Here is a 46,378-nt window from a genome sequence, read left to right as displayed (position 1 = left end):
ACCCTGTGCCACCGCGCCCGATGCGCCGGTCGCGCCACCCGCGGTGCCGTTAGCGCTCGCCTTCAATCGTGCGAGCCACGCCGACGAATCACCGCCATTGGTATGCCACATGCCGAGCGCGATCACCGCGACGACCACCGCTGCAATGCCCCACAGCCACGAGCGGCTCTTTTGCCCGCTGCCGCCGAGCGACAGCGATACGCGACCGCGCGGCAAATCCTTGCCTGACGAGGCCGGCATCGACAGATCCGGCGCGGGCACACCCTTCTCGCGGCGCAAAGCCTGCGTGAACGGCGTGGGATCGGCGCCGAGCATCTTCGCGTAGCTGCGCACCACGCCGAGCGCAAAAGTCGTGTCCGGCAAATGGCTGATGTCGCCCGATTCGAGCGCACGCAGCTTGGTGACGGAGACCTTCAGGCGCGCTGACACGTCTTCGATCGTCCAGCCCTTCAGTTCACGCAATTGGGTCAAGCGCGCGCCAACTGCCGCCAGGGAATCAAAACTCGCCGGGCCCGGCTGCTCAACAGGCTGCACCACCGCCCGGGCGACTGGTGCCGGATGGCCTTCGTTTGTATCTGTGTCCTGCGGCTGCGGCTGCGGGTGCTGCGGCTCACTCATCCCAAATCCTTTCGCGTCGATTCTTTTTCACTCGTGCAACCCGGACGGGCCAAAGCCTCGCGCCCGAATCGCAGACCGTTTATAACAAAATGCGCGGCCTTGTGTGCCGCTTCCGATCGCTTCTGCAAACTTTCTTTTCAATCGCGGATGGCGTGGAGCATTTTCGCGCGCCCGGATCGCTTTCCTCCGAACGCTCGCGCCCCACTATCTCGCGCGATTACACGGCGCGCACCTCGATAATCTTCGCCGCCTTCCCGGTGCGCTCAGCGAGGCGCGTGCGGTCTTTCACCGCACCGGCCAACTGACCGCAGGCAGCGTCGATATCATCGCCGCGTGTCTTACGCACTGTGGTGACGACGCCCGCGTCCATCAACACTTGTGCAAACCGTTTGATCTGTTCCGGCTTCGAGCGGATGAGGCCCGATTCAGGGAACGGATTGAACGGAATCAGGTTGAACTTGCACGGTACGTCGCGTGTAACCGCCAGCAATTCGCGGGCTTGCGCTTCGCTGTCGTTCACGCCGTCGAGCATGCAATATTCGAACGTAATGAAATCGCGCGGCGCGACTTTCAGATAGCGCTGGCAAGCGGCCATCAATTCGCGCAGCGGATACTTCTTGTTCAGCGGTACCAGCATGTCGCGCAGCGGGTCGCTCGGTGCGTGCAGCGATACCGCGAGCGCCACCGGCAGATCGGCGCCAAGCCGGTCCATCATCGGCACGACGCCCGAGGTGGACAGCGTGACGCGGCGGCGCGACAGGCCGTACGCGTTATCGTCCAGCATCAGGCGCATGGCGGGCACCACCGCGTCGTAATTGAGCAGCGGCTCGCCCATACCCATCATCACCACGTTCGTGACGACGCGCTCGCCTTTGCCGTCACCGCCCGTGGCGCGCCCACCGTCCGTGCCGCGCGTCGCGCGCAGCGCGAACTCGGCCATACGCAACTGGCCGATGATTTCGCCGGTGGTGAGATTGCGGGAGAAACCCTGTTTGCCGGTCGAACAGAAACGGCAGTTGACCGCACACCCGGCCTGCGACGACACGCACAGCGTGCCACGCGTTTCTTCGGGAATGTATACGGTTTCAACCGCGTTGCTGTTGCCGACGTCGATCAGCCACTTGCGCGTGCCGTCGGTCGAAATATTGTCGCTGACGATGCCGGGCATCGTGATCGTTGCGCGCCCTTTGAGCTTTTCGCGCAAGGACTTCGCCAGATCGGTCATGCCGTCGAAATCGGCAGCGTTGTACTGGTGGATCCAGCGCTGCAATTGCTTGGCGCGAAACGGCTTCTCGCCCAGGCTGTCGCAGTAGGCGACAAGCCCTTGGGCGTCAAGGTCGAGAAGGTTGACGGTGGGACTGCTCGTCATATCGAATCCTGCCATTTCAGTGCGAGACTACGTTCATGCAACAAGCTGCATGAACGCAATGCCGTTCGCGCCCATTCCTGCTGCTTTACCTTACTACTTTGCCGGGCTGTTCGTGCGGATTCGTGCGACAAATCCAACGGCAGCGCACGAATCGCGCGGATCGCGCCTTACAGGTCAAGCGCGCTCAGACGCGCTCAAACCTGCCCATACCCGCTTAACGCGAGTAGACGTTCACTTGCGGGAAGAAGAACGCGATTTCAATTGCAGCCGTTTCAGCGGCGTCCGAACCATGCACCGCGTTAGCGTCGATACTGTCAGCGAAGTCAGCGCGGATCGTGCCCTTTTCTGCCTTCTTCGGGTCCGTTGCGCCCATCAGGTCGCGGTGCTTCAGGATCGCGTTTTCGCCTTCCAGCGCTTGCACGACCACCGGGCCCGAGATCATGAAATCGACCAGGTCCTTGAAGAACGGGCGTGCAGCGTGCACAGCGTAGAACTTCTCTGCGTCAGCGCGCGACAGGTGGACCATGCGCGAAGCCACGATCTTCAGGCCAGCGTTTTCGAAACGGCTGTAGATCTGACCGATCACGTTCTTGGCCACTGCGTCCGGCTTGATAATCGACAGGGTGCGTTCGATCGCCATAAAAACTCCAAAAAATTAAGAGGTTACAGATTCAAATGAATCCGCTATTGTAGCATGTTCCCGTGTATGATTGCGATTGAACCCTTACAACATTGAAAGACTCCAAGCAGGAGTTTCTGAATACTGGTAGCGTAGGTCGTGTGGACATTTTCCGGGTATTGAAACTCCCTGCCACCGCGCCAATCTTAGGGATGAACACCCTGCGACTGGCGGCAAGCATTCCGGCCGGCGCTGCACTACCTGACGCACCACCTGCTGCGCAACCCGCGGCACAACCATTACGCAACACGCTTCTGAGGTAAGGAGAGACCATGAACGATCATCCGTATAGCTTTGGCCGCAATGGCGCAGTCAGCACGGTCGAAACGCGCAACCGCGTACTACGGAACACCTACTGGCTGCTCGCGCTGTCCATGATTCCGACCGTGCTCGGCGCATGGGTGGGCGTGGCAACCGGCTTCTCGCTGTTCGCCGCCACCAGCCCCGGCATGAGCATGCTGGCGTTCTTCGCGATCGCCTTCGGCTTCATGTTCGCCATCCAGAAAACCAAAGACAGCGCCATCGGCGTGTTCGTGCTGCTCGGCTTCACGTTCTTCATGGGCCTGATGCTGTCGCGCATCCTGAGCTTCGTGCTCGGTTTTTCGAACGGCCCGTCGCTGATCATGCTCGCCTTTGGTGGCACTGGTGTGATCTTCGCCTCCATGGCAACGATCGCCACGGTCAGCAAGCGTGACTTCTCGGGTCTCGGCAAGTGGCTGTTCATGGGCGTCATCGTGCTGCTGCTGGCTTCGGTCGCCAACGTGTTCCTGCACCTGCCGGCATTGATGCTGACGGTGTCGGTGCTGGCCATCGTGATCTTCTCGGCCTACATGCTGTTCGACGTCCAGCGCGTCGTGAATGGCGGTGAAACGAACTACATCACCGCTACCCTCGCGATCTATCTGGATCTGTACAACGTGTTCGTCAACCTGCTCGCGCTGCTCGGCATCTTTGGCGGCAACCGCAACTAAGTCTGACCCAAGGCGCGGCGCCTGAAACGCCGGCCTTGAAGAAAAAGCCCATGGCGAGCGATCGTCATGGGCTTTTTTCATTGCACTGCCGGCATGTCAGCGGTGAATCGCCGGACATGGCGATGTCAGATGCCAGGCAATCAGAGACGGATCACAAGCTCAGCCAGGCGAAGCCTTCATCCTGAGAAGCGACCACCACTTCGGTCGGCGCGGCGCCCAGCACACCCGCCATGGCGGCCTGCGCCAGTTCCGGCGTGTTGTTCTGCTGGCTCAGATGCGCGGCCACCAGATGGCGCAAGCGCGAACGGTCGAGCGAGGCCAGGATTTCAGCCGCGGCTTCGTTGTTCAGATGCCCATGATTACCGCCGATACGCGCCTTCAGCGATTGGGGATACCGGCTACCCGCCAGCATTCGGACATCGTGATTGCATTCGAGCACCAGCGCGTCGCAGCCGCTCAGCACCGCGCTGATGTGCGGCGTGGAAGTGCCGACGTCCGTCAGCACGCCAAGCCGGCTCGCGCCGTTGGAGAGCACGTACTGCAGCGGCTCGCGGGCGTCGTGAGGAACGGTGTAAGGGAGGACGCTGAGGTCGCCGATCGCCACCGCTTCGTCGCCCCACAGCACCTGGAGGTCGACGTCGGCTTCGTCGGCACCCACCGCGCGGGCGGTGCCCCAGCTCATGTACAACGGAATCGACCACTTGCGCGCCAGCGTCAGCGCGCTACCAATGTGGTCGCTGTGTTCATGGGTAATCAGAATGGCGTCGAGACCCTCGACGCTCGCGCCGAGCCGCGTCAGACGTCGCTCGACTTCCTTGGCCGAAAAGCCGCAATCAAGCAGAACGCGCGTGGTGGTCGCGCCGCTTTGCGCTTCCACCAGCAAGGCATTGCCTTCACTGCCGCTGCCGAGACTGGCGAAGCGCACAGCCCGCTTAGTTCAGTTGCGCGTGCAGCAACGTCACGATGCGCTGCGCGTCGGACGAGTTATCCACCTGCCCGTTCGCGTCCAGCACCGCCACCTGCGTCACGGTGTCGCCCTTCGAGCGCACATTGACGAGGAATTCCTGACCCGGCTTCTTCGACGAATTGCCGCTGTAGAACAGCTTGCCGAAGAGCCCTTCCTTCTTCAGCTCCTGCATCGAGTCCGCGTAACGCACGTAGTAGATGCCTTTCGCGCGGTCGCGGTTGTCGACCGTGAAGTTGGTACGGTCAAGCGCGAGACCCACGCGCAGCCATGCCCGGTCGAACGATTCCTGCAGGTCGAGCGTCGATGCGCCCGCGCTCTGGTCGATCGTGGCCGGCGCGGTAGCCGAACGCGCATCGGTCAGGAGCTGCTTCGATTGTGCTTCGGTCAGGCCGAACTTCTGCATCAGCTTGGTCAGGAACAGCGCTTCCAGCGCCGGATCGCGCGGACGCTCTTCCCAGCGCGACGACGTCTTGTCCTGGCCCGTCAGCATTTCTTCCATCGCGCTATGCGTGATCGAGATGTCCGTCGTCTCAGCCGGCCCGCGCGACACGAGCGTGCGGAAGCTGTCACGAGTACCCGACGAGTAAGCGAAGTCGATCACCTTGCCGACCGTGCGACGGAACCAGTCGTCCGGGATATTGGCGCGGTTTTCAGCCCAGTCGGTGGTCATGATGCCCGTGGCCGGCGCATCGGTTTTCAGCGCGAAGCCGTTTTCCTGCCAGAACTCCTGCAACTGAGGCCACAGTTGTTCCGGCGTGCGGCCGTCGACTACCAGCCAGCGACGATCGCCGTCACGCTCGATGTGCATGCCCAGCGGGTCTTGCGCATTCGGCTGGCCTTCGGTGGAATTGCCTGCGGCGGTGACCGCGCGTTGCTGCGCGCCGCCCAGCGCCAGGTTGGCCGGCGGCGCCACGTAGCGCTGATCGGTCGGCGTGGTGCTCAGATCGCCCGGAACGGCGAGCGGCGGTGCGCTGCCCGCGCCCTTGTAGTTGACGCGGTCGGAGGCGAACCAGTCGTTCAGCGTGTCACAGCCGGCGAGCGTTACCAGGGCAAGCGCCAGCGCCGCCATGCGGGTTGCGTGGAGGGAAAGTGCGGAACGTTTCATGAGGTCCTTCGTGATGCTGGAACGCGGTGCCTGGTTCTGTGTGCCGGGAACGTGGGCTGGATCGACGTCGGTTAAGGGAATGCCGGTGGCAGGCTTTCTTGAGCGCTGGGGGTGCGGGTTTGAGCCCGTTTAGCCCAGCAGACCCGCTTCGCGCAGCGCGCCGCGCACCACTTCGTGGTATTGCGCGTCGAGCGGCGTGAGCGGCAGGCGGATTCCGCCCTGCACACGACCCAGTTGCTGCAACGCCCATTTCGCCGGAATCGGATTCGACTCGATGAACAGGTTCTTATGCAGCGACAGGAGTTTCAGATGGATCTCGCGGGCGGTCTTCGCGTCAGCGGCAAGCGCAGCTTTGCACAGATCGCTCATGGCGCGCGGCGCGACGTTCGCGGTGACCGAAATATTACCGTGGCCGCCAAGCAGCATCAGCGCGATCGCCGTGGGATCGTCACCGCTGTAGATGCCGAAATGGGCGGGCGCCGACTTGATCAGGTGCGCGGCGCGATCGATATTGCCGGTCGCTTCCTTCACACCGATGATGCCCGGCACCTGCGCGCAACGCAGAATCGTTTCGTTGCTCATGTCCGCGACCGTACGGCCCGGCACGTTGTACAGGATCACCGGCAGATCGACAGTTTCGGCGATCTTCGCGAAGTGGCGATAGATGCCTTCCTGGGTCGGCTTGTTGTAGTACGGCACGACCTGCAGCGTGGCGTCCGCGCCGACGTCTTTCGCCTGCTGCGTGAGCTCGATGGCTTCGGTGGTGGAATTGCCGCCCGAGCCCGCGATCACCGGAATCCGGCCCGCTGTGTGCTCGACTGCGGTTTTGACCATCAGCACGTGTTCTTCGACCGACAGCGTGGCCGACTCGCCGCTCGTGCCGACTACGACCAGTGCGTTCGTGCCCTCTGCGATATGCCAGTCGATCAGTTTGCGAAACGCCGGCAGATCGAGGCCGCCGTCTTCGAGCATCGGAGTAATGATGGCAGGGATGCTGCCGCGAATCTGAACGCCGCCAGTGCTGCTTTGATTGCCGTTAGTCATGAAACGCCATGAATTTGATCAGGTAAACCGCGATTGTAGCGGATTAGCCAGCCAGCTCGTAACAACGCGGGGGTGCCGCATCTGCACGCTCGGCCGAGCGATCCGCCTCCATAATTGCGCATATCCGCTGGACGTAAGCCGGGCGCGGCTGCGCGAGAAATCCGTCTTGAAATGCGACCACACGGAGGTGGCCGCGCACCACCTCGAGCAGCTCGCCGGGTGCAAGCAAAAACGCCGGGTTAGACGGTTTGCCGACCCTTTCGTTGCCTTGCGCGAAGGTCTCGTAAACCAGTACGCCGCCGGACGCGAGCGAGCGCAATAGCTGCGGAAACAGCGGCCGGTGCAAGTAGTTCGTGACCACGATCGCGGCGAATTTCGCCTCGGCAGGCAAGGGCCATGCGGCACCTTCGATATCGGCCGCGAGCGTGGTAATGCGCGGCTCGTCGCGCATCAGGTCCAGCGCAGCCGCATCGCGGTCGAGCGCGGTCACCGGATGGCCCAGCGATGCAAAGAACCGCGCATGCCGCCCTGCCCCCGACGCCACGTCGAGCACCGCGCCGCCCGGCGCGACCAGATGCGCCCAATGGCGCACCCAGCGCGACGGTTCGCCGTTTCCGTGCGAGGGACCGTCCGACGTGGCAACCGAAGTGCTCATTGCTTCAGTGCCGCGCTCAGTTGTACGACAGGCCCATCGCCTCGCGCACGTCGCGCATCGTTTCCGTGGCGAACTTGCGGGCCTTGTCGCAGCCGTCGGCGACGATCGCGCGCAACAACGACGGATCGTCCATGTACTTCTGCGCGCGCTCGAGCATCGGCTGCTGCTCGCGCAGAATGCCTTCGATCACCGGCTGCTTGCACTCGAGGCAACCGATTCCTGCTGTTCGGCAGCCCTTCTGCACCCACTCGTGGGTGGCTTCGTCCGTGTAGACCTGATGCAGTTGCCACACCGGGCACTTGTCCGGATCACCCGGATCGGTGCGGCGCACGCGTGCCGGATCGGTCGGCATGGTGCGGACCTTCTTCGTGATCGTTTCCGCGTCTTCGCGCAGGCCGATCGTGTTGCCGTACGACTTCGACATTTTTTGGCCGTCCAGACCCGGCATGCGCGACGCTTCGGTCAGCATGGCCTGCGGTTCGACCAGAATGATCTTGCGCGATCCTTCGAGGTAGCCGAACAGACGCTCGCGGTCGCTCATCGACAGGCTCTGCGATTCCTGCAACATCGCCCGCGCCTGCTCGAGTGCTTCGTCGTCGCCTTCCTGCTGATAGGCGTTGCGCAGCTCGTGATAAAGCTTGGCCCGCTTGCCGCCCAGCTTCTTGGCCGCTTCATTCGCCTTCTCTTCGAAGCCCGGTTCGCGGCCGTACAGATAGTTGAAGCGGCGCGCGATTTCACGCGTCATTTCGACGTGCGGCACCTGGTCTTCGCCGACCGGCACGAGCGAGCCGCGGTACAGCAGAATGTCCGCCGCCATCAGCACCGGATAGCCGAGGAAGCCGTAGGTGGACAGGTCCTTGTCCTTCAGCTTTTCCTGCTGCTCCTTGTAGGTCGGCACGCGTTCGAGCCAGCCGAGCGGCGTGCTCATGCCGAGCAGCAGCGCCAGTTCCGCATGTTCGGGCACCTTGCTCTGGATGAAGAGCGTAGCCTGCGCCGGATCGATGCCCGACGCGAGCCAGTCGATCAGCACGTCCCACACGTTCTTTTCGATCACTTCGGGCGTTTCGTAGTGCGTCGTCAGCGCGTGCCAATCGACCACACAGAAGAAACACGGGTATTCGGACTGCAGCCGCACCCAGTTTTTCAGCACGCCGTGATAGTGGCCGAGGTGCAGCGACCCGGTGGGCCGCATGCCGGAGAAGATACGGTCTGGGAACATGGTTATTTAGAAAAGCGAAACAAGTGGAGTCAGAATTGCGGTAATCGCACCGTAGCCGAGCGTCACGAGCGGGCTGAGCCAATAGCGAGTGAGCGTGCCCGTCATGACGAGCGCCATCACGATGAAAAAGCCGTACGGTTCGAGACGCGACAGCGCGATCGATTGCCGCGGCGGCAACAGCGCCATCAGCACGCGGCCGCCGTCGAGCGGGGGCAGCGGAAACAGGTTTAGCACGCCGAGCACGAGATTCACGCCGACGCCGGCTGCCGCCATGCGCGTGAAGAAAGGCTCGTCAACCCCACCCACAGCAAGTGCAACGCCGATCAGGCCCCACACCAGCGCCTGCACGAAATTGCAGCCCGGTCCGGCGGCCGCGACCCACAGGCTGCCCCAACGCGGATTGCGCAGATTGCCGAAGGCGACCGGCACGGGCTTCGCGTAACCGAACATGAACGCGCCGCTGGTGGCGAAGTACAACAGCAAGGGAATCGCGATCGTGCCGAGCGGATCGATGTGCCGCATCGGATTAACGGAAACGCGGCCGAGCACATACGCGGTATTGTCGCCGAGCCAGCGCGCGACGTAGCCATGCGCAGCTTCATGCAGCGTGATTGCGAAAATCACCGGCAACGCGTAAACCGCAATGGTCTGTATCAGGGAAGAATCCATAACTCGCTATTGTAACAACGCGATTGCGTGCGTCTGTCCGCTTTCACTCATGCCGTCTCTTCGAGACCGAAGGGCGCGAGAGAACCGCGCCCTAGCCGCACCAGCACTGGTTCGGCGCCGGTCAGATCGATCACGGTGGACGGCTCGCACACACACGGGCCGCCGTCGATCACCAGGTCCACCTGTTTCTCGAGCCTTTCGCGGATTTCTTCCGGGTCGTTCAGCGGCTGGGTTTCGCCCGGCATGATCAGGGTGGAGCCGAGCAGCGGCTGGCCGAGTTCTTCGAGAATGGCCAGCGTGATCGCGTGCTCCGGCACCCGCAGGCCGATGGTCTTGCGCGACGGGTGCGACAGGCGGCGCGGCACCTCTTTGGTGGCCTGCAGCACAAAGACGTAAGGGCCTGGCGTGACCGATTTGATCAGGCGGTACTGCCGGTTGTCGACCATCGCGAAGTTCGACAGCTCCGAGAGATCGCGCACCAGCAGCGACAACAAAGCCTTCTCGTCGAGTCCCCGAATGCGCCGCAGGCGCTCCACCGCGTCCTTGTCGTCGAGGTGGCAGGCGAGCGCGTAGCTCGAATCCGTCGGCAACGCGACGACGCCGCCGTCGTTGATGATCTGCACAGCCTGTTTGACGAGACGCGGCTGCGGGTTATCCGGATGAAGCCGAAAGTATTGGGACATTTTGACTAACGGTGGCTACGGGTGATGACGGACGAAAAAGCAGACGAACATCGGACGGAAGACCAGGCGGAAGATCGGGCGAAAGCACGTCCCTCGGACGGGGACCGTCGCGCATATCGTGCCGCCGCGGCACGGCGCGCGATCACAGCCAGCGTTCCCAGACGGGCTTGAGATCGGAAGGTAGCGGCGGCAGCGTGCCGAGATCGACACGGCCTTCGCCGGGTGCATGGAAGTCGGAACCGCGCGAGGCTTCGAAGCCGAAGCGGCGCGCGACGTCCGCGTATTCGCGGTACTGATCCGGCGTGTGGCTACCCGTCACGACTTCGATCGCTTTACCGCCGAGGTCGATGAATTCGGCGAAGAAGGCGTCGAATTCGACCGGCGAGTACGCATAGCGCCCCGGGTGCGCGATGATCGCCTCGCCGCCGGCGGCCTGAATCCAGCCAACCGCGTCCGCCAGTTTCGCCCAGCGATGCGACACGTAGCCGGGCTTGCCGTCGCCGAGATAGCGGGTGAACACGTCCTGTGTCGAGCTGGCGTAGCCGTTTTCGACCATGAAGCGCGCGAAGTGCGTGCGCGAAATCATGTCCGGATTCGAGACGTATTTGAGCGCGCCTTGATAGGCGTCGGGGATACCGAGCGTGGCCAACTGCTCGCCAATCGCTTCGGCGCGCGCGGCGCGGCCGTTGCGGGTTCGCGCGAGGCCGTCGATCAGGATCGAGCTGGTCGGATCGACGCCGAGCCCGACGATGTGCACGGTGCGCGACGCCCACGTGACCGAAATCTCCACGCCGTTAAGGTAGCCCATGCCGAGCGCCTCAGCGGCGCTGCGCGCTTCGTGCTGGCCGCCCAGTTCGTCGTGGTCGGTCAACGCCCACAGTGTCACGCCGCCCGCGTGCGCGCGGCGCGCGACATCGGCCGGCGCGAACTGGCCGTCGGAAACGGTGGAGTGGCAATGGAGGTCGGCGTTCATCTTTGTCTTGAGAAGGTTCTGCACTCATTTTACTGCAACGCAGTAAATGGCCGCAGCGCTATCTCGAGATAGTGACCCGCGCGCCGAAACCCTTTTGCAAGGTTCAGGCGCAGAAGCCCTCGATCAGCGCGGCTACCTGCTCGGGCTGATCGTGATGCACCATATGTCCCGCTTCGTCGATGATCTTCTCGCGCCAGTTCGGAAAAGCCTGGAAGCGCGCCTTGAACTCGTCGAGCGGAATCTCGCCGGCAATCTGTGCGAGCGTGGGCGAGTTGGCGGCCTCGACGTGCAGCACTTTCGCGGTGACCTTGCGCCATACGGCCATCACTTCGTCGAGGCGATACAGCGTCGGCCCGCGCAGTTTGTGCGCCGGATCGGCGAGCAGCATGAAGCGCCCTTCTCCGTCCGGCTTGGACCAATGCTGAGCGAGGAACTTCGCGCGCGGCGGAGCGAGGCGCGGGTTGGTCTTGATCAGACGGCCGGCAACATCGCCCAGCGACGCGTAACGCTTCAACTGCGGCGGATCGCGCAACTCATCGAGCCAGTTGCGCAGACGCTTGGGCGCTTGCGCCGAGTGCGACGGCGCGAGCCCGAAGCCTTCCAGATCGACCACGCGCCGAACCCGTTCCGGTCGCACGCCCGCATACAGGCAGGCGATATTCGCGCCCATGCTGTGGCCGACCAGATTGACTTCGCCGGTCGGTGCATAGTGGTCGAGCAACGCGTCCAGGTCGCCGAGGTAATCCTGGATCCAGTAGTTGCCGCCGCCGCGCTCGGCGACCGGCCAGTCCGACAGGCCGAAGCCGCGCATATCGGGCGCAATCACCTGCCAGTCGCCGCCCAACGCGTCGACGACGAACTGGAACGATGCCGCCACGTCCATCCAGCCGTGCAGCATGAAGAGCATCGGCGCATCCGGATTGCCCCAGCGCCGCACGTGCAGACGGATGCCGCGCACGGCGACGAATTCAGACCTGGATGTATTCATGAACGGCGCGCCCGAAAAAAGAATGGTCGTTCGATTATAACGAGATAGCCGGACGATGCGTGGCGTCCGGCTATGGAAAAAGGCTTCAGGTACCCGAGGCCTGAGTGGCCGGCGGGGCCGGCTGCTCGACGTCGAGGCCAGCCAGGGCAACCAGCGCGGCCAGTTCGGCCTCGTCGAAACCGGCGTCGCGACGCGCTTCGAAATTGAACGGACCGCGTAATTTCGGTGCGTGATACTGGTCGGCAAGGCGCGTGTAGGTGGCGTGCGGATCGAGGGCGCCCGCGTCGCACAAATGGCGGAACCAGTGGTTGCCGATCAGCACATGACCGATTTCGTCGCGCAGGATCACGTCGAGAATCGCTGCGGACGCCTGGTCGCCCGCCTGCTGCAGGCGGGCGCGGATCGGCGGCGAGGCGTCGAGGCCGCGTGCTTCGAGGGTGCGCGGCACCAGTGCCATGCGCGCCAGCACGTCGGCACGGGTGCGCTCGCACATGTCCCAGAGGCCGTCGTGTGCGGGAAAATCGCCGTAGACATGGCCGAATTCCGCAAGCCGGGCGACCAGCAGCGAGAAGTGATGGGCCTCTTCGGCGGCGACTTTGAGCCAGTCGGTGTAGAACGCGGCGGGCATGCCGGCAAAGCGCCAGACGGCGTCGAGCGCGAGGTTGATGGCGTTGAATTCGATGTGCGCCAGCGCGTGCAGTAAGACAGCCCGCCCTTCGGGCGATTGCATGCTGCGGCGCTTCAGTTTGCGCGGATCGACCAGTTCGGGACGGGCGGGACGGCCCGGCAGGTCGGTCGGCTCGGCGAGTTCGAGGTCTGCGGAGCATGCGTAGCTGCCTTCGAACACCGCAGCGTATAACGCGCGTGCCGCGGCTGCCTTGGTTGCCGGGTCGACTTCGCGCAATGCGGCCAGCGCCGCGGTGCGCGCGCAGTTCGCACGATTCGGGCAATGCTCAGGATTCGTCGACATCGGCAGAGCGGGCGGAACAGACGGAGCAGCGGAAATCATGGCAACCAGATTGGCAAAGAGAACAGCAACAGGCAGGACGGGAGGCGCGACGGTTGCCGAAGCTGGGCGCCGGACGGCTTACGGCACCGTCGAGCGGCCCAAGCACACAACCGTTTACAATACTCGATTCGACCATCTCGCGCGCCTATGGCGCGGGGCCGGCAGGACAACCCGGTTCACCAGGGCTTTTTCGGGCGCTTCTTTGGCGTTTGGCTTTAGCGCCCTCAATTAGCTGCCCCATTTCGTAACCGGTTTCGCAGCCCCGGCCCGCCCGCACAGCGTGTAGCGACCGATCAAGAGGAGACAGCGTGACAATTTACAAGCTTGGCGAAGCAGCCCCGACCATCCATGAAAGCGTGTTCGTCGCGGATTCGGCGAACATTATCGGCAATGTGACGCTCGAGGAAAATTCGAGCGTCTGGTTCGGCGCGACGCTTCGCGGCGACAACGAGCCAATCACCCTTGGCGCCGGCAGCAACGTCCAGGAAAACGCGGTGCTGCACACCGACCCGGGCTTCCCGCTGACGATCGAGCCGAATGTGACGATCGGCCACCAGGTCATGCTGCACGGCTGCACGATCAAGGAAGGCTCTTTGATCGGAATTCAGGCCGTGGTCTTGAATGGAGCGGTAATCGGCCGCAACTGTCTGGTCGGAGCGGGCGCCATCGTCACCGAAGGCAAAGTGTTTCCCGACAATTCGCTGATTCTCGGCGCGCCCGCCAAAGTGGTGCGCGAACTGACCGAGACGGATATCGCCAATATGCAGCGCGGCGCGGCAAGTTATGCCGAGCGCCGCGAATATTTCAAGGCGCAGCTCGTGCGTATCGGCTAGTCAGCCGGGCGCGCGGCGCGCACGGCGCAGCATCAGGCTGCGTCATTCGACCGAGGAAAAGTTGTGAGCGACCAGTTGCAAAAATTCATGTTCAGCGCGGCGCCGGTGCGCGGCGAGATCGTTTCGCTGCGCAATACGTGGCAGGAAGTGCTGACGCGCCGGGACTATCCGGCGCCCGTGCGGACGATTCTGGGCGAAATGATGGCCGCGTGCGCGCTGCTTTCGGCGAACCTCAAGTTCGACGGCACGCTCGTCATGCAGATTTTCGGCGACGGACCGGCCAAGATGCTGGTGGTGCAGTGCAGCTCCGACCTGTCGATGCGCGCCACCGCCAAGCTCTCCGGCGAAGCGGGCAATACGATCGACGACACCACCTCGATGATCGAACTGGTCAACGCGAGCGGCCATGGCCGTTGCGTGATTACGCTCGACCCGCGCGACAAGCAACCCGGCCAGCAACCGTATCAAAGTATCGTGCCGCTCTCGGGGGTGGACGGCCCGCTCAAGTCGATGTCCGAAGTGCTCGAGCACTACATGCATCACTCGGAGCAGCTCGACACACGCCTGTGGCTCGCGGCGAACACCGAGCGCGCAGTCGGCATGCTGCTGCAAAAGCTGCCGGGCGACGGCGGCATCGTCCCGCATCCGGGCGATCTGGATGCGGACACGTGGGAGCGCGTCTGCACGCTCGGCGGCACGATGTCGCAAGACGAGCTGCTGAAAGAAGAACCGGCGACGATTTTCCGCCGTCTGTTCTGGCAGGAAAATGTGCAGCATTTCGAACCGGCAACAACGCGCTTCGAATGCAGCTGTTCGCGCGAAAAAGTCGGCGCGATGCTGAAGATGCTGGGCCGCGAAGAAGTGGACGGCGTGATCGAAGAACGCGGTCACGTCGAGATTCATTGCGAATTCTGTAATCAACGGTACGAATTCGATCCGGTCGATGTAACGCAACTTTTTGTCGCGAATGCGCTCTCACAAGGCGTGACGCCGGCGGCCGACCAGCGGCACTGAAGCGGCCGGGCGGCAGCGCATTGCAGCTGCGTTACAGCAGTAAAATGACGCGTCGCCTGCTGCTTTTCTGGGGCTTGGGCGGCGCGTTATCGTCGATCGTTGTGTTGGATCTCGGGCGGTGCGCGTTGCGCATGTTTTGCTTAGGCATCCGACCGATGGAGATCAAAAAATGAACATTCCTATTTCGCTAAAGCATTGCATGCGCTCGTTCGCCGTGCTGACGGTCATCGCCGGTAGCGTCGCGCTTACGGGTTGCGTGATGGACCCGCCGGGGCCCTCGCCGATTTATAGCCGCCTGCCGGCCGACCAGTCGGGCGTGGCCAACACCGCCCGGCCGCTCACCCCTGAAGAACGCGAGCGCTATGATGCGATCGACCGTCAGGTGCTGTCCGATCAGAATCAGGCCATTGCCGCCGAGAACGCGGCTCAGGCGTACTCACGTTATTACTCGCCGCCTGTCAGCGTCTACGGCAGCTATTACGGCGGGGGTTGGGGGCACGGCTGGGGTACGGGTGTCGGCGTAGGCTACTCGCCGTATTGGGGCTGGTAAGCCGAAACGGGCACGCCCCAAGGAGAGGCTCAACGATACGGCGATTGAGAGGGATGCCGTTCCTATTGCAGCGCCGATAAAAAAGCCGCCCCACGGGCGGCTTTTTTGTCTTGCTACGCGCTTTTGCGTTCGCTTTTCCGTTCGTTTCTGCGTTCAGTTTCGCGTCGGCCTGCGAGTCCAACCAGCCCGAATAAACTCAGTGTGCCGGCTTCTTCTCTGTCGCCACCTTGCCGCCATGCTTGCGATCCGGCTTCGCACGCGACTCCGGATTCGGCACCATATGCAGCGGCGCCGCCGACACCACACCACGCGTAGACGTGGTAACCGAAGGTGTGTTCGCAGCCGGCAACGGCGCGTTCGGCGCAACGAACTGCACGAACACTTCGCTGTCCTTCACCATGCCCATTTCGTAACGCGCCCGCTCTTCCACCGCGGCCGTACCGCTCTGCAAATCCTGGACCTCGCCCTGGATACGCTCGTTGCGCAGCTTCGAGTCGGTGTTCTTCTGCAGTTGCTGCGCCAGTTGCTGCTGCAACTCGTGCACGCGCAACCAGCCGCCGTGCCCCCACCAGAGCGGGTACTGGATGAGCGCCAGCAGAACGATCAGGACAGCAGTGACAAGCCGCATGAAGTAAGCACAATAAATACACGCCGCCCTGCGCTATACGCAGGGCGGCGGGGTCAATCAGAAACGAAAGGTAACCGGTTCATCGGTCGGCGCTAGCGAACAATCCATTTAGCGCAGATTGTAGAACGCCGACTTGCCCGGGTAGCTGGCGATATCACCGAGGTCTTCTTCGATGCGCAGCAACTGGTTGTACTTCGAGATGCGGTCCGAACGCGACAGCGAACCCGTCTTGATCTGACCGGCATTCAGGCCGACTGCGATGTCCGCAATCGTCGAATCTTCGGTTTCACCCGAGCGGTGCGAGATCACGGCCGTGTAGCCGGCGCGCTTCGCCATTTCGATAGCCGCGAAGGTTTCCGTCAGCGTACCGATCTGGTTGATCTTGATCAGGATAGAGTTGGCGATGCCCTTCTCGATGCCTTCCTTCAGGATGCGCGTGTTGGTGACGAACAGGTCGTCGCCCACCAGTTGCACCTTCTTGCCGAGCTTGTCGGTCAGGATCTTCCAGCCGGCCCAATCGCTTTCGTGCATGCCGTCTTCGATCGAAACGATCGGGAACTTGTCGGCCAGGTTAGCGAGGTAGTCAGCAAATTCCGTCGACGACAGTTGCAGGCCTTCGCCAGCCAACTGGTACTTGCCGTCGTGGTAGAACTCGCTCGCTGCGCAGTCGAGCGCGAGCAGCACGTCGTCACCGGCGCGGTAGCCAGCCTTTTCGATGGCTTGCAGGATGGTCGACAGGCATTCGTCGTTGCTGCCGAAATTCGGCGCGAAACCGCCTTCGTCGCCCACGGCCGTGCTCATGCCGCGGTCGCTCAGGATCTTCTTCAGCGCGTGGAATACTTCAGCGCCGCAGCGCAGTGCTTCGCGGAACGTCGGCTGGCTGACCGGTACGATCATGAATTCCTGGATGTCCAGGCTGTTGTTCGCGTGCGCGCCGCCGTTGACGATGTTCATCATCGGCACCGGCAGTTGCATCGCGCCTGAGCCACCGAAGTAGCGGTACAGCGGCAGGCCGGCTTCTTCAGCAGCGGCCTTCGCGACAGCCATCGACACAGCCAGCATCGCGTTCGCGCCGAGGCGCGACTTGTTGTCCGTGCCGTCGAGTTCCAGCAGGGTCTTGTCGAGGAAGGCCTGCTCGGAAGCGTCGAGGCCCATGATCGCTTCGGAGATTTCGGTGTTGATGTGCTCGACAGCCTTCAGCACGCCCTTGCCGCCGTAACGGCCGGCTTCGCCGTCGCGCAACTCGATCGCTTCGCGCGAGCCCGTCGATGCACCCGACGGCACCGCAGCGCGGCCCATCGTGCCCGACTCGAGCAGCACGTCGCATTCGACGGTGGGGTTGCCTCGCGAATCGAGAATCTCTCGACCGATGATATCTACGATAGCACTCATGGTTTCCTCAAGAAATGACGTTGAATTCTTTACTGTGAAACTGCACCGGGCGCTGTCGATCCAGAGTTAGTGCTTTAGCACTTACTCTGGTCCCATGCAGAGCACTGGTCTCCCCAGCACACTACGCACCCCGATGCTTTCGACGACCATTGCGTGCATTCGCCGCGTGCCGACTGAGCCGACCGGGCCAATTATGCGCACCAATCGTGACACCCCGCGAACGCCTGAATCAGTTGAAATCGCTTTCGAGGAACGGCGCGCGCTTGACGGCCTGATCGAGCGTAACCAGCGTTTCGAGCAGATCGGCCATGCGATGCAACGGCACCGCGTTCGGGCCGTCCGACTTGGCTTCCGAAGGCTTCGGATGGGTTTCCATGAAGAGACCCGCCACGCCCGTCGCCACGGCGGCACGCGCCAGCACCGGCACGAATTCGCGCTGACCGCCCGAGCTCGTGCCCTGCCCGCCCGGCACCTGCACCGAGTGGGTGGCGTCGAACACGACCGGCGCGTTGGTTTCGCGCATGATCGCAAGCGATCGCATGTCCGACACGAGGTTGTTATAGCCGAACGACACGCCGCGTTCGCAAGCCATGAAGCGGTCTTCCGAGAGACCGGCTTCACGCGCCGCATCACGCGCCTTGTCGATCACGTTCTTCATGTCGTGCGGTGCGAGAAATTGGCCTTTCTTGATGTTGACCGGTTTGCCCGAACGCGCGCAAGCGTGGATGAAGTCCGTTTGACGGCACAGGAAAGCAGGCGTTTGCAGGACGTCGACCACCGACGCAACCTGCTCGATCTCGTGCTCGGCGTGCACGTCGGTCAGCACCGGCAAACCGAGCTGACGCTTCACTTCCGACAGAATGCGCAAACCTTCGTCCATGCCCAGACCGCGGAACGACTTGCCGCTGCTGCGGTTGGCCTTGTCGTACGACGATTTGTAGATGAACGGAATGTTCAGCTTTGCGCAGATTTCCTTCAGCCGGCCCGCCGTGTCGATCGTCATCTGTTCGGATTCGACGACACAGGTGCCCGCGATCAGGAAAAACGGCTTGTCGAGCCCGATTTCGAAATCGCCCAGTTTCATGCTTTCTCCCCAACTTCCGCCGCCACGCGCGGCTGCTGATGCGCGAGCGCCGCTTCGACGAACGACTTGAACAGCGGATGGCCGTCACGCGGCGTGGACGTGAATTCCGGGTGGAACTGCACGCCGACGAACCACGGGTGCATGCTGCGCGGCAATTCCATCATTTCCGGCAGATCTTCACTCGGGGTACGGGCGCTGATGATAAGGCCACCGGCTTCGAGCTGGGGCACGAAGCGGTTATTGACTTCATAACGGTGACGATGGCGTTCGTTCACATCCTTGCCATAGATCTCTTCGGCCATCGTGCCGGGTTTGATCGGACAACGTTGCGAACCGAGGCGCATCGTGCCGCCCAGATCCGATTCTTCGGTGCGCTTCTCGACCTTGCCTTCACGGTCGTACCACTCGGTGATCAGTGCGACCACGCGGTTCTCGGTGTCCTGATCGAACTCGGTGCTGTTCGCATCTTTCAGGCCGACCACGTCGCGGGCGAATTCGATCACGGCCAGTTGCATGCCGAGGCAGATGCCGAGATACGGCACCTTCGCTTCGCGTGCATAGCGGATCGCGGCCATCTTGCCTTCGGTGCCGCGACGGCCGAAGCCACCCGGCACGAGCACCGCATCCAGATGCTTGAGGCTCTCGACGCCTTGCGTCTCGATCTCTTCCGAATCGATGTACTCGATGTTGACCTTGGTCGACGTATGCATCGACGCATGGCGCAACGCTTCGATCAGCGATTTGTACGATTCGGTCAGATCGACATACTTGCCGACCATGCCGATCGTGACTTCGTGCTTCGGGTTCTCGAGCTTTTCGACGAGGTCGGACCACATCGTCAGATCGGCCGGCTTCGGCGTGAGCTTGAGCTCTTCGCAGATGATCGCGTCCAGACCCTGGTCGTGCAGCATCTGCGGAATCTTGTAGATGCTGTCGGCGTCCCACACGGAAATCACCGCGTCTTCCGGCACGTTTGAGAACATCGAGATCTTCGCGCGCTCGTCGTCCGGAATGCGGCGGTCGGCACGGCACAGCAGCACGTGCGGCGAGATGCCGATTTCACGCAGCTTCTGCACGCTATGCTGCGTAGGCTTGGTTTTCAGCTCGCCTGCAGTGGCGACCCAGGGCACCAGTGTGAGGTGCACGAAGCACGCGCTGTTGCGGCCCATGCGCAGGCTCATCTGACGTGCGGCCTCGAGGAACGGCAGCGATTCGATGTCGCCCACAGTGCCGCCCACTTCGACGATGGCGACGTCCGGCTCACCGCACGTCGCGGAAGCCGCGCCGCGTTCGATGAACGCCTGGATTTCGTTCGTGATATGCGGAATGACCTGCACCGTCTTGCCAAGATAGTCCCCGCGGCGTTCCTTGCGGATCACCGATTCGTAAATCTGGCCTGTGGTGAAGTTGTTGGCCTTGCGCATCTTCGTGCTGATGAAGCGCTCATAGTGGCCAAGGTCGAGGTCAGTCTCCGCTCCATCTTCCGTCACGAACACTTCGCCGTGTTGAAACGGGCTCATCGTGCCGGGGTCGACGTTGATGTAGGGATCGAGCTTGAGGAGGGTGACTTTAAGACCGCGCGATTCGAGGATCGCGGCGAGGGAAGCGGCGGCAATACCCTTGCCGAGGGAAGATACTACGCCGCCGGTGACGAAAACATATTTGGTCATCGCTGGATGCTCGCGGGAAAAACGGATTATACCGTAAAGCAGGGTCTCAACCCAGCAAAATCCGAGCGACATCTATACGTGCCGATGCTACGGCGGCAGCGATTGCCGCGCGCCGATCATGCACCGTTTATTTGCCCCGGCAAGGCGTGCAGTCAGGCGCGCCGCTCCAGTTCGCGCAGCATCCGCTGCACCGCGCGCGCGGTTTCGAGCGGTTTTTCCATCGGATACAGATGGCTGCCTTCAATCCATTCCACATGACCGCCGGTCGCACGGCGAGTGGCGTCCAGACCCGCCTGGCGCACCTCCTTTGAACGCGTGCCGGCGATGAATCCCACCGGCACCGGGGCGCCGCGCGCGAGGCGGGGGCCGAGCGTATGCGGCAAGGTCTTGTAGATCTGATACTCGGTGCGCCGGTCGAAAGCGAGCGAACGGCCGCCGTCGAGCGAGCTCTGCGGGATGCCGAAGTCGATGTAGTCGGACAGCATGCGCTCGTCCCAGCGCGCAAACGCCGGCTTTGAGTGGAAATGCCGCCATGCATCGTCGCGGCTCGCCCACTGCGTGCGACGCGTACGGGTGGCCGCCGCGGGCGACAGGCGCTCGTCGAGTCCGGTCCATTGCGACACGCGCAGCATGCTGCTGCGCCAGCCCGCGATTACCGGCGAATCGAGCATCACCACACCCCTCACCCACTGTGGCTTTTTCAGCGCGGCCATCAGCGACAGATAGCCGCCAAGCGAATGGCCGACCAGCCACACCGGCTGCTCGTACGACCGGCCGACGTCGTCGAGCAGTTGCTCGACCAGATGCGGCCAATCCTGCGTGACGGGATATCGCGCGTCGTGACCGATGCGCTCGATCGAGCGCAGTTCATAGTCGTCGGCGAGTTCGGCGAAGATCGTCCGGTAGGTCGACGCCGGAAAACCGTTCGCGTGCGAGAAGTGGATGATGTTTTTCAACTGCGGCGATCTCCGTTCTGTTTTGGCGCGCCGGATTGGCTGCTGGCTTTTCGTGCAGGCTCCAGACCCCGCGGCGCGTTTGTTCTATCTGTACGGCAGGCAATCCATCAGCGATCCATCCAGTAGCGGCGCTGCGTGTCGCGATAGCGTTCGAGCGTCAGTGCGGCGCCGTTCAGGCCTCGGCCGCCTCTTGGGTTGCTTCCCGGGCTGACACCCGCACTGGCTCCCGCGGTTTCCTCGGGTCCGATGCCCGGGTTGAGACCCGAGTCGAAATCCGGGCTGACATCAACGCGCACCGCGCCGTCCGCATCGCTGCGTCCAAGCTCGATGTGCCGTGCCTTGTAACGCTCGAACACACCCGCGTTCGGATGATGAAATCGGTTGCGATAGCCTACCTGAAATAGCGCGACGAGCGGGTCGATAGAGTCGAGGAACGGCTCGGTCGACGACGTCTTACTCCCATGATGCGGCACGACCAGCACCTGGGCGCGCAACGCGTCGCGATCGCGCGCGAGCAGGATGCGTTCGACCGGCGCTTCGATGTCGGCCGTCAGCAAGGCCGTCATGCGCAATGGCGTCGGTTTAACATTTCCGGCCGACGCGCTCTCCGCAGCAGGCATCGTGCTCACCCGCAACACGCAGCAATGCGCATTCGGCTTACCCTGCAGCGGCCCGGCATCCGGCCAGAGCATTGCGAACTCGACACCGTCCCACTGCCAGCGCTGCCCCGCCGCACAGGGCAACGTATCAGTGCCGCGTTGCCTTGCGTTCGACCACAACGGATTCGCCGGCGCCAACGCCGCCACCATTTGGCGCACCTCGATCGCGTCCAGTACAGCCGGCGCGCCGCCCGAATGGTCGGAGTCGGCGTGGCTGATGAGCAGCGTATCGAGCACCGCGACGCCATGCACCTGCAAAAACGGCACGACAACCCGTTCTCCCGCATGCGTCGATTCCGGCCCCGGCCCGGCGTCGAACAGCAGCGCATGGTGCGCCGTTTCGACCAGCACCGAGGTGCCTTGACCGACGTCGAGCGCCGTCAGACGGAAGCTGCCATGCGGCGGGCCGGGCGGTGCAGGCAGCAGCAGCGGTAGCCAGGTGAGCGGTGCGGCCCAGCGCAGCGGCCAGCCCCGCGGCGCCAGACACCAGAGAACGCCAACCGCCGCCGCGGCGAGCGCCCATGCGTCCGGCTGCGGCAATCGCCAGAGCGTCCATGCCGGGCCGGACAGCATCTGCAGGCCTGCGGCGAGCAGATCGAGCAAGGTGTGCGCGGCGCGAAAGGCGTAGGCATCGAATGGCTCGGGCAACGCGACGCCCGCCAATACCGCCGGCGTCACCAGCAGACTCACCCACGGAATCGCGAAGGCATTCGCGAGCGGGCCGATCAGCGGAATCTGCGCGAACCAGTAGACGGTGAGCGGTGCAAGCGCGACCGTCACCGCGAACTGCACATGCGCCGCGCTGCGCAGGCGCTCACCGAAAGCGCGAACGCGACGACACAGACCGGACCAAAGGCGCGAGAGCCTTGTCGGCGTCACGGCCCCTTCCCCCTCTTCGTCACGGCGCTGCTCATGATCCTGCACACGGGGCCGTCCCGACATCGCGAACAAAATTGCCGCCACCGCGCAGAACGACAGCCAGAATCCCGCCGACACCACCGCCCACGGATCGATCAGCAGCACCAACCCCAACGCCCACGCCAACACCACCGATCGCGCGACGTTGCGCCCGCTGATAAACGCGAGCGCCACCACGCCAGCCATCCACAATGCTCGCTGGGCCGGCACATTGAAACCGGCCAACGCCGCATGCAGCCCGGCGAACAACGCGCCGCCCGTCACCGCGACGACCTGCGCGGGCACCAGCAACGGCCAGTTGCGGCCGATGAACCCCGAGCGCCGCCACACCGCACCGGCGAGCCACGCCGCAAGGCCCGCGACAAAACCAATATGCAAGCCAGAAATCGCCACGAGATGACTTGTGCCCGTGCTGCGCATCAGCAGCCAGTCGGCCACGCTGACTTCGTCCTGTGCGCCGATGGCGAGCGCCACCACGATCCCACGATGTGGCGCGTCGGCGAGTACTGTGCCGATGCGCGCCCGCAGCGCGGCGCGCCAGCGATCGACCGTCACGCCTACGCCACGCGCGTTGCCCGGCAAACGCACGGCGTGAGCCGGTGCGCTCACATAGCCGGTGGCGCGTACATTGCGCGCCAGCAAGCTGGCTTCGGCATCGCGCACGCCGAAGTTCGCATTGCCATGCGGGCGTTTGAGCCGCACGGTCAGACGCCAGCGAGCGCCCGGTTCGAGCGACGGCGCAGGCGCATCTTCGGCAATCCACGAAAGTTGAATCACGCGAGGAAAAGCGGCGATCGGCACATCAACCGACTCGACTTCGAAGAGGAAACGCGCGCCCTTCTCATCGCGTGACGGCAGACCCTTGATACTGCCGACGACATCGATATCGCGCCCTTCCCAGGCGCTCGGCAAGCTCACCGCGAGCCGGGTCTCAGCGCGCCAGGCGGCATAGCCGAAGCCCACACATAAAGCCGCAATCCACACCGCGCCCCAGCCGACGCCCGAACGAAAGCGTGCGCTGAACAAGACGCGTCTCACGCGCGAATTTGCAACCGCCGCACGCGTGTCCGCAATCACAGAAGCACCGCAGCGCAATCCGCCCGAAGGACCGCTGCACACTTCGCTCGAGGAGTCGCAGCACACCCCGCCCGGCGAGTTGCTGCACACCCTGTCGGGACAATAGCCGCACACTCCCTCCGAAGAACCGCCGCCCCCTTTGCCAGCAGAGCCGCGGCGCAATCCCCACGCCGCTATAAGTATCGCAACGCTCGCCAACAGCACCAGCGCGCACCATCCACCCCCATCCGGCAACACCGCCTGCCGCTGCAGCCAGATCACGCCCAACGCAAACCCGCACCACCATGCCCGCATCCGCCCTCCGCCCCTTCCGCCCAGCCATCGCCGGACGGCGCAACGCACGGCGAGCAGACGTCAGCAAGCCCGCCAGGCATGTGTTCCGCCCGGCGCGAATCACTCAAACCATCGCGTTCAATTATGCAGAGGAAAGTGCGAGCCGCGGCAGCGCGGCGAGCGCGTTAGCCGTTGTGCCTAGGGCGGCTTCGTCGGCGGTCATGCCGCGCAGTTGCGCGAGACCCGCGCCGATGGCCGGAATCTGATCCGGCGAGTTGCGCTGTTTGTACATCCAGGAAGGGGCGATGTCCGGCGCGTCAGTCTCGACGACCAGTGCGTCGAACGGCAATTGCTCAGCAAGACGGCGGATTTGCCGCGCCCGCTCGAAGGTCAGATTGCCGCCGAAACCGAGATGCATGCCCTGGTCGATATACGCCTGAGCCTGCTGAAAACTACCGTTGAAAGCGTGCGCAATGCCGCGATGAATCTGATGCCGCCGCAGCCCTTTGATCACCTGATCCTGCGATTTGCGCACGTGGCAAATCACCGGCAGATCGAATTCGCGCGCCAGTTGAAGTTGACCGTTGTAGAAGAACTGCTGGCGCGCATCGTCGAGACCTTCGACAAAATAATCGAGACCGATCTCGCCGATGCCGACGAACAGCGGATCGTCGAGACTCGCCTCGATTTCCATGCGGAGCAGTTCGAGATCGCGCTCCTCAGCACCCGGCGTGAAGAGCGGATGGATGCCCAACGCATACGCGCCGCCGTCGATGCGGTGCGCGAGTTCACGCACCGTCGTGAAGTTCTCGCGGCCGATCGCGGGAATCACGATACGCCCTACGCCTGCTCGACGCGCCGCATCGGCGACTTCAGCGCGGTCGGCGTTGAATTCGGACGCATCGAGATGGCAGTGCGTATCGATCCACATGGCGCGCCTCGCTAGTGACAGAGGTGGCGGAGCATCGCTCACGTTCCGCGCGGTGCTTAAACCGGCACCGGCGGCTCTTCGTGCAACACGCCGTCGCGCAATCGCATGATCCGGTCGCAACGTCCGGCCAGTTCCGGATCGTGCGTGACAATCACGAAGCTCGTGTCGAGCGTTTGCGACAGTTCGAGCATCAGGTTGAACACCGTGTCGGCGGTGCCGCCGTCCAGATTGCCGGTGGGTTCATCAGCGAGTACGCAGGCGGGCTTCGTCACCAACGCCCGCGCAATCGCGACACGTTGACGCTCGCCGCCCGACAGTTCACCCGGACGATGCTTCGCCCGATGCCCCATGCCGACGCGCTCCAGCACCGCGAGCGCTTCGCGCCGCGCGGCCTCGGTCGTCATGCGGCGAATCCGCAGCGGCATGGCGACGTTGTCGAGCGCGGTGAATTCCGGCAGCAGATGGTGAAACTGATACACGAAACCGAGCGCGCGATTGCGCAGGTCGTTGCGCTCGCGCTCGGAGAGCTTCGTAAAAGGCTTGCCCATCACCGAAACATGACCGGCACTCGGATCGTCGAGGCCGCCGAGCACATGCAGCAGCGTGCTCTTACCGGAACCCGACGCGCCGACAATCGCCAGCTTTTCGCCGCGCCGGACATTCAGTTGCGCGTTGTTGAGGACCTGCACATTGAGGCCGCCCTGCACGAACGACTTCGAAATGCCGGTCGCTTCGAGCACATAGGGATGCAGCGCGGTGTCTTCAGGGGCCATGGATACGCTAGTGGAACGGTCATTCATAGCGCAGTGCCTCCGCAGGACGGACTTTCGCACCACGCCAGCTCGGATAGAGGGTCGCCAGCGCCGACATCGCAAACGCGATGATGCCGATCCGCGCCACGTCGGCGGGAATCAGTTCAGACGGCAGTTCGCTGATGAAATACACCGACGGCGGCAGGAACTGCACGCCGAGCAGATGCTCGATCATCGGCACGAGCCACGGAATACTCCACGCGATCAGACAGCCGAGCGCGACCCCGGTCGCCGTGCCGATAAAGCCGATCGTCACGCCCTGCACCACGAAAATCTTCATGATCGAGCCGGGCTGCGCCCCGAGCGTGCGCAGAATCGCGATGTCAGCCTGCTTGTTGGTCACCGTCATCACCAGCGACGACACCAGATTGAACGCCGCGACCGCGATGATCAGCGTGAGGATGATGAACATCATGCGTTTTTCGATCTGCACCGCCGAGAACCAGGTCTTGTTCTGCTGGGTCCAGTCGCGAATATACAAATCGCCGGACAGGCTGCGCGCCAGTTGATGCGCGACCTCCGGCGCCCGCTGCATGTCGGTCAGGCGCAGCCGCACGCCGGTCGGCGCGGATAGCCGGAACAGCGCCTGTGCGTCCTTGATGTTGATCAGCGCGAGCGTGCTGTCGTACTCGTAATGCCCCGACTCGAAGATGCCCACCACGGTGAACTGTTTCAGCCGAGGCAGCATGCCGGCGGGCGTGATGGTGCCTTCGGGCGCGACCAGCGTGATCTTGTCGTTGACCGTCACGCCGAGATTGGTGGCGAGGTCCGCGCCCAGCACGATGCCGAAGTCGCCCGGCACGAGGTCGGTCAGCTTGCCGCCCTTCATTTCCTTGCCGATGTCGGATACTTCGGGTTCGAGTGTCGGTTCGACGCCGCGCAGCGCCACGCCGCTCACCGCGTCCTGACGCGTGAGCAGCGCCTGTGCTTCGACATACGGCGCGGCGCCGATCACTTCCTTGTTCTGGCGCGCTTCCTGGGCGGTCAATTGCCAGTTGGGCATCGAACCAGTCGGCGAAAAGATTTCGACGTGCGCCAGCACCGACAGCATCCGGTCCCGCACCTCTTTCTGGAAACCGTTCATCACGGACAACACGACGATCAGCGCCGCGACGCCGAGCGCGATGCCCGACATCGACACGAGCGCGATGAAGGAAATGAAGCCGTTACCGGTCGTGCGTTTGCCGGCGCGGGTGTAGCGCCAGCCAATCTGCCATTCGTAGGGAAATTTCAAGCGAATCCTTTTCTGCGTTCTTCGTCTGCTCGCGGGCCTTGTGCCGCGCATGGCGGCGGCAGCTTGCGGCTGTCGCCCCTGTCATGCGGCCCGAGCGTCGTGATCATTGGTGTCGCGGCAACCCGGATGGTTCCGGTATGACGTTCCGGTGCGCTCCTGTGCGCCAGGTCCTCCCCCGCCACCGAAGCCATCGCCCCGTCCCTGCCGCCACTACCGTCAATCAAGCGCGAAGTTTGCCATACAATGCCGCGAACCCACGCAAAGGCCTTGCACGCTGGGCTCACGGCAGACGCAGCGGCCTCACGGCGCAACGCTGCCCGCTCGCCGTCTTGCGCAGACACTCGCCCTAACTCAGGTTGTAGCGGCGGCGCAGATCGTTGATGATCCCGGCCGCCTCGCTGGCTGCAACGTCGCGCACTTCCGCATCCTTACGGTCGCGATGCAGATGGGTGATATCCCAGTTGCAGCCGTCCTCGTCCTCGACGGTCTCGTGGAAACCGGTCGGGATCCAGCCGGCCGTGGCCGGATTGGCGTCGAGCGCCTGCACGACCAATGCAAGCAGTTCCTGCTCGGTTTTCAGTTCACGCGACATGTCGGTCTCCCTCGTCATGGGCGCGGTGCCGCCGCGCGCGGCTGCTGCCATCGGCAAGGCTCGGATGGGGTGCCCGAATCCGCCGATATGGTCTGAATACTCGCACTCTTTGCCCTACAATGCGCAGCATCATGCACGCCAACCGTCTTCATCTTCTCCTGCCCTTCGCGCTGCCCGCCGCAGCGGACGCCTCCACCGCCCTGCACGACATCCAGAGTCCGGCTCTCGACCGGCTGATCGCCCGCGCGACGCTGGTCGAACGGGTGATCGGTGAAGATTTTCAGCGCACGCTGCCGCACGAGCGCTGGGTGGCGCGCCAGTTCGGCGCGCTGCCGAGCGGCGCGGCGGCCGCGGACGAAGCGCCGCTTGCCCCGTACATGCTGCGCGCCGACGGTGGCGAGCCCGGCACTGCGACGTGGGCCTGCGTACAACCGGTGCACGTGCGCATCGCGCACGACCATCTGGTGCTGATCGATCCGGCCTCGCTCGAACTGTCCGACGACGAAGCCAGCGTGCTGCTGGCGGTCGCCCGGCCGTTGATCGAGGAACTCGGTGTGCGCATCGAAGCGCCGAAGCCCGCGCGCTGGTACTTGTCGGGCGACGGCTTCGGCACGCTGGCAGGGGCGTCGCCGTTGCGCGCGAGCGGCCGCAACATCGAAATCTGGCTGCCGCACGAAGCGCATTCCGGCGACCGTTCACGCGCCTGGATGAAGCTGCAGAACGAAGTCCAGATGGCGTGGTTCGAGCATCCCGTCAATGAAGCGCGCGAGGCGCGCGGCCTGCCGGCTGTCAACTCGATCTGGTTTCACGCGCAAGGCGCGGCGCAGCCGGTCAGGAGCCCGTTCGCGCGGGTGTTTTCCGACGCGGCGGCCACGCGTGGCCTCGCCATGACGTCTGGCGTCCAGACCGCGGCGCCGCCGGCGTCGTTTGCGGCGTTCCAGGCCGCTACTGCGGCGAACGGCGCGTCAGGCAACGCGTCGGTTGGCGCGTCCGCCGAGACACATGCCGACGGCGCCACGCTGGTCGAACTCGATCCTTTCTCCGCGCCCTACATCGAGCAGGACTGGGCGCGCTGGAACGACGCTTTCGCCGCATTGCAAGCCGACTGGTTCGAACCCGCATTGCAAGCGCTGCAATCCGGCCATTTGAACGAACTCGCCCTGACGCTGTGCGGCGACACCGGTTCGGTGACGCTCACGGTCACGCGCGGCGATCTGCGCAAATTCTGGCGACGGCGCGTGTTCGCGTCGCTGTTTATCGAATGACCTATCGAATGATCCACGGCCTTTCCGAATGACTCGAATCGTTACGCGCGCCTCGTCCCCCGTCGACGCCGAAGTCCTCCCCCGCCACGGCCTGCATCCGGTGCTCGCGCGCCTGTACGCCGCGCGCGGCGTGTGCATGCCCGATGAAATCGAAACCGGTCTCGCGCGGCTCGTGCCGCCCGCCGGGCTCAAAGACTGCGAAGGCGCCGCCGTGCTGCTCGCGGACGCGATCCAGAACAAACGCCGCATGCTGGTGGTCGCCGACTACGACTGCGACGGCGCCACCGCCTGCGCGGTCGCGGTACGCGGCCTGCGCATGTTCGGTGGTCAGATCGAATATCTGGTGCCGAACCGCTTCGAATACGGCTATGGCCTCACGCCTGAGATCGTCGCACTGGCCGCCCGCAGCGCGTCGGGCAAGCCGGAACTGCTGATTACGGTCGATAACGGCATCGCCAGCGTCGATGGTGTGGAAGCGGCGAACGCGCTCGGCATCGACGTGCTGGTCACCGATCACCACCTTCCCGGCGACGAACTGCCGGCGGCCCGCGCGATCGTCAATCCGAACCAGCCGGGCTGCACGTTCCCGAGCAAGTGCATCGCGGGCGTCGGCGTGATGTTTTATGTGCTGCTGGCATTGCGCGCGGAATTGCGCCGCCGCGGCGCCTTCAACGACGATTTCCCCGAGCCGCGGCTGGACGGCCTGCTCGATCTGGTCGCGCTCGGGACGGTGGCCGACGTGGTCAAGCTCGACGGCAATAACCGCGTGCTGGTCGCGCAAGGACTGCAGCGGATCCGCAAAGGCAAGATGCAGCCGGGCATCGCCGCCCTCTTTCGCGCGGCCGCGCGCGACGCCCGCAGTGCATCGGGCTTCGACCTCGGTTTCGCGCTCGGGCCGCGCCTGAACGCGGCCGGCCGCCTGTCGGACATGTCGCTCGGGATCGAGTGCCTGACCACCGACGACATCGGCCGCGCATGGGATCTCGCGCAGCAGCTCGACACGATGAACCGCGAGCGCCGCGAAATCGAAGCCGGCATGCAGCAGCAGGCGCTCGAGGACCTCTCGGCGATCAATCCTGAGGGCGCGACCACCATCACGCTGTTCAATCCGAGTTGGCACCAGGGCGTGATCGGCATCGTCGCCGGACGGTTGAAGGAGAAATTCCACCGGCCGTCGTTCACGTTCGCGCTTGCCGACGACAGCGGCCAGCTCGTCAAAGGCTCGGGCCGTTCGATCTCGGGTTTCCATCTGCGTGACGCGCTCGATCTGATCTCGAAGCGCGAGCCGGGCCTGATCGTCAAATTCGGCGGCCACGCGATGGCAGCGGGTCTGACGATGGCCGCCGCCGACGTGCCGCGCTTCACCGCCGCGTTCGAGGCAGTGGGCCGCGAATGGCTCTCCGAAGAGGCGCTTTCGCGCACGGTCGAAACCGACGGCGAACTCGAAGACGCCTATTTCACGCCGCAATTCGTCGAAATGCTCGACGCCGCCGTATGGGGCCAAGGCTTCCCGGCGCCAGTGTTTTCCGGCGAGTTCGACATCGCCTCGCAGGCGCTGGTGAAAGACAAGCATCTGAAACTGCAGTTGGTGCGCGGCCGCCAGCGTTTCAACGCGATCTGGTTCAACCATACGGACACGCTGCCCGCGCGCACCACCGTCGCCTACCGGCTCGCCAGCGACACGTGGAATGGCGTATCGCGGGTGCAATTGATCGTCGAGCACGCGGCGAGCTGAAGCGCGCACGGGCCGTCGCCGCCTCGGGTCCACGCCGCGAAATTTGCGCGCAATGCTTGCGCCGGCTACCCATGGCCGCGTGTACCGCAGCTTGCCCGGCATCGCTCGAAAGCACCGAAAATCACCGCAAAATCAACCCCAAACCCGCGCCGGATCGCTCACAAGCCTCCGGCGCGGGGCGCCGATCGGCTATAATTTCACCTTTTTACGAAGCTATAAAAGATCGACATGGAAGCGGAACGTCTCAACGCGATCGAAGCCTCTCTGGCGGACCTGCGCACGCGCGCAGACTCGCTACGGGGGTATCTTTGACTACGACGACAAAGCACTGCGTCTAATCGAAGTCAACCGGGAACTCGAAGACCCGGACGTCTGGAACGACTCGAAGCACGCGCAGGCCCTCGGCCGGGAAAAGAAACTGCTCGACGACGTCGTCGGCAAGCTTACGTCGCTCGACAACGACCTGCGCGACGCGCAGGACCTGTTCGAAATGGCCCGCGAAGAAGACGACGAGGAAACCCTCATCTCGTGCGAAACGGATGCCCAAGGGCTCGAGCAGCGCGTCGCCGACATGGAATTCCGCCGGATGTTCGCGAATCCGGCCGACCCGAACAACGCCTTCCTCGACATTCAAGCCGGCGCCGGCGGTACCGAAGCGTGCGACTGGGCGTCCATGCTGCTGCGCCAGTACCTGCGCTACTGCGAGCGCAAGGGCTTCAAGACCGAAGTGCTGGAACAGACCGAAGGCGACGTCGCGGGCATCAAGAACGCCACGATCAAGATCGAAGGCGAATACGCCTATGGCTTTTTGCGCACCGAAACCGGCGTGCACCGCCTCGTGCGCAAGTCGCCGTTCGATTCGTCGGGTGGCCGCCATACATCGTTCTCGTCGGTGTTCGTGTATCCGGAAATCGACGATTCGATCGAAGTCGACATCAATCCGGCCGATCTGCGCATCGACACGTACCGCGCGTCCGGTGCGGGCGGTCAGCACATCAACAAGACCGATTCGGCCGTGCGGATTACGCACATGCCGTCGGGCATCGTCGTGCAGTGCCAGAACGATCGTTCACAGCACCGCAACCGCGCCGAAGCCATGGCCATGCTGAAATCGCGCCTGTACGAAGCGGAAATCCGCAAGCGTCAGGCCGAGCAGGACAAGCTCGAAGCCGGCAAGACCGATGTGGGCTGGGGTCACCAGATCCGCTCGTACGTGCTGGACAACAGCCGTATCAAGGATCTGCGTACCAACGTCGAAATCAGCAATACCAAGAGCGTGCTCGACGGCGACCTCGATCCGTTCATCAGCGCCAGCCTGAAACAGGGCGTCTAAGCGCAACCGGCGCGGCATGCCTGACATCGTCGCGCCGTATCTTTGCACCTTTGTTATAGCGCCTGAGGTTTTTACTGACTGGCCACCCGCATGCGGACCATCCTGGTGCGGGCCACCGAATACCAAACCATCATGACCGAACCGACCCAGCCGAATGCGGCCCAGCCTAATGTCACGCCCGAGGTAGACGACAACAAGATCATGGCCGAACGCCGCGAAAAGCTGCGCGAACTGCGTGAGCAAGGCGTCGCCTATCCGAACGATTTCCGCCCCACGCATCACGCCGAAGATCTGCAATCGAAATACGCCGAAACCGACAAGGAAGCGCTCGAAGTCAATCCGCTCGAAGTCGCGATCGCCGGCCGCATGATGCTCAAGCGCGTGATGGGCAAGGCGAGCTTTGCAACCGTGCGCGACGGTTCGGGTCAGATCCAGTTCTTCATTACGCCCGCCGACGTCGGTCAGGAAACGTACGACGCCTTCAAGAAGTGGGACATGGGTGACATCGTCGCGGCACGCGGCGTGCTGTTCCGCACCAACAAGGGCGAACTCTCGGTGCGTTGCACCGAACTACGTTTGCTGTCGAAGTCGCTGCGTCCGCTGCCGGACAAGTTCCATGGTCTCGCCGACCAGGAAATGAAGTACCGCCAGCGCTACGTCGACCTGATCGTCACGCCGGAAACGCGCAAGACCTTCGTCGCGCGCACCAAGGCAATTTCGTCGATCCGCAAGTTCATGTCGGACGCCGACTTCATGGAAGTCGAAACGCCGATGCTGCACCCGATTCCAGGCGGCGCGGCGGCCAAGCCGTTCAAAACGCACCACAACGCGCTCGATATGCAAATGTTCCTGCGCATCGCGCCGGAACTGTATCTGAAGCGCCTCGTGGTCGGCGGCTTCGAGCGTGTGTTCGAGATCAACCGTAACTTCCGCAATGAGGGCGTGTCGGTCCGCCACAATCCGGAATTCACGATGATCGAGTTCTACGCGGCGTACACCGATTACAAGTGGATCATGGACTTCACCGAGCAGCTGATCCGCCAGGCGGCGGTCGATGCGCTCGGTAGCGCGACGATCAGCTACCAGGGTCGTGAACTGGATCTGGCCAAGCCTTTCCATCGTTTGACGATCAGCCAGGCGATCCAGAAGTACGCGCCGCAGTACACGGACGCACAACTCGGCGACGACGCATTCCTGCGCACGGAACTGAAGAAGTTCGGCGTGGATGCGTCGCAGCCGCAGTTCCTGAACGCCGGCGTCGGCGCCTTGCAACTGGCGCTGTTCGAAGAGACCGCTGAAGCGCAATTGTGGGAGCCGACTTTCATCATCGACTACCCGATCGAAGTGTCGCCGTTGGCGCGCGCGTCGGACAAGTTCAACGGCATCACCGAGCGTTTCGAGCTGTTCATCACGGGCCGTGAAATCGCCAACGGTTTCTCGGAGCTGAACGATCCGGAAGACCAGGCCGCCCGCTTCAAGAAGCAGGTTGACCAGAAAGACGCCGGCGACGAAGAAGCGATGTTCTACGACGCCGACTACATCCGCGCGCTGGAGTACGGCATGCCGCCGGCCGGCGGTTGCGGCATCGGCATCGACCGTCTGGTCATGATGCTGACCGACAGCCCGAGCATTCGCGACGTAATTCTGTTCCCGCATCTGCGCCGCGAAGACTGATCGTTGCGTGGTTTGCAAAAGAAAAACGCCTGGCTCGATGTTGGGCGTTTTTTCTTTCGGTGCGTGAAAAACACCGCCTGCTGTAATCTGACGGTTTGTAACCATCGGTAAAAGGCGCATATTCGCCGCCGGGCCGCGGTTTTCTTAAGTTGCTGTGGACCCGCAAGAAATCAGGCACCCCGCCGCGCTGCGCGCGCTTTGACGCGAAAGCGCCGCGATGATTGCCCGAAAATGGTTACAAATTGAAACCCTTCCGGGATCGAATTGCCCGACACTCAGTCTCAATAACAGTCGACTCTGCTCCAGACGGAGGCCAATATGGACAATCCAGATACCAAACCCACGCAACAACGTCGTCTTCATCCGCTCGTCGCTACTGCCGCGGGCGCAGTAATCATCGCCAGCCTCGCCGCGACAGCGGCCGTCACGGGCCTGTTCCCGAGCGCGTCGAGCAGCGGCGCGCAAACCGATCAGACCCAGGCTGCGCAAGTGGCCACCCAACCGGGCGTGGTCGATTCAGCGGCGCCGGCAAACCCGGCCGCTCAACAGGCAGCCGCGCAGGCCGAAGCGCAACAGCAGGCAGCGCAGCAACAGGCGCCTCAACGCGCCCCGGCGCCAACGCAGCAACAACAGTACGCTCAGCAGCAACAGGCGCAACCGGCACCTCAGTACGCCCAGCAGCAACAGGCCCGACCGGCACCGCAGTACGCCCAGCAACAGCCGTCGCAACCTGCCTACTGCTCGACCTGCGGCACAGTCGAAGGCATCTCGGCGGTACGTCAGGAAGGCCATGGCACGGGTATCGGTGCGGTCGGCGGCGCAGTGGCCGGTGGCGTAGTCGGCAACCAGTTCGGCAGCGGCAACGGCCGCACCGCGATGACGGTGCTGGGCGCCCTCGGTGGCGGCCTGGCCGGTAACTCGGTTGAAAAGCACATTCGCAGCACGACGTCCTATTCCGTGCGGGTGCGGATGGAAAACGGCAAGACGCGCTACTTCACGTATCACGAAGCGCCGCCGTTCCAGCAAGGCCAGCGCGTGCGGGTCGAAAACGGCACGCTCGTAGCAAGCTGACCGCTGACAGCCTGAAGATTCTCCAGGCGTTAAAAAAGGCGATTCCAATGGAATCGCCTTTTTCTTTGCCGCAGCCGGAGCGGAATCAATCTCGCCCCGCCGCCAGCGAACAACCGGGCATACTGCTCGCTCAGTAATCCGCGTCTTCAATCCATGCAGCCTGAATCGCTTCGAGGATCTTTTCGTTCGACCGGTTAGGATCGTCGTCGAAACCTTCCAGCTCGGTGACCCAACGGTGCAAATCGGTGAAGCGCACCTGTTGCGGATCGATGTCCTGGTGCTTGTCAGTCAGGGCCATCGCGATGTCTTGCGTATCGGTCCACTTCATGGCTGCATCCTCCAGTTAGTGATTTTCCTTCGCGTGATTGATCGAGTAGCGCGGGATCTCGACAACCAGATCCTGCTCGGCCGGCACCATCGCCTGGCACGACAGACGCGAGGCCGGTTCGAGCCCCCACGCCTTGTCCAGCAGATCGTCCTCGTCTTCCTCGGACGGCGTCAAGGCGGCGAAACCCTCACGCACGATCACGTGACAAGTCGTGCACGCGCAAGACTTCTCGCACGCGTGTTCGATTTCGATGCCGTGTTCGAGCAGGCTGTCGCAGATGCTCTTGCCGGGCACGGCATCGATCACCGCGCCTTCCGGGCACAGTTCGACGTGGGGCAGCACAACGATTTGAGGCATACATTTTCCGTTTGGGTCTGTGGCACGGCGGCCGCAAACAGGCTCCGTACCATTTTACTGGCGCTGCGCGGACTTTTTAAGTCCGCGCAGCGCGATTCATTGCCGGCTGGCGCGCATCGCGCAGCCACGCCGCAAGACGCTCAGATCTCGTCGAGCTTGCGGCCGGCCAGCGCACGGCGAATGCCTTTGTTCATGCGGCGGGCGGCAAATTCGTCGGTGCCTTCGGCGAGCGCTTTGGTCGCGGCTTCGATCGCGTCGGCGTCGTCGCTTGCCGCGATGTTGCGCAAGGCGGTGAGCAGCGTGTCGAGTTCGGCGCGTTCGCTGTCGTCGAGCAATTCGGCGTCGGCGGCGAGCGCCGCGTCGGTGGCTTCGACGAGACGGCGCGCTTCGACTTGCGCTTCACGCAGCGCACGCGCGCGCATGTCGACTTCGGCGGTCGAAAAGCTCTCTTCGAGCATTCTGGCGATGTCGTCGTCGGCGAGACCGTAGGACGGTTTGACCACCACCGACGCTTCCACGCCCGAGCCCTGTTCACGTGCGAACACGGACAGCAGGCCGTCCGCGTCGACCTGATACGTGACGCGAATCCGCGCCGCACCGGCGGCCATCGGCGGAATGCCGCGCAGCTCGAACCGCGCGAGCGAACGGCAATCGTTGACGAGCTCGCGCTCGCCTTGCACGACGTGGATCGCCATGGCCGTCTGGCCGTCCTTGAAGGTCGTGAAATCCTGCGCGCGGGCGACCGGAATCGTCGAATTGCGCGGGATGATCTTCTCGGTCAAACCACCCATCGTTTCAACGCCCAGCGACAGCGGAATCACGTCGAGCAGCAGCCAGTCGTCGCCGTCGGCGCCACGGTTGCCCGCGAGCAGATCGGCCTGGATCGCCGCACCGAGCGCGACGACCTGATCCGGGTCGAGGTTGATCAAAGGCGGCTGGCCGAAGAACGACTCGACCGCACGGCGGATCACCGGCATGCGCGTCGCGCCGCCGACCAGCACCACGCCTTCAATGTCCTTGGTCGCAACCTTGGCGTCGCGCAGCGCTTTCTTCGTGGGCCCAAGCGTCCGTTGAACCAGCGCCTGAGTGATGGCCTCGAAAGTGGCCTCGTCGACCGTCAGATCGATCTGAGTGCCGTTCGAGAGCGTTGCCTGTACCTTCGCATTCGGCGCGCCGGACAACGCCTCCTTGGACACGCGTACGCTGTCGAGCAGCAGGCGGACGTCTTCCGGTGCGAGTGTTTGCGGCGCGATGCCCGCCTGCTCCAGCACGTGGCGATACAGGGCATGGTCGAAATCGTCGCCGCCGAGCGCGGAATCGCCGCCCGCCGCGAGCACTTCGAACACACCCTTGGTGAGCTTCAGAATCGACAGATCGAAGGTGCCGCCACCGAGGTCGTAGACCGCGTAGAGACCTTCGGAACCGTTATCGAGGCCGTAGGCGATCGCGGCCGCAGTCGGCTCGTTCAGGAGACGCAGCACGTTCAGGCCGGCCAGACGCGCGGCGTCTTTGGTCGCCTGGCGCTGCGCTTCGTCGAAATACGCAGGCACGGTAATGACTGCGCCGACCAGTTCGTCGCCGAGCGTGTCTTCGGCACGCTGGCGCAGCGTCGCAAGAATTTCCGCCGACACTTCGACTGGGCTCTTCACGCCGTCGACGGTACGGATCTGCACCATGCCGGGCGCGTCGATGAAATCGTACGGCGCGTTTTCGGCGCCTTCCACTTCCGCCTTGCCGCGGCCCATGAAGCGCTTGACCGACACGATCGTGTTGCGCGGATCGATCGCGGCTTCAGCCTTGGCCGTGCGGCCGATACGGCGGCCGCCCTTTTCCAGGTAACGGACAACCGACGGCAGCAGCGCATAGCCGTCTTCGTCGGGCAGCACGTCAGGCACGCCGCTGCGCACGGCGGCGACAAGGGAATTGGTGGTGCCGAGATCGATACCGACCGCCAGACGCCGCTGATGGGGCGCCGGCGCCATGCCGGGTTCGGAGATTTGCAGTAAGGCCATCTGGATCTTCTCGGGGCCGCTGGGCCCCGTCCTGAATTTTCGCGTTGCTGGATGTAATGCTACGGCTGCTATCGCTACCTGTTCATGCACGGCGCCGACTCGCGCCGCTACGCCGGACCGCTAGTTCTCGAGCCGCTCGATCTGCGTGCCGATTTCCGACGCCACCCGCTCGATGAACATCAACTGCCGCACCGCCTCGCCCGCCGCCTGATTCGCGCCGCTGTCGAGCAGCGCGCCGAGCTTGTCGAAACGCATCCGCTCTTCGTCGCGCAGTTCAGCGAGCAAGGCGTCGAGCGCGTCGACGTTCTTCGCCGCGGCCGCGTCTTCAATGCCTTCGCGCCACTCCATCTGCTGCATCAGGAACGCCGGCTCCATCGCCGTATTGTTCTGCGCGCCGACGTCGATGCCGCGCAGATGTAACAGATAGGTCGCGCGCTTCAACGGATCGCGCAGCGTCTGATAGGCCTCGTTCGTACGCGTCGCCCATTGCATCGCGATGCGCTTTTGCGCGTCGCCGGCCGCCGCAAAGCGGTCCGGATGCACTTGCGCCTGCACGGTGCGGTAGGCGTGATCGAGTGCCGCTGCGTCGAGCGCGAATTGCGCCGGCAGATCGAACAGGTCGAAGTGGCTGTCGTTCAGCGAGGCCATCGGATAAAAGGAGTCCGTTCAGGAAAGCGCACCGGAGTGCAGGCTAAAAACGCGGATCGAAAGCGCCGTGGAGACTCACCGGCGGATTTAGCGGCGCATTCAGCGACTAAATCAGCCGAAAAGTGCCAACCCGGACGCGCGGATCAAACTAAAAAGGCGGCACGCGCCGCCTTTGATCCGCTGCACGCGGAGTGAGCCGATTTACACGCGGAACGATTCGCCGCAACCGCACTCGTCCTTCACGTTCGGGTTGTTGAACTTGAAGCCTTCGTTCAACCCTTCGCGTGCAAAGTCGAGTTCGGTGCCGTCGATATAGGCGAGGCTCTTCGGGTCGACAATGATCTTCACGCCGTTGCAATCGAACACTTCGTCTTCGGGCGCGAGTTCATCCACGTACTCGAGCTTGTAGGCCAAACCCGAGCAACCCGTGGTGCGCACGCCCACGCGCAGCCCGACCCCCTTGCCGCGGCGAGTCAGATACTTCTGGACGTGCTGTGCTGCCTTTTCGGTCAACGTAATTGCCATAGCGTTTCTCATTGCGCCGCGCGCGTTCGTCACTCCTGTGCCTACTGACGCGCTGCTACCCTGCCTGCTTCAAATATCGCTCATGCCGGACGGTGTTTCTTGCCCGCACCGCCCGCTTCGACTCACCCAAATGAGCACTCAACCGCGCGCTCGACTGCCGCTTACGCGTGTTGCTTGTCGCCTTCGACGACTGCTTCACCATGGCGTTGCTTGTAGTCGGCGACCGCTGCCTTGATCGCGTCTTCCGCGAGGATCGAGCAGTGGATCTTCACCGGCGGCAGCGCCAATTCTTCGGCGATCTGCGTGTTCTTGATCGACATGGCCTGGTCAAGCGTCTTGCCCTTCACCCATTCGGTAACGAGCGAACTCGACGCAATCGCCGAACCGCAGCCGTACGTCTTGAACTTCGCGTCTTCGATGATGCCGTCCGCGCCCACGCGGATCTGCAGCTTCATCACGTCGCCGCAAGCCGGCGCGCCGACCATGCCCGTACCGACCGCATCGTCGTCTTTCTCGAAGGAACCGACGTTGCGCGGATTTTCGTAGTGGTCCAGAACCTTTGCGCTGTAAGACATGATTACACTCCTTGTTTCGTTTCAACCTGCATTCGTTGCGTTTTCGACGATAAGCGCGACGCTAAGCGTTGGCGCGTCAGTGCGCAGCCCACTTGATCGTCGAAATATCGATCCCGTCCTGGTGCATTTCCCACAGCGGCGACAGATCGCGCAGCTTCGAAATTTTGGTCTTCAACAGGTTGATCACGTAATCGACATCCTGCTCCGTCGTAAAACGGCCGACGGTAAAACGGATCGAGCTATGCGCCAGTTCGTCGTTACGACCCAGTGCGCGCAGCACGTACGACGGTTCCAGCGAAGCCGACGTACACGCCGAACCCGACGACACCGCCACGTCCTTCACTGCCATGATCAGCGACTCGCCTTCGACGAAGTTGAAGCTGATGTTCAGGTTGTGCGGCACACGCTGTTCCATGTCGCCGTTCACGTAGGTTTCTTCCATGTCCTGCAGGCCGCGCAGCAGACGGTCGCGCAGCATGCGAATGCGCTCGTTTTCCGTTGCCATTTCTTCGCGTGCGATGCGGAATGCTTCGCCCATGCCGACGATCTGATGCGTGGCCAGCGTGCCCGAACGCATGCCGCGCTCGTGACCGCCGCCGTGCATCTGCGCTTCGATACGGATACGCGGCTTGCGGCGCACGTACAGCGCGCCGATGCCCTTCGGACCATACGTCTTGTGTGCCGAGAACGACATCAGGTCGACCTTCAGCTTCTGCAGGTCGATCTCCACCTTGCCGGTAGCCTGCGCGGCGTCAACGTGGAAAATGATGCCCTTTTCACGGGTGATCTCACCGATCGCCTCGATGTCCTGGATCACGCCGATCTCGTTGTTCACCGACATGACCGAGACCAGAATCGTATCCGGGCGCAGCGCGGCCTTGAACTTCTCGAGGTCGATCAGACCGTCGTCCTTCACATCCAGATACGTGACTTCGAAGCCTTCGCGTTCGAGTTCACGGCAGGTGTCGAGCACAGCCTTGTGCTCGGTCTTCACCGTGATGACGTGCTTGCCCTTACTCTTGTAGAAGTGCGCCGCACCCTTGATCGCGAGGTTGTCCGACTCCGTTGCGCCCGAGGTCCAGATGATTTCGCGCGGATCGGCATTCACCAGCGCGGCGACGTTCTCGCGCGCCTCTTCGACCGCACGCTCCGCGTCCCAGCCATACGAGTGGCTACGCGATGCGGGGTTGCCGAACTGCTCGCGCAAGTACGGAATCATTTTGTCCACCACGCGCGGATCGACCGGGGTCGTCGCGCTGTAGTCCATGTAAATGGGCAGGTGGAGAGTGTCGTTGTTCATCAATTGCTCCGGGGACGTCATTGCTCTGGCTTCTGGTTTCCTGATCAGGCTGCGGTGCGTTCAGATTGCCGCGCCTAGGAACCGGCCATGTTGAAAACAGAATTCGGCCCTTTCGGCACGACGCGGGCGGGTTCGACCGCCGGCGCCTCGTTGCGCCGGTCGCGCAACACCGCCGGCGCAGCACCTTCGCGCGAACGCTGCTGATCGACCAGATCTTTCAGGGACACCGAGTCGAGGTACTCGACCATTTTCTGGTTCAGCGTGGACCACAATTCGTGCGTCATGCAGTGGCCGTCGTGCTGTTTGGTGCCCTCGCACGAGCCCTTGCCGCCGCATTGGGTGGCGTCGAGCGGTTCGTCGACCGCGATGATGATGTCGGCGACGGTCACGTCTTCAGCGCGGCGGGCCAGATTGTAGCCGCCTCCCGGTCCGCGCACGGACTCGACGATTTCGTGACGACGCAGCTTGCCAAATAGCTGCTCGAGATAAGACAGGGAGATATGTTGGCGCTGGCTGATACCCGCAAGCGTCACCGGGCCCTGCTCCTGGCGCAGTGCCAGGTCAATCATCGCCGTGACGGCGAAACGGCCTTTCGTGGTGAGTCTCATATGGTGTGGGAACCGCAATTCTCGACAAGTTTGGTCAAGTATAAATACATGACTGAATTAGTCAAGTATCCCTACCGTGATTTGGGTCATTTGCTTAATTGCTGGATAAGCCGGCCCAAACCTCGCCGATGACCCGCCGGTCTTACGTAATCAATTGGGGACGCAGCGCTGCGATCAGTCCGCGGCAGGCTGCTTCACATTGATCCAGTACCTGTTCGAACCCTTCGGCGCCGCCGAAATAGGGGTCGACGACTTCGCGGGCACCGCCCCAGCGCCCGTCCGCCTCAGGCACGAATTCCATCAGCAGACGGATTTTGTCACGCTGCTCCGCCGGACAAATCTGGCGCAGCGCGGCGACGTTTTTGTCGTCCATTGCGATCAGCAGATCGAAACGCTCGAAGTCGGCTGCCGCGACCTGGCGTCCGCGCAAGGCGGCCAACTCGTAACCCCGCTGTTCGGCCGCATGCTGCGCGCGGTCGTCAGGCGGTTGGCCGATGTGCCAGTCGCCCGTGCCGGCGGAATCGATCAGAATGCGCTCCGCCAGCATCGCCTCGTCGACCAGACGGCGCATCACGCCTTCCGCGGTCGGGGAACGGCAGATGTTCCCAAGGCAGACAAAGCAGACGGACACGGTTTTCATCAGAGGCTTTCGGACGCTCAACGCCCGCGGATCGGCAGTTAGGAAACGGTGGCGCGATTATACAAAGGTCGACCAGATCGCGCCGGAGGCTACGCGCGCTTAAGACGCTTAAGATGCTTCGGCCACAGGCATTGCCGTCACGGCGTGCATGGGTTTGGCCGGCAACGTCGTCGTGTTGTCGACCATGCCATACGAGACGGCGCGCGCCAGTTCCGCGGTCAGTTGATCAGCAGCGAGCGGGGCCTGCGAGGAGCGCGAAGCCGCGTCGCCACAAATGTGCAGATAGGCTGCCGCAGCAAGCGGCACGACGATGGCGAGGGGCCAGTACACCGATATTGTCTTTTTCATGATGTGGTTTCTTCCGATTAGGGGCTTATGAGTTCGTGACCCACTATGCCCAGTCCAAATGCTATAGGAATTTACAATCGGGAAAAACGGGCTGGCGCGAGATACAGCGTTGCGCTGGATGGAACAGTCCATTAACTGGTCTGCCTCTGCCGCGCACGACGCTGACCTGCGTCATGGCATGAAAAAGAAATCCTTACAAACACATACAAAGCCGGCGCGACGGTTAGCGATAATAGCTGTCTTACAGACATGAAATCTTCGCACTGGTCCTTCCAATGAAACGTATTGCTCCCCTCGTCGGCTTCACGGTCGTTGCTGCATTGCTTGGCGGCTGCGCGGTCTATCCGGACGGCACTCCAATGGTCGGCAACGGCTATGGCGGCGGTTATAGCGGCTATGACGGTTACGACGGCTATGCCACCGGCGTGCCGGTTGTGCCGCAAACCAACGTCTACATGGGTTACGGCAATGACTGGGGTCCGGGTTACTACAACGGGCCGGGCCGCTATTACGGGCCGGGGCCCGGCTATCGCGGCTACCCAGGCTATCCGGACCGGGGACGGCCGAATAACGGCAACGATGGAAACAACGGTAACCGGGGAGACAACGGTGGCTGGCATGGTCAGCCGAACGGCGGCGGGCAACATGGGGGACCGCCGCCTCAAGGTGCGGTTGGCGGGCCGAGAGGGCCGAGTGGATCTAACGCGCCACGACCAGGAGCAGGCAGCCCGCCGCCCCCTCCGCCACAGCAGGCAGGCAACAGCGGTGGACGCGGCAATGGTGGCAATGCGCAGGCCAGAAGCAATAACGGCCGCCAGCCAGGGATGACGGATCATTGATCCGGCAGGGAATGGCGTGAACGTAGGCGCAGTCTCGCGTTACGCCTCCCGCATCAGCCGCGCAAACCACAACGACTGTGCCGCTCGCTCAACCAATATGGCTGCGTTGCGCGGCGTACAACTCCCTGAACGTGCGGCCGACCGGTGCCGGCATATCGCGCGTATTGGTCCAGCCCGCTCCACCTAGTGGCAACCTGGCAATCGAACGATTTCGCCCGCCCATTCTTTCCAGCACGCGAACCGCCAGCTTGGTGAAGAGCGCATAAGCATCCGGGTGCAACGCGAGGAAACCCCACACTGCGAGCCCTGCCCGCTCGCGCCACGGCCTCAGATGCCGCTCGACCTGCTTCTCGCGGAGCTTGCGCAGCAGATCGGATAACGGAATGCCGACCGGACACACGCTGTTGCACTCGCCGCACAACGTCGCCGCCTGAGGCAGGTCCAGCGCCTTGTCGATCCCGACGTAGCTCGGCGTCAGCACCGATCCCATCGGCCCCGGATAAACCCACCCGTAGGCATGACCGCCCACCTTCTGATACACCGGGCAGTGATTCATGCAAGCGCCGCAACGGATACAGCGCAGCATCTCCTGAAAGTCGCCGCCGATCAGCCCCGTGCGCCCGCCGTCGACCAGCACCACGTACATATGCTCGGGACCGTCCTGATCGCCCGCGCCGCGCGGCCCGGTCAGCACCGAAAAATAGTTGGACGTCGCCTGACCGGTTGCCGAGCGCGGCAGCAGACGCATTGCCGTCGCGAGATCTTCCAGCGTGGGCAACACCTTTTCGATGCCGGTCACCGCCACATGCACGCGTGGCATCACGGTGCACATGCCCTCGTTGCCCTCGTTCGTGACCAGCACGACCGAACCCGTCTCCGCCACTACGAAGTTGCCGCCGGTCACACCCATGTCCGCCGTCATGAAGTGCGGACGCAGCATCTCGCGCGCTTCGCGGGTCATGTCGGTGATCTCGGTCAGACGCGGCCGGCCATGCGTCTTCGCGAACAGGTCGGCAATCTCGTCCTTATCCTTATGGACGACCGGCGCGATGATGTGGCTGGGCGGCTCGTTGTCGTTGATCTGGAGAATGTATTCGCCCAGATCGGTCTCGATCGATTGCACGCCCATCTGCCCCAGCACCTCGTTCAGACGCATTTCCTCGGTGACCATCGACTTGGTCTTGATCACCTTCTTCACCTCGTGCCGGCGCGCAATATCGCCGACGAGACGCGCGGCCTCCTGCGTCGTCTCGGCGAACAGGACCGTGACGCCGCGCCGGGTCGCCTCACGTTCGAAGGTTTCGAGCCAGACGTCGAGATTTTCCAGCGCGCGATTGCGGCGCTCCTTCAGCGCGGCGCGGGTGGCGGGAAAATCGATCGCGGTCATGGCCGCGGCGCGGGCCGACACGAACTTGGTCGACAGCTTGGTCAGGTTCCGCTGCAGACGCTGGTCAGCGAGTTTCTGGCCCGCGCGGGCCTTGAAATGCATCGATTGGACTTGCATGGCGGCCTTGAGCGTATTCGGATGAAAGCGCGAATGAAAAACGCGAGTGAAATGCGCTGTTGAAGTGCGCGAGCTAAAAGCGAATCAAATGAACGAGTGAAGCGCGCGAAATGGCGGGCACCGAATCCACTGCGCGGTTTGAGCGCTGCGAAAATCGTTACGCGTCGCCGGCCAGCACCTGGGCAATGTGCAGCACGCGCGTGGCGGTATCGCCGGTGCGCCGCAAGCGGCCTTCGATATTGAGCATGCAGCCGAGGTCGCCGAGCACCACCGTGCCGGCGCCGCTCGCGCCGATATTCGCGCATTTCTCGTCGACGATTGCCGTGGAGATGTCGCCGTACTTGATCGCGAAGGTGCCCCCGAAGCCGCAGCAGCGCTCGCAATCCTTCATTTCAGTCACCGCCACGCCCACCTGCGCCAGCAGCGCGCGCGGCTGCGTTTTGACGCCAAGTTCGCGCAGCCCCGAACAGGAATCGTGGTACGTCACCTGGCCCGTGAACTCACCCGGCTGCAATTGAACCTTGGCCACATTGACAAGGAAATCAGTCAACTCGAACACTTTGGCGCGCAACCGGCCGAAGCGGTTCATCAACTCCGGATCGTCGGCAAACAGGTCGCCGTAATGCGCGCGGATCATGCCGCCGCACGAACCGGACGGCACCACGACATAGTCGAACTGTTCGAATTCACGCAGGGTTTTCTCGGCCAGATCGCGCGCGATGCGCCGCTCCCCCGAGTTGTACGCGGGCTGCCCGCAACAGGTTTGCGCGGGCGGCACCACCACCTCGAAACCGGCGCCTTCGATCAGCTTGATGACCGAAAAACCGATCTCCGGGCGCATCAGGTCGATCAGGCAGGTGACGAACAATCCGACTCGCATGAGCCCTCCTTCGGGAAAACGTCCCTGATTATCCGCTGTTTGCCGCACAATACCAACGGCCGGAAGGCATAGGACGAATGCCACGTTAAATTGGAATAGGCGTTCCAACTGCTTTCCATCTTTTCACAATACGGGATACAATCAATCTCCGCTGTTTGACGCGTCAACCGATTCCTCCCCATGAGCGATACGAACCCGGATCCCAAAACGTCGATCCAGGTGATCGAACGCATGATGCGCTTGCTCGATGCACTCGCTGCGCATAGCGACCCGGTCAGCCTGAAAGAACTCGCCATCCGCACGGAGCTGCACCCGTCCACCGCGCACCGCATCCTGAACGACATGGTGATGTGCCGGCTGGTCGACCGGTCGGACCCCGGCACTTACCGCCTCGGTATGCGCCTGCTCGAACTGGGTAATCTGGTGAAGGCGCGGCTGTCGGTGCGCGACGCGGCGCTCACGCCGATGCGCGAACTGCACCGCCAAACCGGGCAGACAGTGAACCTGTCGGTGCGCCAGGGCGACGAGATCGTCTATATAGAACGCGCCTACTCCGAGCGCTCCGGCATGCAGGTGGTGCGGGCGATTGGCGGGCGGGCGCCGCTGCATCTGACCTCGGTGGGCAAGCTCTTCCTCGCCGCGGACGAATCGACCCGCGTGCGGGCCTATGCCACGCGCACCGGGCTGTCCGGCCACACGCAGAACAGCATCACCGATCTGACCAAGCTCGAACGCGAGTTGTCGCACGTGCGCCAGCAGGCCTGTGCGCGCGATAACGAAGAACTGGAGTTGGGCGTGCGGTGCATCGCAGCGGGGATTTACGACGACACCGGCAAGCTGGTTGCGGGCCTGTCGCTGTCAGCACCGGCGGATCGCTTGCAGGACTCGTGGTTGGGGCAGCTCAGCCAAACGGCGCTGCTGATTTCCGAGTCGCTGGGTTATCGCCCTCAGACGCCGCAGGAGCATACGCATCCCCAGCACGCCTAAGCGGGTGGTCGCGCGTCCCCCGACTCAATAAAAAAGCCTCGCATCTGCGAGGCTTCAGACTGCTGACAAAGTACCCCCAAAGCCTGGCCACGCGCCGGGCTTTGTCGTTTAATGAGCGTCATGCTCAAGAAACCGACACCCATGCAGCACGAACTCGAGATGGTCACGCTCGAGGAA

At 63.2% G+C, this 46,378-nt stretch carries 46 protein-coding genes; 11 read left to right on the top strand and 35 right to left on the bottom strand.

All coding sequences use genetic code 11. The annotated features are described in order from the left end of the window. The 3 genes from FSO04_RS31345 to ndk form a co-directional block, all read right to left on the bottom strand. The coding region (locus FSO04_RS31345) for a helix-turn-helix domain-containing protein (RefSeq protein WP_154565480.1) at window positions 1–618 on the bottom strand (618 nt) is incomplete at its 3' end. 217 nt (window positions 619–835) lie between these two features. Next, complete coding sequence (gene rlmN, locus FSO04_RS31340) at window positions 836–1,987, bottom strand: dual-specificity RNA methyltransferase RlmN (RefSeq protein ID WP_028199529.1); 1,152 nt, start codon at window positions 1,985–1,987, stop codon at window positions 836–838. 214 nt (window positions 1,988–2,201) lie between these two features. Then, the gene (ndk, locus tag FSO04_RS31335) at window positions 2,202–2,627 is read right to left on the bottom strand and encodes a nucleoside-diphosphate kinase (RefSeq protein WP_154565479.1); all 426 of its coding nucleotides are present in this window, start codon (window positions 2,625–2,627) and stop codon (window positions 2,202–2,204) included. Window positions 2,628–2,938: 311 nt separating this feature from the next. Here ndk and FSO04_RS31330 point away from each other — a divergent pair, with 311 nt between their 5' ends. Then, window positions 2,939–3,637, top strand: a complete 699-nt coding sequence (locus FSO04_RS31330) for a Bax inhibitor-1/YccA family protein (protein ID WP_054038214.1) — start codon at window positions 2,939–2,941, stop codon at window positions 3,635–3,637. A gap of 151 nt (window positions 3,638–3,788) precedes the next feature. Here the strand turns inward: FSO04_RS31330 and FSO04_RS31325 are convergent, their stop codons facing one another. The 10 genes from FSO04_RS31325 to FSO04_RS31280 form a co-directional block, all read right to left on the bottom strand. Further along, complete coding sequence (locus FSO04_RS31325) at window positions 3,789–4,562, bottom strand: MBL fold metallo-hydrolase (RefSeq protein WP_168435913.1); 774 nt, start codon at window positions 4,560–4,562, stop codon at window positions 3,789–3,791. Window positions 4,563–4,569: 7 nt separating this feature from the next. Beyond that, the gene (gene bamC, locus FSO04_RS31320) at window positions 4,570–5,709 is read right to left on the bottom strand and encodes an outer membrane protein assembly factor BamC (RefSeq protein ID WP_154565478.1); all 1,140 of its coding nucleotides are present in this window, start codon (window positions 5,707–5,709) and stop codon (window positions 4,570–4,572) included. Between the two features lie 129 nt (window positions 5,710–5,838). Beyond that, window positions 5,839–6,753 carry a 4-hydroxy-tetrahydrodipicolinate synthase gene (dapA, locus tag FSO04_RS31315; protein WP_093633532.1) on the bottom strand — a complete coding sequence of 305 codons (915 nt, stop codon included), beginning with the start codon at window positions 6,751–6,753 and terminating at the stop codon, window positions 5,839–5,841. A gap of 43 nt (window positions 6,754–6,796) precedes the next feature. Continuing rightward, a complete protein-coding gene (locus FSO04_RS31310; protein WP_154565477.1) occupies window positions 6,797–7,408 on the bottom strand; it encodes a class I SAM-dependent methyltransferase in 612 nt (203 codons plus the stop codon). A gap of 16 nt (window positions 7,409–7,424) precedes the next feature. Continuing rightward, a complete protein-coding gene (locus FSO04_RS31305; protein WP_154565476.1) occupies window positions 7,425–8,627 on the bottom strand; it encodes a tryptophan--tRNA ligase in 1,203 nt (400 codons plus the stop codon). Window positions 8,628–8,633: 6 nt separating this feature from the next. Further along, window positions 8,634–9,296 (bottom strand): site-2 protease family protein, encoded by a 663-nt coding sequence (locus FSO04_RS31300; RefSeq protein ID WP_093633535.1) that lies wholly within the window; start codon window positions 9,294–9,296, stop codon window positions 8,634–8,636. Between the two features lie 47 nt (window positions 9,297–9,343). Then, window positions 9,344–9,979, bottom strand: coding sequence for an L-threonylcarbamoyladenylate synthase (locus FSO04_RS31295; RefSeq protein ID WP_154565475.1), 636 nt, complete (start codon window positions 9,977–9,979; stop codon window positions 9,344–9,346). 142 nt (window positions 9,980–10,121) lie between these two features. Further along, a complete protein-coding gene (locus FSO04_RS31290) occupies window positions 10,122–10,952 on the bottom strand; it encodes a 3',5'-nucleoside bisphosphate phosphatase (protein WP_097389685.1) in 831 nt (276 codons plus the stop codon). Between the two features lie 103 nt (window positions 10,953–11,055). Continuing rightward, window positions 11,056–11,940 (bottom strand): alpha/beta fold hydrolase, encoded by an 885-nt coding sequence (locus tag FSO04_RS31285; protein ID WP_154565474.1) that lies wholly within the window; start codon window positions 11,938–11,940, stop codon window positions 11,056–11,058. 85 nt (window positions 11,941–12,025) lie between these two features. Continuing rightward, window positions 12,026–12,949 carry a ferritin-like domain-containing protein gene (locus FSO04_RS31280; protein WP_154565473.1) on the bottom strand — a complete coding sequence of 308 codons (924 nt, stop codon included), beginning with the start codon at window positions 12,947–12,949 and terminating at the stop codon, window positions 12,026–12,028. Between the two features lie 308 nt (window positions 12,950–13,257). Between FSO04_RS31280 and FSO04_RS31275 the strand changes: the two genes are divergently transcribed. The 3 genes from FSO04_RS31275 (at window position 13,258) to FSO04_RS31265 (ending at window position 15,346) form a co-directional block, all read left to right on the top strand. Next, a complete protein-coding gene (locus FSO04_RS31275) occupies window positions 13,258–13,782 on the top strand; it encodes a gamma carbonic anhydrase family protein (RefSeq protein ID WP_168435912.1) in 525 nt (174 codons plus the stop codon). 63 nt (window positions 13,783–13,845) lie between these two features. Beyond that, window positions 13,846–14,796 (top strand): Hsp33 family molecular chaperone HslO, encoded by a 951-nt coding sequence (gene hslO / locus FSO04_RS31270; protein WP_168435911.1) that lies wholly within the window; start codon window positions 13,846–13,848, stop codon window positions 14,794–14,796. Between the two features lie 169 nt (window positions 14,797–14,965). Further along, window positions 14,966–15,346, top strand: coding sequence for a hypothetical protein (locus FSO04_RS31265; RefSeq protein WP_154565472.1), 381 nt, complete (start codon window positions 14,966–14,968; stop codon window positions 15,344–15,346). 196 nt (window positions 15,347–15,542) lie between these two features. On the opposite strand, the gene ftsB is transcribed toward FSO04_RS31265, so the two are convergent. The 10 genes from ftsB to FSO04_RS31215 form a co-directional block, all read right to left on the bottom strand. Further along, on the bottom strand, window positions 15,543–15,974 hold the full coding sequence (gene ftsB, locus FSO04_RS31260) for a cell division protein FtsB (RefSeq protein ID WP_154565471.1): 432 nt from the start codon (window positions 15,972–15,974) through the stop codon (window positions 15,543–15,545). A gap of 108 nt (window positions 15,975–16,082) precedes the next feature. Then, window positions 16,083–17,366, bottom strand: a complete 1,284-nt coding sequence (eno, locus tag FSO04_RS31255) for a phosphopyruvate hydratase (RefSeq protein WP_154565470.1) — start codon at window positions 17,364–17,366, stop codon at window positions 16,083–16,085. A gap of 229 nt (window positions 17,367–17,595) precedes the next feature. After that, on the bottom strand, window positions 17,596–18,450 hold the full coding sequence (gene kdsA / locus FSO04_RS31250; protein ID WP_154565469.1) for a 3-deoxy-8-phosphooctulonate synthase: 855 nt from the start codon (window positions 18,448–18,450) through the stop codon (window positions 17,596–17,598). After that, window positions 18,447–20,120 carry a CTP synthase gene (locus tag FSO04_RS31245; RefSeq protein WP_154565468.1) on the bottom strand — a complete coding sequence of 558 codons (1,674 nt, stop codon included), beginning with the start codon at window positions 20,118–20,120 and terminating at the stop codon, window positions 18,447–18,449. Before FSO04_RS31245 ends, kdsA begins: the two co-directional genes overlap by 4 nt. A gap of 152 nt (window positions 20,121–20,272) precedes the next feature. Then, window positions 20,273–21,076, bottom strand: coding sequence for an alpha/beta fold hydrolase (locus tag FSO04_RS31240; protein ID WP_154565467.1), 804 nt, complete (start codon window positions 21,074–21,076; stop codon window positions 20,273–20,275). 107 nt (window positions 21,077–21,183) lie between these two features. Then, window positions 21,184–24,024, bottom strand: a complete 2,841-nt coding sequence (locus tag FSO04_RS31235) for a DNA internalization-related competence protein ComEC/Rec2 (RefSeq protein ID WP_154565466.1) — start codon at window positions 24,022–24,024, stop codon at window positions 21,184–21,186. Window positions 24,025–24,145: 121 nt separating this feature from the next. Then, on the bottom strand, window positions 24,146–24,934 hold the full coding sequence (locus FSO04_RS31230; RefSeq protein ID WP_154565465.1) for a TatD family hydrolase: 789 nt from the start codon (window positions 24,932–24,934) through the stop codon (window positions 24,146–24,148). Window positions 24,935–24,990: 56 nt separating this feature from the next. Next, entirely contained in the window at window positions 24,991–25,734 is a 744-nt protein-coding gene (lolD, locus tag FSO04_RS31225) for a lipoprotein-releasing ABC transporter ATP-binding protein LolD (protein ID WP_154565464.1), read from the bottom strand. After that, on the bottom strand, window positions 25,727–26,980 hold the full coding sequence (locus FSO04_RS31220; protein WP_154565463.1) for a lipoprotein-releasing ABC transporter permease subunit: 1,254 nt from the start codon (window positions 26,978–26,980) through the stop codon (window positions 25,727–25,729). The genes lolD and FSO04_RS31220 overlap by 8 nt, the downstream gene beginning before the upstream one ends. Before the next feature lie 346 nt (window positions 26,981–27,326). Beyond that, entirely contained in the window at window positions 27,327–27,623 is a 297-nt protein-coding gene (locus tag FSO04_RS31215; RefSeq protein ID WP_154565462.1) for a hypothetical protein, read from the bottom strand. Between the two features lie 68 nt (window positions 27,624–27,691). On the opposite strand from FSO04_RS31215, the gene FSO04_RS31210 reads away from it, so the two are divergent. The 5 genes from FSO04_RS31210 to FSO04_RS31190 all read left to right on the top strand — a co-directional run bounded on the left by FSO04_RS31210 (window position 27,692) and on the right by FSO04_RS31190 (window position 34,650). Then, a complete protein-coding gene (locus FSO04_RS31210; protein WP_154565461.1) occupies window positions 27,692–28,837 on the top strand; it encodes a regulator in 1,146 nt (381 codons plus the stop codon). A gap of 28 nt (window positions 28,838–28,865) precedes the next feature. Next, entirely contained in the window at window positions 28,866–30,572 is a 1,707-nt protein-coding gene (recJ, locus tag FSO04_RS31205; protein WP_154565460.1) for a single-stranded-DNA-specific exonuclease RecJ, read from the top strand. A gap of 228 nt (window positions 30,573–30,800) precedes the next feature. Continuing rightward, window positions 30,801–31,905, top strand: a protein-coding gene (gene prfB, locus FSO04_RS31200) for a peptide chain release factor 2 (RefSeq protein WP_154565459.1) whose coding sequence is annotated in 2 segments (ribosomal slippage) — window positions 30,801–30,881 and window positions 30,883–31,905 — 1,104 coding nt in all. Because the reading frame shifts where the segments join, the coding sequence is not laid out codon by codon here. Between the two features lie 132 nt (window positions 31,906–32,037). Beyond that, window positions 32,038–33,579, top strand: coding sequence for a lysine--tRNA ligase (gene lysS, locus FSO04_RS31195; protein WP_154565481.1), 1,542 nt, complete (start codon window positions 32,038–32,040; stop codon window positions 33,577–33,579). A gap of 318 nt (window positions 33,580–33,897) precedes the next feature. Further along, window positions 33,898–34,650 (top strand): glycine zipper 2TM domain-containing protein, encoded by a 753-nt coding sequence (locus FSO04_RS31190; protein WP_154565458.1) that lies wholly within the window; start codon window positions 33,898–33,900, stop codon window positions 34,648–34,650. Between the two features lie 130 nt (window positions 34,651–34,780). Here the strand turns inward: FSO04_RS31190 and iscX are convergent, their stop codons facing one another. The 10 genes from iscX to FSO04_RS31140 all read right to left on the bottom strand — a co-directional run bounded on the left by iscX (window position 34,781) and on the right by FSO04_RS31140 (window position 41,991). Continuing rightward, window positions 34,781–34,978: a Fe-S cluster assembly protein IscX gene (iscX, locus tag FSO04_RS31185; RefSeq protein WP_007181290.1), complete on the bottom strand. Its 198-nt coding sequence runs from the start codon at window positions 34,976–34,978 to the stop codon at window positions 34,781–34,783. 15 nt (window positions 34,979–34,993) lie between these two features. Continuing rightward, complete coding sequence (gene fdx, locus FSO04_RS31180; RefSeq protein WP_097389705.1) at window positions 34,994–35,335, bottom strand: ISC system 2Fe-2S type ferredoxin; 342 nt, start codon at window positions 35,333–35,335, stop codon at window positions 34,994–34,996. A gap of 140 nt (window positions 35,336–35,475) precedes the next feature. Then, window positions 35,476–37,347 carry a Fe-S protein assembly chaperone HscA gene (gene hscA, locus FSO04_RS31175; protein ID WP_154565457.1) on the bottom strand — a complete coding sequence of 624 codons (1,872 nt, stop codon included), beginning with the start codon at window positions 37,345–37,347 and terminating at the stop codon, window positions 35,476–35,478. 120 nt (window positions 37,348–37,467) lie between these two features. Next, entirely contained in the window at window positions 37,468–37,995 is a 528-nt protein-coding gene (hscB, locus tag FSO04_RS31170) for a Fe-S protein assembly co-chaperone HscB (RefSeq protein WP_154565456.1), read from the bottom strand. Between the two features lie 201 nt (window positions 37,996–38,196). Then, on the bottom strand, window positions 38,197–38,520 hold the full coding sequence (iscA, locus tag FSO04_RS31165) for an iron-sulfur cluster assembly protein IscA (protein WP_028199494.1): 324 nt from the start codon (window positions 38,518–38,520) through the stop codon (window positions 38,197–38,199). A 161-nt stretch (window positions 38,521–38,681) separates the two neighbouring features. Beyond that, window positions 38,682–39,095 carry a Fe-S cluster assembly scaffold IscU gene (gene iscU / locus FSO04_RS31160; RefSeq protein WP_097389708.1) on the bottom strand — a complete coding sequence of 138 codons (414 nt, stop codon included), beginning with the start codon at window positions 39,093–39,095 and terminating at the stop codon, window positions 38,682–38,684. Window positions 39,096–39,171: 76 nt separating this feature from the next. Next, a complete protein-coding gene (locus FSO04_RS31155) occupies window positions 39,172–40,395 on the bottom strand; it encodes an IscS subfamily cysteine desulfurase (RefSeq protein ID WP_154565455.1) in 1,224 nt (407 codons plus the stop codon). 74 nt (window positions 40,396–40,469) lie between these two features. Then, window positions 40,470–41,003, bottom strand: a complete 534-nt coding sequence (gene iscR / locus FSO04_RS31150; protein WP_154565454.1) for a Fe-S cluster assembly transcriptional regulator IscR — start codon at window positions 41,001–41,003, stop codon at window positions 40,470–40,472. Window positions 41,004–41,145: 142 nt separating this feature from the next. Beyond that, entirely contained in the window at window positions 41,146–41,643 is a 498-nt protein-coding gene (locus FSO04_RS31145) for a low molecular weight protein-tyrosine-phosphatase (RefSeq protein WP_154565453.1), read from the bottom strand. A gap of 108 nt (window positions 41,644–41,751) precedes the next feature. Next, the gene (locus FSO04_RS31140; protein WP_154565452.1) at window positions 41,752–41,991 is read right to left on the bottom strand and encodes a hypothetical protein; all 240 of its coding nucleotides are present in this window, start codon (window positions 41,989–41,991) and stop codon (window positions 41,752–41,754) included. A gap of 275 nt (window positions 41,992–42,266) precedes the next feature. Between FSO04_RS31140 and FSO04_RS31135 the strand changes: the two genes are divergently transcribed. Further along, a complete protein-coding gene (locus tag FSO04_RS31135; protein ID WP_154565451.1) occupies window positions 42,267–42,830 on the top strand; it encodes a hypothetical protein in 564 nt (187 codons plus the stop codon). Between the two features lie 88 nt (window positions 42,831–42,918). On the opposite strand, the gene FSO04_RS31130 is transcribed toward FSO04_RS31135, so the two are convergent. Next, window positions 42,919–44,334: a lactate utilization protein B gene (locus FSO04_RS31130; RefSeq protein WP_154565450.1), complete on the bottom strand. Its 1,416-nt coding sequence runs from the start codon at window positions 44,332–44,334 to the stop codon at window positions 42,919–42,921. 157 nt (window positions 44,335–44,491) lie between these two features. Then, window positions 44,492–45,214 carry a (Fe-S)-binding protein gene (locus tag FSO04_RS31125; RefSeq protein ID WP_154565449.1) on the bottom strand — a complete coding sequence of 241 codons (723 nt, stop codon included), beginning with the start codon at window positions 45,212–45,214 and terminating at the stop codon, window positions 44,492–44,494. 180 nt (window positions 45,215–45,394) lie between these two features. On the opposite strand from FSO04_RS31125, the gene FSO04_RS31120 reads away from it, so the two are divergent. Beyond that, window positions 45,395–46,201 carry an IclR family transcriptional regulator gene (locus FSO04_RS31120; RefSeq protein ID WP_097389715.1) on the top strand — a complete coding sequence of 269 codons (807 nt, stop codon included), beginning with the start codon at window positions 45,395–45,397 and terminating at the stop codon, window positions 46,199–46,201. The last annotated feature ends 177 nt before the right edge of the window (window positions 46,202–46,378 follow it).

It is taken from the genome of Paraburkholderia madseniana, assembly GCF_009690905.1.
In the GTDB taxonomy this organism is placed as follows: domain Bacteria; phylum Pseudomonadota; class Gammaproteobacteria; order Burkholderiales; family Burkholderiaceae; genus Paraburkholderia; species Paraburkholderia madseniana.
Note: the sequence above shows the minus strand (reverse complement) of the source record. Positions and strands in the feature narration are given on the sequence as shown.

Excerpts from the sequence above, each read along its gene's own strand:
- recJ (WP_154565460.1), top strand. The coding sequence starts at position 28,866 with ATGACTCGAATCGTTACGCGCGCCTCGTCCCCCGTCGACGCCGAAGTC.
- kdsA (WP_154565469.1), bottom strand. The coding sequence starts at position 18,450 with ATGAAACTGGGCGATTTCGAAATCGGGCTCGACAAGCCGTTTTTCCTG.
- FSO04_RS31215 (WP_154565462.1), bottom strand. The coding sequence starts at position 27,623 with ATGGCAGCAGCCGCGCGCGGCGGCACCGCGCCCATGACGAGGGAGACC.
- iscR (WP_154565454.1), bottom strand. The coding sequence starts at position 41,003 with ATGAGACTCACCACGAAAGGCCGTTTCGCCGTCACGGCGATGATTGAC.
- FSO04_RS31300 (WP_093633535.1), bottom strand. The coding sequence starts at position 9,296 with ATGGATTCTTCCCTGATACAGACCATTGCGGTTTACGCGTTGCCGGTG.
- ndk (WP_154565479.1), bottom strand. The coding sequence starts at position 2,627 with ATGGCGATCGAACGCACCCTGTCGATTATCAAGCCGGACGCAGTGGCC.
- iscA (WP_028199494.1), bottom strand. The coding sequence starts at position 38,520 with ATGGCAATTACGTTGACCGAAAAGGCAGCACAGCACGTCCAGAAGTAT.
- FSO04_RS31310 (WP_154565477.1), bottom strand. The coding sequence starts at position 7,408 with ATGAGCACTTCGGTTGCCACGTCGGACGGTCCCTCGCACGGAAACGGC.
- FSO04_RS31190 (WP_154565458.1), top strand. The coding sequence starts at position 33,898 with ATGGACAATCCAGATACCAAACCCACGCAACAACGTCGTCTTCATCCG.
- FSO04_RS31290 (WP_097389685.1), bottom strand. The coding sequence starts at position 10,952 with ATGAACGCCGACCTCCATTGCCACTCCACCGTTTCCGACGGCCAGTTC.
- FSO04_RS31245 (WP_154565468.1), bottom strand. The coding sequence starts at position 20,120 with ATGACCAAATATGTTTTCGTCACCGGCGGCGTAGTATCTTCCCTCGGC.
- FSO04_RS31230 (WP_154565465.1), bottom strand. The coding sequence starts at position 24,934 with ATGTGGATCGATACGCACTGCCATCTCGATGCGTCCGAATTCAACGCC.
- dapA (WP_093633532.1), bottom strand. The coding sequence starts at position 6,753 with ATGACTAACGGCAATCAAAGCAGCACTGGCGGCGTTCAGATTCGCGGC.
- FSO04_RS31210 (WP_154565461.1), top strand. The coding sequence starts at position 27,692 with ATGCGCAGCATCATGCACGCCAACCGTCTTCATCTTCTCCTGCCCTTC.
- lolD (WP_154565464.1), bottom strand. The coding sequence starts at position 25,734 with ATGAATGACCGTTCCACTAGCGTATCCATGGCCCCTGAAGACACCGCG.
- FSO04_RS31125 (WP_154565449.1), bottom strand. The coding sequence starts at position 45,214 with ATGCGAGTCGGATTGTTCGTCACCTGCCTGATCGACCTGATGCGCCCG.
- FSO04_RS31330 (WP_054038214.1), top strand. The coding sequence starts at position 2,939 with ATGAACGATCATCCGTATAGCTTTGGCCGCAATGGCGCAGTCAGCACG.
- FSO04_RS31155 (WP_154565455.1), bottom strand. The coding sequence starts at position 40,395 with ATGAACAACGACACTCTCCACCTGCCCATTTACATGGACTACAGCGCG.
- ftsB (WP_154565471.1), bottom strand. The coding sequence starts at position 15,974 with ATGCGGCTTGTCACTGCTGTCCTGATCGTTCTGCTGGCGCTCATCCAG.
- FSO04_RS31130 (WP_154565450.1), bottom strand. The coding sequence starts at position 44,334 with ATGCAAGTCCAATCGATGCATTTCAAGGCCCGCGCGGGCCAGAAACTC.
- FSO04_RS31140 (WP_154565452.1), bottom strand. The coding sequence starts at position 41,991 with ATGAAAAAGACAATATCGGTGTACTGGCCCCTCGCCATCGTCGTGCCG.
- FSO04_RS31280 (WP_154565473.1), bottom strand. The coding sequence starts at position 12,949 with ATGATTTCCGCTGCTCCGTCTGTTCCGCCCGCTCTGCCGATGTCGACG.
- FSO04_RS31285 (WP_154565474.1), bottom strand. The coding sequence starts at position 11,940 with ATGAATACATCCAGGTCTGAATTCGTCGCCGTGCGCGGCATCCGTCTG.
- hscB (WP_154565456.1), bottom strand. The coding sequence starts at position 37,995 with ATGGCCTCGCTGAACGACAGCCACTTCGACCTGTTCGATCTGCCGGCG.
- FSO04_RS31265 (WP_154565472.1), top strand. The coding sequence starts at position 14,966 with ATGAACATTCCTATTTCGCTAAAGCATTGCATGCGCTCGTTCGCCGTG.
- bamC (WP_154565478.1), bottom strand. The coding sequence starts at position 5,709 with ATGAAACGTTCCGCACTTTCCCTCCACGCAACCCGCATGGCGGCGCTG.
- rlmN (WP_028199529.1), bottom strand. The coding sequence starts at position 1,987 with ATGACGAGCAGTCCCACCGTCAACCTTCTCGACCTTGACGCCCAAGGG.
- iscX (WP_007181290.1), bottom strand. The coding sequence starts at position 34,978 with ATGAAGTGGACCGATACGCAAGACATCGCGATGGCCCTGACTGACAAG.
- lysS (WP_154565481.1), top strand. The coding sequence starts at position 32,038 with ATGACCGAACCGACCCAGCCGAATGCGGCCCAGCCTAATGTCACGCCC.
- FSO04_RS31145 (WP_154565453.1), bottom strand. The coding sequence starts at position 41,643 with ATGAAAACCGTGTCCGTCTGCTTTGTCTGCCTTGGGAACATCTGCCGT.
- FSO04_RS31295 (WP_154565475.1), bottom strand. The coding sequence starts at position 9,979 with ATGTCCCAATACTTTCGGCTTCATCCGGATAACCCGCAGCCGCGTCTC.
- hscA (WP_154565457.1), bottom strand. The coding sequence starts at position 37,347 with ATGGCCTTACTGCAAATCTCCGAACCCGGCATGGCGCCGGCGCCCCAT.
- iscU (WP_097389708.1), bottom strand. The coding sequence starts at position 39,095 with ATGTCTTACAGCGCAAAGGTTCTGGACCACTACGAAAATCCGCGCAAC.
- FSO04_RS31135 (WP_154565451.1), top strand. The coding sequence starts at position 42,267 with ATGAAACGTATTGCTCCCCTCGTCGGCTTCACGGTCGTTGCTGCATTG.
- eno (WP_154565470.1), bottom strand. The coding sequence starts at position 17,366 with ATGAGTGCTATCGTAGATATCATCGGTCGAGAGATTCTCGATTCGCGA.
- FSO04_RS31120 (WP_097389715.1), top strand. The coding sequence starts at position 45,395 with ATGAGCGATACGAACCCGGATCCCAAAACGTCGATCCAGGTGATCGAA.
- fdx (WP_097389705.1), bottom strand. The coding sequence starts at position 35,335 with ATGCCTCAAATCGTTGTGCTGCCCCACGTCGAACTGTGCCCGGAAGGC.
- FSO04_RS31235 (WP_154565466.1), bottom strand. The coding sequence starts at position 24,024 with ATGCGGGCATGGTGGTGCGGGTTTGCGTTGGGCGTGATCTGGCTGCAG.
- FSO04_RS31305 (WP_154565476.1), bottom strand. The coding sequence starts at position 8,627 with ATGTTCCCAGACCGTATCTTCTCCGGCATGCGGCCCACCGGGTCGCTG.